General features: G+C 47.9%; 40 protein-coding genes, 1 tRNA gene and 5 pseudogenes. 40 read left to right on the top strand and 6 right to left on the bottom strand.

Annotated elements, in window-relative coordinates; all coding sequences use genetic code 11:
- The first annotated feature begins 311 nt into the window (after window positions 1–311).
- From DW965_RS14975 to DW965_RS14920, 12 genes are all read left to right on the top strand, one after another.
- Window positions 312–1013 carry a glycosyltransferase family 2 protein gene (locus tag DW965_RS14975; RefSeq protein ID WP_119198570.1) on the top strand — a complete coding sequence of 234 codons (702 nt, stop codon included), beginning with the start codon at window positions 312–314 and terminating at the stop codon, window positions 1011–1013.
- Window positions 1014–1215: 202 nt separating this feature from the next.
- The gene (locus DW965_RS14970) at window positions 1216–2163 is read left to right on the top strand and encodes a glycosyltransferase family 2 protein (protein ID WP_117509381.1); all 948 of its coding nucleotides are present in this window, start codon (window positions 1216–1218) and stop codon (window positions 2161–2163) included.
- A gap of 2 nt (window positions 2164–2165) precedes the next feature.
- The gene (locus DW965_RS14965) at window positions 2166–3335 is read left to right on the top strand and encodes a polysaccharide pyruvyl transferase family protein (RefSeq protein WP_117509380.1); all 1170 of its coding nucleotides are present in this window, start codon (window positions 2166–2168) and stop codon (window positions 3333–3335) included.
- A 14-nt stretch (window positions 3336–3349) separates the two neighbouring features.
- Complete coding sequence (locus DW965_RS14960) at window positions 3350–3568, top strand: hypothetical protein (protein WP_119198569.1); 219 nt, start codon at window positions 3350–3352, stop codon at window positions 3566–3568.
- A gap of 74 nt (window positions 3569–3642) precedes the next feature.
- Window positions 3643–4914, top strand: a complete 1272-nt coding sequence (locus tag DW965_RS14955; RefSeq protein ID WP_147398803.1) for a lipopolysaccharide biosynthesis protein — start codon at window positions 3643–3645, stop codon at window positions 4912–4914.
- Window positions 4907–5599 (top strand): glycosyltransferase family 2 protein, encoded by a 693-nt coding sequence (locus DW965_RS14950; RefSeq protein WP_119198567.1) that lies wholly within the window; start codon window positions 4907–4909, stop codon window positions 5597–5599. The genes DW965_RS14955 and DW965_RS14950 overlap by 8 nt, the downstream gene beginning before the upstream one ends.
- 35 nt (window positions 5600–5634) lie before the next feature.
- Window positions 5635–5895, top strand: a complete 261-nt coding sequence (locus DW965_RS14945; RefSeq protein ID WP_119198566.1) for a hypothetical protein — start codon at window positions 5635–5637, stop codon at window positions 5893–5895.
- A 131-nt stretch (window positions 5896–6026) separates the two neighbouring features.
- The gene (locus DW965_RS14940) at window positions 6027–7205 is read left to right on the top strand and encodes a Coenzyme F420 hydrogenase/dehydrogenase, beta subunit C-terminal domain (RefSeq protein ID WP_117509377.1); all 1179 of its coding nucleotides are present in this window, start codon (window positions 6027–6029) and stop codon (window positions 7203–7205) included.
- Window positions 7206–7230: 25 nt separating this feature from the next.
- Window positions 7231–8115 (top strand): metallophosphoesterase, encoded by an 885-nt coding sequence (locus tag DW965_RS14935; RefSeq protein ID WP_119198565.1) that lies wholly within the window; start codon window positions 7231–7233, stop codon window positions 8113–8115.
- 166 nt (window positions 8116–8281) lie between these two features.
- The gene (locus tag DW965_RS14930) at window positions 8282–10054 is read left to right on the top strand and encodes an NTP transferase domain-containing protein (RefSeq protein WP_119198564.1); all 1773 of its coding nucleotides are present in this window, start codon (window positions 8282–8284) and stop codon (window positions 10052–10054) included.
- A 12-nt stretch (window positions 10055–10066) separates the two neighbouring features.
- Window positions 10067–10855 carry an NTP transferase domain-containing protein gene (locus DW965_RS14925; protein ID WP_243036649.1) on the top strand — a complete coding sequence of 263 codons (789 nt, stop codon included), beginning with the start codon at window positions 10067–10069 and terminating at the stop codon, window positions 10853–10855.
- 37 nt (window positions 10856–10892) lie between these two features.
- Window positions 10893–12464: a BCCT family transporter gene (locus DW965_RS14920; protein ID WP_022461560.1), complete on the top strand. Its 1572-nt coding sequence runs from the start codon at window positions 10893–10895 to the stop codon at window positions 12462–12464.
- A 78-nt stretch (window positions 12465–12542) separates the two neighbouring features.
- Here DW965_RS14920 and DW965_RS14915 read toward each other — a convergent pair whose 3' ends face one another.
- Window positions 12543–12734: a hypothetical protein gene (locus tag DW965_RS14915; RefSeq protein WP_022461561.1), complete on the bottom strand. Its 192-nt coding sequence runs from the start codon at window positions 12732–12734 to the stop codon at window positions 12543–12545.
- Window positions 12734–13864: a glycoside hydrolase family 27 protein gene (locus DW965_RS14910; RefSeq protein WP_118595036.1), complete on the bottom strand. Its 1131-nt coding sequence runs from the start codon at window positions 13862–13864 to the stop codon at window positions 12734–12736. Before DW965_RS14910 ends, DW965_RS14915 begins: the two co-directional genes overlap by 1 nt.
- Before the next feature lie 130 nt (window positions 13865–13994).
- Here DW965_RS14910 and DW965_RS14905 point away from each other — a divergent pair, with 130 nt between their 5' ends.
- On the top strand, window positions 13995–14501 hold the full coding sequence (locus DW965_RS14905; RefSeq protein ID WP_117813730.1) for an AraC family ligand binding domain-containing protein: 507 nt from the start codon (window positions 13995–13997) through the stop codon (window positions 14499–14501).
- On the top strand, window positions 14492–14797 hold the full coding sequence (locus DW965_RS22240; protein ID WP_117813732.1) for a helix-turn-helix transcriptional regulator: 306 nt from the start codon (window positions 14492–14494) through the stop codon (window positions 14795–14797). Before DW965_RS14905 ends, DW965_RS22240 begins: the two co-directional genes overlap by 10 nt.
- A 10-nt stretch (window positions 14798–14807) precedes the next feature.
- Here DW965_RS22240 and sigG read toward each other — a convergent pair.
- A pseudogene (gene sigG / locus DW965_RS14895) lies at window positions 14808–15592 on the bottom strand (RNA polymerase sporulation sigma factor SigG).
- Between the two features lie 220 nt (window positions 15593–15812).
- On the opposite strand from sigG, the gene DW965_RS14890 reads away from it, so the two are divergent.
- The 3 genes from DW965_RS14890 to DW965_RS14880 all read left to right on the top strand — a co-directional run bounded on the left by DW965_RS14890 (window position 15813) and on the right by DW965_RS14880 (window position 18258).
- On the top strand, window positions 15813–16328 hold the full coding sequence (locus DW965_RS14890) for a transcription repressor NadR (RefSeq protein WP_119198571.1): 516 nt from the start codon (window positions 15813–15815) through the stop codon (window positions 16326–16328).
- 153 nt (window positions 16329–16481) lie between these two features.
- Window positions 16482–16555 (top strand) — tRNA-Arg (locus DW965_RS14885).
- A gap of 200 nt (window positions 16556–16755) precedes the next feature.
- The gene (locus DW965_RS14880; RefSeq protein ID WP_119198563.1) at window positions 16756–18258 is read left to right on the top strand and encodes an alpha-N-arabinofuranosidase; all 1503 of its coding nucleotides are present in this window, start codon (window positions 16756–16758) and stop codon (window positions 18256–18258) included.
- Here the strand turns inward: DW965_RS14880 and DW965_RS22645 are convergent.
- A complete protein-coding gene (locus tag DW965_RS22645; RefSeq protein WP_330421219.1) occupies window positions 18240–20009 on the bottom strand; it encodes an MATE family efflux transporter in 1770 nt (589 codons plus the stop codon). The genes DW965_RS14880 and DW965_RS22645 overlap by 19 nt on opposite strands.
- Window positions 20010–20194: 185 nt before the next feature.
- Between DW965_RS22645 and DW965_RS14865 the strand changes: the two genes are divergently transcribed.
- From DW965_RS14865 to DW965_RS14750, 23 genes and pseudogenes are all read left to right on the top strand, one after another.
- On the top strand, window positions 20195–21034 hold the full coding sequence (locus DW965_RS14865; RefSeq protein WP_118595033.1) for a MerR family transcriptional regulator: 840 nt from the start codon (window positions 20195–20197) through the stop codon (window positions 21032–21034).
- 148 nt (window positions 21035–21182) lie between these two features.
- Window positions 21183–22205, top strand: a complete 1023-nt coding sequence (rfbB, locus tag DW965_RS14860) for a dTDP-glucose 4,6-dehydratase (RefSeq protein ID WP_022461570.1) — start codon at window positions 21183–21185, stop codon at window positions 22203–22205.
- Window positions 22206–22263: 58 nt separating this feature from the next.
- Window positions 22264–23445, top strand: coding sequence for a MerR family transcriptional regulator (locus DW965_RS14855; protein WP_117802055.1), 1182 nt, complete (start codon window positions 22264–22266; stop codon window positions 23443–23445).
- Between the two features lie 189 nt (window positions 23446–23634).
- Complete coding sequence (locus tag DW965_RS14850) at window positions 23635–24363, top strand: CpsB/CapC family capsule biosynthesis tyrosine phosphatase (RefSeq protein WP_055227942.1); 729 nt, start codon at window positions 23635–23637, stop codon at window positions 24361–24363.
- A 19-nt stretch (window positions 24364–24382) separates the two neighbouring features.
- Window positions 24383–25126: a YveK family protein gene (locus DW965_RS14845; protein ID WP_055228010.1), complete on the top strand. Its 744-nt coding sequence runs from the start codon at window positions 24383–24385 to the stop codon at window positions 25124–25126.
- A 15-nt stretch (window positions 25127–25141) separates the two neighbouring features.
- On the top strand, window positions 25142–25843 hold the full coding sequence (locus DW965_RS14840) for a polysaccharide biosynthesis tyrosine autokinase (protein WP_055227943.1): 702 nt from the start codon (window positions 25142–25144) through the stop codon (window positions 25841–25843).
- Window positions 25779–26582 (top strand): immunoglobulin-like domain-containing protein, encoded by an 804-nt coding sequence (locus DW965_RS14835; protein ID WP_119198562.1) that lies wholly within the window; start codon window positions 25779–25781, stop codon window positions 26580–26582. Before DW965_RS14840 ends, DW965_RS14835 begins: the two co-directional genes overlap by 65 nt.
- 137 nt (window positions 26583–26719) lie before the next feature.
- Window positions 26720–27556 (top strand): selenium cofactor biosynthesis protein YqeC, encoded by an 837-nt coding sequence (yqeC, locus tag DW965_RS14830; RefSeq protein ID WP_117760641.1) that lies wholly within the window; start codon window positions 26720–26722, stop codon window positions 27554–27556.
- 25 nt (window positions 27557–27581) lie between these two features.
- Complete coding sequence (gene moaC / locus DW965_RS14825) at window positions 27582–28070, top strand: cyclic pyranopterin monophosphate synthase MoaC (protein WP_022462471.1); 489 nt, start codon at window positions 27582–27584, stop codon at window positions 28068–28070.
- A gap of 3 nt (window positions 28071–28073) precedes the next feature.
- Window positions 28074–28589, top strand: a complete 516-nt coding sequence (locus DW965_RS14820) for a MogA/MoaB family molybdenum cofactor biosynthesis protein (protein ID WP_119198561.1) — start codon at window positions 28074–28076, stop codon at window positions 28587–28589.
- 20 nt (window positions 28590–28609) lie between these two features.
- Window positions 28610–29652, top strand: a pseudogene (gene selD / locus DW965_RS14815) (selenide, water dikinase SelD).
- A 26-nt stretch (window positions 29653–29678) separates the two neighbouring features.
- A pseudogene (gene yedF / locus DW965_RS22225) lies at window positions 29679–30291 on the top strand (sulfurtransferase-like selenium metabolism protein YedF).
- Window positions 30288–31436, top strand: coding sequence for an aminotransferase class V-fold PLP-dependent enzyme (locus DW965_RS14800; protein ID WP_118750225.1), 1149 nt, complete (start codon window positions 30288–30290; stop codon window positions 31434–31436). The pseudogene yedF and the gene DW965_RS14800 overlap by 4 nt, the downstream one beginning before the upstream one ends.
- Before the next feature lie 57 nt (window positions 31437–31493).
- On the top strand, window positions 31494–31730 hold the full coding sequence (locus DW965_RS14795) for a DUF3343 domain-containing protein (RefSeq protein WP_022462466.1): 237 nt from the start codon (window positions 31494–31496) through the stop codon (window positions 31728–31730).
- A gap of 15 nt (window positions 31731–31745) precedes the next feature.
- Window positions 31746–32117, top strand: coding sequence for a winged helix-turn-helix domain-containing protein (locus DW965_RS14790; RefSeq protein WP_055227948.1), 372 nt, complete (start codon window positions 31746–31748; stop codon window positions 32115–32117).
- Between the two features lie 150 nt (window positions 32118–32267).
- The gene (gene yqeB, locus DW965_RS14785; RefSeq protein ID WP_119198559.1) at window positions 32268–33113 is read left to right on the top strand and encodes a selenium-dependent molybdenum cofactor biosynthesis protein YqeB; all 846 of its coding nucleotides are present in this window, start codon (window positions 32268–32270) and stop codon (window positions 33111–33113) included.
- 29 nt (window positions 33114–33142) lie between these two features.
- Entirely contained in the window at window positions 33143–34168 is a 1026-nt protein-coding gene (locus DW965_RS14780; protein ID WP_055227949.1) for a molybdopterin-binding protein, read from the top strand.
- Window positions 34169–34171: 3 nt separating this feature from the next.
- Complete coding sequence (gene moaA, locus DW965_RS14775) at window positions 34172–35143, top strand: GTP 3',8-cyclase MoaA (protein WP_119198558.1); 972 nt, start codon at window positions 34172–34174, stop codon at window positions 35141–35143.
- 37 nt (window positions 35144–35180) lie between these two features.
- Window positions 35181–35617, top strand: a pseudogene (locus tag DW965_RS14770) (MOSC domain-containing protein).
- A gap of 29 nt (window positions 35618–35646) precedes the next feature.
- Window positions 35647–36669: an XdhC family protein gene (locus DW965_RS14765; RefSeq protein ID WP_119198557.1), complete on the top strand. Its 1023-nt coding sequence runs from the start codon at window positions 35647–35649 to the stop codon at window positions 36667–36669.
- A 26-nt stretch (window positions 36670–36695) separates the two neighbouring features.
- The gene (gene modA / locus DW965_RS14760; protein WP_119198556.1) at window positions 36696–37643 is read left to right on the top strand and encodes a molybdate ABC transporter substrate-binding protein; all 948 of its coding nucleotides are present in this window, start codon (window positions 36696–36698) and stop codon (window positions 37641–37643) included.
- Window positions 37644–37796: 153 nt separating this feature from the next.
- Window positions 37797–38501, top strand: a complete 705-nt coding sequence (gene modB, locus DW965_RS14755; RefSeq protein ID WP_117804724.1) for a molybdate ABC transporter permease subunit — start codon at window positions 37797–37799, stop codon at window positions 38499–38501.
- 10 nt (window positions 38502–38511) lie between these two features.
- Window positions 38512–39555 (top strand): sulfate/molybdate ABC transporter ATP-binding protein, encoded by a 1044-nt coding sequence (locus DW965_RS14750; RefSeq protein WP_117804723.1) that lies wholly within the window; start codon window positions 38512–38514, stop codon window positions 39553–39555.
- 91 nt (window positions 39556–39646) lie between these two features.
- Here DW965_RS14750 and DW965_RS22220 read toward each other — a convergent pair.
- A pseudogene (locus DW965_RS22220) lies at window positions 39647–41019 on the bottom strand (sodium-dependent transporter).
- Between the two features lie 124 nt (window positions 41020–41143).
- Window positions 41144–42220, bottom strand: coding sequence for an NAD(P)H-dependent flavin oxidoreductase (locus tag DW965_RS14740; RefSeq protein ID WP_117804722.1), 1077 nt, complete (start codon window positions 42218–42220; stop codon window positions 41144–41146).
- Window positions 42221–42619: the final 399 nt, after the last annotated feature.

The following is a 42619-nucleotide window of genomic DNA, read 5'->3' as shown; positions in this document are numbered from 1 at the left end:
ATGTTTATAGCGGAAGTAATGAGTTGATTGTTTCATTTATAGCGGAAGTAATGAGTTGATTGTTTCACAGTTGCTAAGTAATTATGTGATTTTTTCATTGTTGTATTGCAATATTGAAAAATTGAAAAACTGTTTCGAGGAATTACAATTAATTTGTAAATCTGAGGGAATTAAAGCATGCGGACGGAATTTCTTTGAAAAATGGATTTTGTTATTACTATATGAAAACAAATACTATTTATTGAAGATAAGTTTACAGTTAAGACGTTTAATGAGACATTTAATAAGGCGTTTGCTAAGGAGATGATGAGATGCCATATTTTACGGTATTTACTTCGACATATAATAGAGGATATACACTTTTCAGATTATATGAGTCGTTGAAAAATCAGGGAACGACAGACTTTGAATGGTTGATTGTTAATGATGGATCGACAGACAATACGCATCAATTAGTTGAAGAGTGGATCAGGAAAGAAAAAGAATTTTCAATTAGATATTTGGAAAAAGAAAATGGAGGAAAACCAAGAGCAATCAATTATGGGATTCGGTATGCGAGAGGTAAATTCTTTTTTATGGTTGATTCTGATGATTTTCTATTACCGAATGCGTTATCAAAAATGAAAAATTGGTGCAAAGAGATTGAAAATAATTCAGATTATATTGGTGTTGGAGCAGCCAGGGGATTTCCAGATGGTTCTTATATAAAGGGTGTTTCACCTATTGTAAACGAACAAGGATATGTAGACGCTACGAATCTACAGAGAATACAATTTAATTTGGATGCAGATATGTGTGAGGCATATAAGACAAAAATATTGAAAAAATATCCGATGCCGGAATGGCCGGGCGAAAAATTTGCACCAGAACAAATCGCATTGAATGAAATTGCGTTGGATGGTTATAAATTGCGGTGGCATTCAGATATTATTTATCAGTGTAATTATCTGGATGATGGCCTTACCAAGGGAAGCAAAGTATTAGAAAAAATAACCCAATGGGTTATGCGATGATGTATTGTCATATGCTGAAATATCCTGAGTGTTCAAAAAAGCAAAAATTTTATGCTGCCTGTCAAGTGGTTGCATTATCAATAGTTGGGGGACATATAGAATATGGTTTTCAAGGACAGAATAAAAGATTGATATTATGCGCACTTATTCCGGGTATTTTTTTAGCAATTCGGCGTAGATATCAATTCAGAAAGGTATCAACATGATTTCAATTATTATACCTATTTTTAACGCAGAAAATTATTTGAAAAGAATGTTAGAAAGCATTTTGGGTCAATCATATCAAAAGTTTGAGTGTATTTTAATTGATGATGGTAGTAGTGATTCATCTTATAGTATATGTAAGGAGTATGAAGAAAAAGATACTCGCATGCGTTGCTTTACGCAGAAAAATCATGGAGTTTCTTACACAAGAAATAAAGGAATAAGTTTGGCAAGAGGAAAATTCATAGCGTTTTTGGACGCTGATGATTTTATTCCACCCAATTATCTGTATGAACTAGTAAAATGTTGCGAAATAGGCGATGTTGCAATATGCGATACAGTGTTTCTTGATGAAAAAGCGGTGAAATTTAGATTTACAGTAGGAAAAACTGTATTAACACGAACCGATGCGATAAATGCTCTTTTGATTCGGAAATCTATTAATTCGGGTCCGGCAGGAAAATTGTACAAAAAAGAATTGATTGCAAATTTAAAATTTCCGTCAATAAAAACATATGAAGATATTCTTTTTACATTGGACGCGTTATTAAATGCAAATAAAATTGTAACGACAGATCGAACACAATATTTTTATGTTGAAAATAATAATGGAGCAATGAGTAAGATGATAAAAAATCCTTCATTGGATATCATTATTGCAACAGAAAGGTTGCTTCAGGTTATCGCACAAAGGAAGGATTTAAAGCCAGAATGTTGTTATGTTACAGTATCCCATTTGTTTCAATATGTAATAGGACTTTTTCAGGAGAATAATTATAGAAATTCAGAATTTGTTGATGGGACAAGAAAATTATTCCGGAAATATATGTGTCTTATTCTTACTTGTAGAGCAATTCCTTGGAAAGAGAAACTTGTGTTTTTTTTATTTGGTCAGGGAATATTTTTGCAAAATGGAAAAAGAATTCATTGGATAAGGAAGGAATGAAAATGGCAAAAATTTATATGTATGCTCATGGCGGGAGTGGAAATCATGGATGCGAAGCAATTGTGCGTTCTACATGTGATATGTTAAACAATCCATTATGGGATGAAATATTGCTCATTTCTTCTAAAACGGAAGAAGATATAAAATATGGGTTAGATAAAATTTGTACAATTAAGAAAGATGTACAGTCATATTCCAAAATAACTTTACCATTTATTCGGGCATATATAGCATTAAAATTAAAAAATGACTATGTGCCGTTAGATAAACTTAACTATAAGAAAACCATTGACATGGTGCATAAAAACGACATTGTATTATCTATAGGCGGTGATAATTATTGTTATGCTGATGTGAATAAATATATTATGCTACATAATATGATGATTTCTAGGGGAGCCAAGACAGTATTATGGGGATGTTCTATCAATCCGGAAGTATTGAGTAATCCGGAAATTGTTAATGATGTGAGACAATATCAGCTTATTACAGCAAGAGAATCTATTACTTATAATGCACTGAAAAAAATAAATCCCAATACCATACTTGTTGCAGATCCTGCATTTGGACTCAAAACAGCATATGCAGAAATTCCATCTAAGTTTATCAATAAAAACATGGTAGGAATTAATTTGAGTCCGATGGTACAAAAAGAAGAAAAGATTTCAGGAATTATAATGAAAAATTATGAGATCTTGATAGAACATATTTTGAAAGAAACAGATATGGCAATTGCATTAATTCCTCATGTAATCTGGGATGACAGTGATGATAGGATACCATTAATGCAGTTGTATGAACGTTATAAAAAAAGTGGAAGAGTTTTAGTAATAGAAGATCAAAATTGTTCAAAACTTAAGTATGCGATTTCAAAATGTAGATTTTTTGTTGGGGCAAGAACGCATTCCACTATTGCGGCATATTCTTCGGGGATACCAACACTGGTTGTAGGATACTCTGTAAAGGCAAGAGGAATTGCTAGGGACTTGTTTGGAGATGAAGAACAGTATAGTTTATCTGTTCAAAGGCTGAAAGAAACAGATGAGTTGCTTAAAAAGTTTAGATGGATATTAGAAAATGAAGAATTAATCAAAAAACAATTAAATAGCAAAATACCAGAAGTTATTAAAAGAGCATTAACTGCAAAAGAATATGTTGAGCGATTACTTTAAAGAGGAGATGGTTCATGTCTAGATTAGAAAATTCTGCTAAGAATATTTTGGGGTCATTTGGGAATAATTTTGTGGCTTCTTTATTAGGCTTGATTTCTAGAACTGTGTTTATCTATACATTGGGAGCGGATTACTTGGGACTATCTGGGCTCTTAAGTAATGTTTTAGGATTTTTGGCGATTGGTGAATTGGGGATTGCAACTGCAATTGGGTTCAGTCTTTATAAGCCTTAGCTGAGAAAGATTATAAGTCCATCAGTACATTAATGTCCGTCTATAGAAAAGCATATTCGGTTATAGGTGTTATTGTGCTTTTAGCTGGAATTATTCTATTTCAATTCTTAGATTTTTTTGTTCCCGTAGAACAACAGCCAGACGGAACAACCTTTGCTTACTTTGCGTTTTTAATTAATACTGTTATTGGTTATTTTTTATCATATAAGACCACACTGATATCCTCAGATAACCAAGCGTTTAGACTGATTCCAATTAATGTATCAATAAATTGTGTTCAAACACTTTTGCAGATTATTGCATTGTTAATTTGGAAAAGTTATATTGTATATTTAACAATACAGATCGGATGCTCGATCGTTTTGATGGCCGCACAAAATTTATACATAACAAAAAAATATGATAAAGTTACTTTTTATTCAAAGGATAGACTGACAGGTGCTCAAAAACAGGAAATTCAAAAAAATATATCAGGATTGATTGTTGCAAAAATAGGAGACTATTTGGTTAATTCAACGGATAATCTTATTATTACAAAACTTGTAAGCTTAGTAGCCACAGGAATATATTCCAACTATCTTTTGATTCGGAATCTGATCAACGGATACATAAGTGCTTTGTTTGCAGGTGTCACTGCTGGAATAGGAAATATAGTGGCAGTGGAGAATGATGAAAAAAAATTAGATGTATTTAATACAATGTTTTTCATTGCCTTTTTTATTTATAGCATAGAAGCTACATGTTTTATGTGTTTATTTAATCCATTTATTGGTGAAATTTGGATTGGTGAAAAATACTTATTTAGAACAGGAACTGTAGCAATTATTGTAATAAATAATTATCTGACAGGATTACGAATGCCACTCATTACCATGAAGGGAGCAGCGGGGAAATATTTAGAAGATGCTTGGGTTCCATTTGCTTTTGCGATTATTAACTTGGTTGCATCTATCTTATTTGCTAAGCCGTTTGGGGTTTCAGGAGTTTTTCTGGGTACAATTGTTGGCAGTCTACTTACTGCTGATTGGTATAGGCCAATTGTAATCTATAGATCTGTATTTCATTGTCCTGTTAGAGCGTATTATAAACGATATGTATTATATGTTTGCTTAGGGATTATCTATATTGCACTGGCATATTGGACTTGCACCTGGATTTCTAGGGGAAATATCTACTTTAGATTTGTAGAAAAAGCGGTTGTTGCTATTGCTATTCCAAGTGGATTTAATTATATTTTGTTTCACCATACCAATGAATTTAATTCTGTAATGAAGCTTATGAAACGTATTGGAAAAAGACCGTTGGGCAAAATTAAAGACTTTTTAAAACGGAGAAATTATGAATAAAAAAGTTAGCATTATTATTCCATGCTTTAATGGAGAACGTTTTATTGATAGATGTTTACATTCTATTGAAATTCAAAATTATCCACATATTGAAGTGGTTGTGGTAAATGATGGATCGATAGATCAAAGTGAATCCAAGATATTGGAATGGAAAGAAGTACTGGAAAATAAAAAGATTTCATTAATATATATTAAACAAAAAAATCAAGGGATTGGAAGCGCAATAAATACCGGCCTGAAATATATTTCTGGAGAGTATTTATTATTATTGGACATCGATGACGAGTATTTGCAAGGTGCATTGTTAGAGCGAGTACAGTTTTTAGAAAGTCATAGGGAAATGGATGTAGTGCGTTCGAATGGGTGGTATGTAAGAAAAAATGGAAAAAGCCTGTTTATTTATCATGAATGTGAGAAAAATATTCAGGATGTTTTTACGGCATTATTGGAAGGGAAGACAAATAATTGGGCTGGAAGTTATATGGTTAGAGTGTCTTCCTTGTTTAAATTTTATCCTGAAAGAGAAATTTATCAATCAAAATATGGACAAAATTTACAACTGTTATTGCCATTGCTTTACAATAAAAAATGTGGATTTATTGATAAACCACATATGAATTATAACCAGCAAGAAAATTCATTAACCAAACTAATGTTGAAAAGAGTAAAAAGAAAAAGAGTTTAGATAATGCGAATGGTTTTCGTGATATTAGAGAACATATGGTTCAGATTATTATTCATGATGAAAGGGAACGAGAATATTATCTAGATATTATACAAAATTTTTACTGGAGAAGTGTCATGCAGATTGCAGGGGTGTATAATGATGACATTTTGATGAAAGAAGCTTTTTTGAAATTAAAAATAAATAAAAATGTACAATTGGATGACTATATTATATATTGTCGTTTGACACATCCTGAACTTGTTTTATTATTACGTTTGTTTAGAAAAATAAAATCTAAATTAGGAAATTTGTGAAGGCAGATCATGCAAAGGGCTATGATGATTATATATATGGCCGTGAGACTATGTGATGCTTATGTCAAAAAAAGTGCAAAAGAATTACAGTATGATTACAACAGGCTTTGTTGAACAGGAAGGTGAAGATTATGCCTAAATTCGCAGATAAAAGTCAATGCACAGGTTGCACTGCCTGTGTAAGCATTTGTCCACGGAACTGTATTCAGATGAAAAAAGATAATGCAGGATTTGAGTTTCCGGTAATTATGGAGCGGTCTGCGTGTATTGCTTGTGGGGCTTGTGAAAGAGTATGTCCCGTGTTAATGAAGAAAAAAGATGATGAAAACCTATCAACGTCTGCATATGCGGCATTCTCTAACAATAATGCACTTCGACTGGAGAGTTCCTCCGGTGGAATTTTCTCTGAGTTAGCAGCTACCATTTTACAGCGAGGCGGAGTGATCTATGGTGCAAGCTATGATGACGAAGGCGTAGTCAGACATATTGAGATCAAAGAGCAAACAGAACTCGGCAAACTACAAGGAGCGAAATATTCGCAAAGTATTTTAGGAGACTGCTTTTTAAGCATAAAAAAACAACTGGATTCCGGACGAATAGTGTTGTTTTCAGGTACACCTTGTCAGGTAGCCGGATTGAAAGCTTTTTTAAAACGAGATTATGAGAATTTGGTCTGCATAGATTTTGTATGTCATGGAGTGCCGTCTCCGATGGTATGGGAAAAATATGTAAAGTATCGATCTCTAACGGATAATAGTGATTCATTTCCACAGCATATAAATTTGCGAAATAAGGAAAGTGGTTGGAGTCATTACGCATACTCGGTTGAATTTGCTTATGCAGACAAGAAACGCTATTTATGTAAAAATGGTGATGATCCCTTCATGCAATTATTTGTAAAAGATTATATTTTGCGGGAATCTTGTAGTAGCTGTCATTTTAAAGGATATCATCGTGTTAGTGATATAACATTAGGCGATTTCTGGGGAATATGGAATATTAATCCCAAAATGGACGATAATAAAGGAACATCTCTTATATTAACGCATACTGCAAAAGGCGAAAAAATGATGAACGCAGTTTCTGAAAACATAAAATGTGAACAAGTTTATTTGGAACAGGCGGCAAGAGAAAATCCATCGTTATTGAGATCATCAGTTCATAAACAAAATAGAGATATTGTTTTAAAAACTATTGAAAGCGAAAATTTTCAGGAAATATTGCCATTACTTCAAGTAAAACAACCACAAAGGCGAAGTAAGAAGGAAATAATTAAGCGTGTACTCAAAAAGCTGTGTGGGTTAGGATGAGTCACGATAACGGAGGACATTATCAATGAAATGGCTACGGCAGCACAAATGGACGCTCATTATCAGCGTACTTCTATTCCTCGGAATCACAAACTGCCAAAACCTCGACCAATCAAAACACTCCCTAAGCTACTCTTCCTATCAGATCCCCTCCGACAAAATCGATACCCCAATCCGGATTTTGCAGCTGACGGATCTGCACAACAGCGAGTTTGGAGAAGACAATCAGGAGCTGATTGACCGGATAGCAAGTCAGTCGCCCGATCTGATTCTGCTTACAGGGGATCTGTTAAATTCCGGAGAGCCTGTCACAGAGATTGCTACCAATTTAATTTCTTCTCTATGTGAGATTGCTCCCGTCTATCTGTCCCTGGGAAATCATGAGATAGAATACCGGGACAATTTTGGCACAGACATCACACAATTGTATCAGGACGCCGGTGCAATCGTTCTGGAGCACCAATACCGGGATATTACTGTAAAAGGCCAGTCTCTTCGCATCGGCGGCATTTACGGTTACTGCCTGCCGGACAAATACCTGGAAACGGAAGAAGCTGATCTTAGCGAATGCATGTTTCTGTGGGATTTTGAGAATACCGACCGTTACAAGATCCTGCTTAGTCATCTTCCGATTGCCTGGCTGAAAAATGATGCCCTGGAGGAATGGAACATGGACTGCGTGTTTTCCGGCCATCTTCACGGAGGGCAGGTCATTTTACCTGGGATCGGCGGTGTATATGCGCCGGATATGGGCTGGTTTCCGGGACGGCTGAAGGGTGTTTTTGATTCGAAGGATGGAAAACGGCATCTGGTTTTGTCTGCGGGGCTTGGAAATACGGAGGTGATTCCGCGGTTCAACAATATTCCGGAGATTGTCTGCGTGGATCTTGTACCGGAAGGAGGATGGTGAAAAAACTTGCACATGGATTAGGACTGCGAATGTTACGGTTCGCGGGGAACCAGTGAACCGTAACTTAATCTGGGCATATTGGTTCACAGGATCGGCTGGCAGCTTGACATGCCGCCGGTCCTGTATTATAATAACGATGTTCACGAAAATGAAAGGAAAGATGTACATGAACAAACAGGAATCGGATATTTTGAACGTGATCCTGCAATACCACTGCCGGAACCAGCGTGCGCTGGCGGAGCGGTGTGGGTTTTCACTGGGAATGGTAAACCGTTCGGTGAAAGCGCTGCAGGGGCAGGGTTTTTTAACAACAGATATGGAGCTGACGGAAAAAGCCAAGCTTGAGATGGCAAAGCATCGCCCGAAAAACGCGGTGATTCTGGCTGCCGGATATGGAATGCGGATGGTGCCGATTAATATGGAAACGCCGAAAGGACTTTTGGAAGTAGAGGGGGAACCGCTGATCGAGCGGCTGATCCGTCAGCTTCATGCGGTAAAGGTGAAGGAAATTTATGTTGTCGTTGGTTTTAAAAAGGAACAGTACGATTATCTGGTTGACCGGTATGGCGTGAAGCTGGTTGTCAATATGGAGTATGCAGAGAAAAACAACCTGCATTCCCTGGCAAAGGTATTGCCGCAGCTTGGTGAAACGTATCTTATGCCGTGCGACCTCTGGTGCCGGGAAAATCCGTTTTCGGAGTATGAGTGGTATTCCTGGTATCTGGTGAGCGATGCAAAAGATCCCGACAGTACGGTTCGTGTGAGCCGGAAGTGGGAGCTTGTGCCCCAAGGCGGGGAAAAAGAAGGAAATCATATGATCGGCATCAGCTATCTGACGGATTCTGTGGCACAGTCGATGGCGCGGCGAATCGAAACGATGGTACAGGATCGCCGGTATGACCATGTTTTCTGGGAGGATGCCCTTTTTGCGGAAAACGGGATGCCGGTGCAGGCAAAGCTTGTCCCGGAAGGTGCTGTGGTGGAGATCAATACCTACGAGCAGCTGCGGGAGCTGGATGAAAATTCGGATCAGCTGAAGTCGGATGCGATGGCAGAAATTGAACGGGTGCTTTCGGTTTCCGGGGAGGAGATCACGGGGATTGAGGTCCTGAAAAAGGGAATGACAAACCGTTCGTTTTTATTCCGCTGTCGCGGCGGGCGGTATATTATGAGGATTCCGGGGGAAGGTACGAGTCTTCTGATCAACCGCAGGCAGGAGGCGGCGGTATATCGGACGCTGGACGGAAAGGGAATCTGCGATGAAATCGTGTCGATCAATCCGGAAAACGGCTATAAGATTACGAAATATCTGGAAGGCGCGCGTGTCTGCGATCCGGAAAAGCCGGAGGATGTGCAGGCCTGTATGAAAAAGCTCCGCTCCTTCCATGAGGAGCATCTGAATGTGGAGCATACGTTTTCTCTGTTTGAACAGATCGCATACTATGAAAGTCTGTGGGAGGGGGAACCGTCTGTTTATCGGGATTACAGCACGACGAAAGCGCATGTGCTGGAGCTTGAGGCTTATCTGGAAGCACAGCCGAAGGTGTGGACGCTGACGCATATTGATGCGGTGCCGGATAATTTTCTGTTTGTGGAGAAAAACGGTGGAACGGAAATCCGTCTGATTGACTGGGAATATGCGGGCATGCAGGATGCACATGTGGATCTGGCGATGTTCTGCATTTACGCCATGTATGACCGTCCGCAGGTGGATGCGCTGATCGACTGCTATTTTACGGAAGGCTGTCCGCAGGAGGTGCGCACGAAGATTTACGCATACATTGCGGTGTGCGGGCTTTTATGGAGCAACTGGTGTGAGTACAAGAGCCGGTTAGGCGTGGAGTTTGGCGAGTATTCGCTGAAACAGTACCGATATGCTAAGGATTACTATAAACTTGTTAAGCAGGAGCTTGCCAAAAGCAAAGGTCAGGAAGAATAAGAGGGTGGAAGAATGAAAGCGATGGATGTGGGGCAGAGACCGGAAAGTGAAACTCAGCAGAAAAATCATGTAGAACGTGCAATTATCATGGCGGCGGGAACGGGAACGCGGATGCGGCCGGTAACGCTTACTACGCCGAAACCGCTGATCCGTGTGAAGGGTGTCCGCATGATTGATACGGTGATTCAGGCGCTGCATGAAAATGGAATTTATGAGATTTATGTAGTAGTGGGATATCGGAAAGAGCAGTTTGCGTGCCTTACCGCAGAATATAAAGGTGTGACACTGATCGAAAATCCATACTGGGATTCCTGCAATAATATTGCATCGCTCTATGTGGCGCGGGAACAGTTGGAAAATGCAATGATTCTGGATGGGGATCAGATTATATACAAAAAAGAAATTCTTGCACCGGAATTTACGCATTCTGGCTACAATGCTGTCTGGACGGACGAAAAGACGGATGAATGGCTGATGCAGGTGAAGGATGGAATCGTGTGTTCCTGTAGCCGGACCGGCGGTAAGGGCGGCTGGCAGCTCTTCAGTGTATCACGTTGGAACCGGGAGGACGGAAAGCGGCTGAAACGCCACCTGGAACTGGAATTTGAAAAAAAACAGAACCGTCAGATTTACTGGGATGATGTGGCGATGTTCTGTCATTTTGAAGAATATGAGCTTGGCATTTATCCTATGCAGGAAGGCGATCTGATTGAGATTGATGATTTCTCGGAACTCTGCGATCTGGATCCGTCTTACTGCGGATATGAGGCACAGGGGCAGGAAAAATCAGAAGAAAAATAAGCTGGATCGGGCAGTATAGCAGAAAGGAACAGAAAACATGAATACAGTTGATGAAAACAGAGTGGCGAAAAAGAAACAGAGCGGAAAAATACGGAAAAAAGGTCAGATTGACTGGATGATCACGCTGCTGCCGCTGGGACTGATTGCAGCGCTCAGCATTTTGTTTTTCCTCCTGCCGGAACAGTCCAACACAGTTCTTGCGAAGGTACGCTTCTTCTTGGGAGATACCTTTGGAGTCTATTATCTTGCAATTGGCCTTGGCGTTTTTCTGCTCTCTTTGTATCTGGCATTTTCAAAATATGGCGATATTGTGTTAGGAGAGCAGGATGAGAAACCGAAATATTCTTTTTTTGCCTGGGGATCCATGATGTTTACGTGCGGCCTTGCGGCAGACATTCTGTTTTATTCTTTTGCAGAATGGGTGATGTATGCTGCTGATCCGCAGATTGAAAAGATGGGCGGAATCCAGGAGTGGGCGGGCGTGTACCCGCTGTTTCACTGGAGTCTGATTCCGTGGGGCTTTTATCTCGTTCTCGCTGCCGCATTTGGGTTTATGCTGCACGTGCGGAAACGGAACCGGCAGCGGTATTCAGAAGCCTGCCGTCCGATTATGGGAAAACAGACGGACGGCATCGGCGGACGGCTGATTGATCTGCTGGCGGTATTTGCACTCCTTGCAGGAACGGCAACGACATTCAGCGTGGCAACGCCGCTGATGGCAAGTGCAATCAATGCATTGTTTCATATCAATCTGGACCGGAACGCAGTGACAATTGTGATTCTGCTGATTACGTGTTTTGTGTACACGTATTCGCTGCTTCACGGCTTCCGCGGAATCGGTTTTCTGGCAAAGCTCTGCATCTATCTGTTTTTCGGGCTACTGGCGTACGTGCTGCTGTTCGGCGGACAGACGCGGTATATTATCGAGACGGGATTTTCATCGCTGGGACGGATGATTCAGTATTTCCCGACGTTGGCGACCGATACCGATCCGCTGCGCGAGACGCATTTTCCGCAGAACTGGACTATTTATTACTGGGCATACTGGATGGTATGGTGCGTGGCGGCGCCATTTTTTATCGGAAGTATTTCCCGGGGAAGAACGGTGCGGCAGACAATCCTTGGCGGATATGGATTCGGCGTTGGCTCCACGATTTTAAGCTTTATCATCCTGGGAAATGAATCGATGGGGATGCAGATGGCGGGAAAAGCGGATTTTATCGCGCGGTATGCCAAAGACGGTGATCTCTATGGAATGATTATCGCCATGATCCAGAAGATCCCGTGTGCATCGCTGGTTCTTGTCGTTCTGCTGCTCACGATGATTGCCTTTTATGCGACCTCGTTTGATTCGATTGCGCTGACGGTTTCCTGCTACAGCTACCGCCGTCTGGAAGAGGGACAGCAGCCATCGAAAGCGATTCAGCTTATGTGGTGCCTTCTGCTGATTCTGCTTCCGATTGCACTGGTCTTTTCCGAAAGCTCTATGAGCAATCTGCAGTCGGTCAGTATCGTGGCAGCGTTTCCGATCGGAATGGTAATTCTTCTGATTGTGGCGGGATTCCTAAAGGATGCCGGAGCATATCTGAAAGAAATAAAGAAGAAATGATTTTTTATGCAGCATGAAAATAGAGCCGGATTTCTATTTGGCGGAAATCCGGCTGTGTGCATTTCAGACAGTGTAGGTCTATACAAACAGTGTACACCCCTGCCGCTTGAACTGTTCGATCTTTTCGTCAATGAGCTCCGGCGTTACACCGAGATGCTCGGCAAGACACTGCTTGCAGAAAAACTGTTCTGCGCCGCGGTTGATAAATTTACGGTGGGCGCCGATCTCGTTATGTGTGAGTTCTTTGCCGCACTGCATACAGCGTGCCATCAGAGTTTTACGACCTTTGCACGGTATACTTTTGATGCAAACGGCTCGAGTTCTGTGACAAGGGATGCATTGTTTGCACACAGGTTCTCGCCGGTCCAGACCTCAGTAAGTTCCAGAGTACGGCCAGTGGAGAACGGAAGGCCGATCTCATCCAGATTCATGGCTGCACGCGATTTTTCATCACTGAGATTGAACATGCCGATAGCAAGATTTCCGTTTGCGAGCGCTTTTACATAAATCAGAACGTTGTCATTCCATGCATGGTTTTTCACTTTATACGGCTGACGGCAGAGCGGATCCTGGTTGATGCGGATCATTTCGTCATTCATGAGAATGCGGCGGGTTTCGTCGCTCATCTCGCGGATGTCGCAGCCGATCATCAGCGGGGAGCCAAGGAATGCCCACAGTGCATAGTGTGTCTGATACTGGACATCGCTGCAGCCGGCCAGTCCAACATTTCCTTTTCCATGCATGCCGACGATCAGCATGTCCATATCGTTGAAGCAGCCGACGCCGTTGTACGGATGCAGTTTTTCCTGCTGTGCCACGAGATCTTTGACAGAATCCCAGGTATCAAAGATGTCGCCGGTGGAACGCCACATGGAAGCGCCGGTTTCTTTGATCCACTCATGCGTTTCATCAGCACCCCAGGAGCAGGCAGAGAAGAGAATGTCGCGGCCGCAGTTCTCGAGTGCCAGTCCCATGCGGCGGTACAGATATTTTCCGTGCAGGATCGGACTGTGGTAGCAGTAGTCGTATTTTAAGAAATCAACATCCCAGGATGCGAAAGTTTCCGCATCGACAAATTCGTGCTCATAGCTGCCAGGGTAGCCGGCACACGTCATGTTTCCGGCGCAGGAATACATACCGAATTTCAGCCCTTTGGAATGAACGTAATCGGCAACGGCTTTCATACCATACGGAAATTTTTCCGGATCCGGCACAAGACGGCCGTTTTCATCGCGTTCACGTAAAGACCAGCAGTCGTCGATGACAAGATATTCGTATCCTTTATCGCGCAGGCCGCTCTCGGCCATGACATCAGCAGTTTCAAAAATCATTTTTTCATTGATATTTTCTCCGAAGGTGTTCCAGGAATTCCAGCCCATCGGCGGTGTAAGTTTGATCATAGTATTGACCTCCCGTAAGTTTTGATGTACTTTGAGTATAGATGGATTTCCAGAGCAAAACCATGGAATTTTAAGACAAAAGCATGGATTTTTGCTTCATAAAGAATAAAATACGGGAAAAGGAAAGAATATGCTTGTATCAGAAATGAACGGGATCCGGCCTGTCGATGCCGGGCGGCAGGACTGCCATGATCTGCATTCCTGGGGGCCGGGTGTACGGCAGTGCTATATTATACATTATATTATAAGCGGAAAGGGAACGTTTACCTGCGGGAAAAAGACGTACACGCTTACCGCCGGACAGAGCTTTTTAATCTGTCCAGAGCAGGTGGTGCAGTACGCGCCGGATGAGAACGAGCCGTGGGAATATGTGTGGGTTGATTTTGTCGGGGAACAATGCCGGCAGATTCTGGCACGGTCGGTACTGAACCCACAGCAGCCGGCGGCGCCGCCTCTCCGTCAGGAAAGGCTTCTGCCGTATTTTGAGCGTCTCTGCCAGATGGAACTCTATCGCCGGAACAGCCAGGAGGCCGTCGGTGTGCTGCTTGCGCTTCTGGGCGTGTACCAGGATCTGGCGGAGCCGCAGCGGGAGGAGAGAAAGAAGGAGGATCCGCGGATTATGGAGCGATGGCTCTGATTGCCGCAGGGTATCACAGGAGTGAGTTCTGCGCGGAGACAATTGCGCGGAAAATGGCGGTCAGCCGCACAACGCTGAACCGTCTGTTTCAGAAGAAAATCGGCTGGTCACCAGGACAGTATCTGCTGGAATATCGGCTGCAGCAGTCAGAAAAGCTGCTGCAGATGGGGATGACGGTCAAACAGACGGCGCTGTCGTGCGGATTTGAAGATCCCTTTTACTATTCCCGTGTGTTCCGGAAACACTATGGAATGCCGCCGTCGGATTACCGGCTGGAGTTTGCAGAAATTCAGTGAACGGCGGGCGTTACCGCTCGTCGGAGAGATAATTCCGCATAGAGCGCAGGGCGGACTTTTCCAGCCGGCTGACCTGCGCCTGCGAGATGCCGATTTCCCGGGCAACCTCCATCTGGGTCTGCCCTCATAGAAACGCATGCGGATGATCTGGCGTTCGCGCTCATTGAGACGGGCGACCGCGTCCTGCAGGGCGAGGTTCTGCACCCAGTTTTCTTCTTTATTTTTCTTATCACTTAACTGATCCATGACATACAGGGTATCGCCGCCTTCCGTGTAGACGGGCTCATACAGACTCATTGGGCTTTGGATTGCATCGAGGGCATAGACGATATCCTCTTTTCCAATGCCGATTTCAGCGGCGATTTCCTCGATCGAAGGCTCTTTCTGGTTCTGCTTGAGATAAAGTTCGCGGGCGCAGATGGCGCGGTAGGCAGTATCCCTGAGGGAACGGCTGACGCGGATCGCATTGTTGTCACGCAGATACCGCCGGATTTCACCGATGATCATCGGCACGGCATAGGTGGAGAAACGGACGTTTAAGGTCGTGTCGAAGTTATCAATCGCCTTAATCAGGCCGATACAGCCGATCTGAAAGAGATCGTCGGCGTTTTCACTGCTGTTGGAGAAGCGCTTGATCACGCTTAAGACAAGGCGCAGATTGCCCTGAATGTAGCGTTCGCGGGCAGCAGCATCTCCTTCGCGGGCCTTTTTCAGCAGAGTCTCTTTTTCTTCGGCATTCAGTACGGGAAGGCGTGATGTATTGACTCCGCACAGTTCAACTTTATTGATCGCCATGGTATGCATCCTCCTGAAACATGGAACGTATGGTTACCGTTCGTTACTGTTATACGTTCATGATTGGCAGTTGGCGGGACGAATATACGAGAGCCCGGAAAATTTCATAAAGTTTTAGTCCTTGACAAAGCTTTTGGAAAATGATTTCCTGCTATTGTAGAAACGGCGGAAAGTGTGATAAGATAAGGGAAGTGTACGAAATGCGAGGTCTTGTTTTATGATGAGTGGAAAGGAACGAAGAGAAGAGATTCTTCAAAGAATAACAAACAGTAAGACGCCGGTCTCCGGTGCAGCGCTGGCGAAGAGCTGTGAAGTCAGCCGTCAGGTGATTGTCCAGGACATTGCCCTGATCCGCGCTGCCGGATACGATGTGATTGCGACAAACCGCGGCTACATCTGCAGCAGCCCGGTGAGAGAGACGCGGGTCTTTGAGGTGAATCACACGGATGAGCAGATGCAGGACGAGCTGAATACAATTGTGGATTTCGGCGGCGTTGTGCTGGATGTGATTGTGCGTCACGAGGTTTACGGAGAACTGCGGGCGGAACTGAATATCAGTTCACGAAATAAGGTGGCACTGTTTATGGAAGAAATCCGGCAGGGAAAATCACGGCCGCTAAAGAATATCACATCAGGGGAACATTTTCATACCGTATCGGCAGACTCTGCGCAGACCCTGGATCTGATTGAAGAGGAACTGCGAAAGAAAGACTACCTGGTGCGGAGTGTGAAATAGGGGAAAAAGCCCTTATTTTCACAAAAAACTGTTATTCGAAAAAATTTTAAATTTTTTTAAAAAAGGTGTTGACTTTTCTCTTAGGATAGTGTAATATACATGATGTCAGCGGGAACGAGTGATAAACAAAGAGTTCTAAAGCGACAAAGAAATGTGCGTTTAGCTCAGCTGGATAGAGCGTTTGGCTACGGACCAAAAGGTCGGGGGTTCGAATCCTCTAACGCACGGACGGTAACCGTCTTGGTGAAAACCAGGGCGGTTTTTTCGTATGCAGAATGAAAAATAAAACAAGCGGCCTTTTGGTCAGCAGCCAGACGGCCGCACTTTTTGAAAAAATCATGGGGAAATAACTTGTACGCTCATTGACACAAGTGAGATACATCTCCTATAATAAAGCCAAATTTAAGATCTCGAAAGGGGACAAGTTATGGCTAAGTTAGTAATTGATGCGAACAGAAAGCTTTCAAAAATCAATAAGGAAATCCAGGGACAGTTTTCGGAGCATCTGGGAAGATGTATTTATGAAGGACTCTATGTAGGAGAAAATTCCGATATTCCGAACGTGAACGGAATGCGTACCGATGTTGTTGAAGCACTGAAAAATATCAAAGTTCCGGTACTGCGCTGGCCGGGCGGATGTTTTGCAGATGAATATCACTGGAAAGACGGTATCGGACCGAAAGAAAGCCGCAAAAAAATGATCAACACCAACTGGGGCGGTGTTGTCGAGGACAACAGCTTTGGTACCCACGAGTTCTTTGAGCTCTGCCGCCAGATCGGATGTGAGACCTATATCAATGGAAATATGGGAAGCGGTACCGTACAGGAGATGTCGGAGTGGGTTGAATATATGACATTTGACGGGGTATCTCCGATGGCAGACCTTCGCGCGGAAAATGGCCACGAAAAGCCGTGGACTGTCGATTTCTTCGGTGTCGGCAATGAGAACTGGGGCTGCGGCGGAAATATGAATCCGGAATTCTACGGAAATATGTACCGCAGATATCAGACCTTTGTGCGTGATTACGATGGAAACAAAAAGATCCGGAAGATTGCCTGCGGTGCCAATGCGGATGATTATGAGTGGACGCAGGAAGTGATGAAAGCATGCTTCCGCAGAACCTCCCCGCAGCAGCACGGCATGATGGATGGACTGTCCCTTCATTACTATACGGTTCCGGAAACCTGGGATCACAAGGGCAGTGCAACGGAATTTGCGGAAAAAGACTGGTATAAGACCATGAAAAAGACGATGTACATGGAAGAGCTGATCCGCCGTCACAGCGCCATTATGGATCAGTACGACCCGGACAAAAAGGTAGGCATGATCGTGGATGAGTGGGGTACCTGGTATGATGTGGAGCCTGGAACGAATCCGGGATTTCTGTATCAGCAGAATACCATGCGTGACGCACTGGTCGCAGGTATCAACCTGAATCTTTTCAACAAACACAGCGACCGCGTCAAGATGGCAAATATCGCACAGATGGTCAATGTTCTGCAGTCGATGATCCTGACCGAGGGGGAAAAGATGGTCAAAACTCCGACGTATCATGTTTTCGATCTGTATCAGGTACATCAGGAAAATGATCTTCTGGCAAGCTCTCTGGAAACGGAGCAGGTTGGTCTGGAAGACGAATACATGGTTCCGAATCTGACGGAATCTGTTTCGGTAGATGCCAACGGTGTACTTCATATTACGATGACGAATGTGGATCTGGAGAAAGCATATCCGGTAGAGGCGGTACTTCTTGGAAAAGAAGTCGGCGAGATCAAAGCCGAGATCGTAACCGGCCATATGCAGGATAAAAACACCTTTGAAGCGCCGGAGACGGTTGGCGTTCAGGGCTTTGACGGTGTGCAGGCAACAAAAGAGGGAATTTCCTTTACCATTCCGGCATGCAGTGTGCTTCATATCGCCGTAAAATAGGGAAACCATAAAAACCAGAAGATATTTGGGATGAAAAAAGATTCGGTTCCGGAGGAGTTTGATGGACGGAAATACCAGGATCTGTAAAAAATGCCTGCTTCGTGAGATGGACGAGGCAGGCTTTTTTCAGAATATGTACGATTATATTGCGAGAATTCCGGCGGACGATAAAACGCCGGAGGAGGAATACGAGCGGCGGCTTTCGATCTGTAAGGAATGCGAAAAGCTGCTGTCCGGCATGTGCCGCATGTGCGGCTGCTACGTGGAGATGCGGGCAGCGATTGCACTGCGGGACTGCCCGGGGAAAAAGTGGTAGCAAAAGAGAAACCCCGCACAGCGGATCCTGTGAAAACAACGGATCCCTGTGCGGGGTTTTGAGAATCAGCGAAGTCGGTAAGATCAGTTGGGACTTGTTTGCGTCTCCGTTGCGACTTTCGGATCCTTGAAATAGCGGGACAGCTCGGCACGGAGATGAACAGCGTCAGAAATTCGGCGACCGGAATCGACAGCCACACACCGTTGGTGCCAAGCACGAGCGGCAGAAGCAGCGCGGAGAGAACGATAAAGACGAAGGTTCGCAAAAAAGAAATCAAAGCAGAGGTCTTTCCGTCTGACAGTGCCGTAAAAATGCCGGAGGCGACGATATTCGTACCGCAGAACAGGTAAGCGATGGAGAACAGATATCCGCCGTGGCGTGTCAGTTCAAAGCCGTACGTGCCTTTCTGCATGAAAACGGCGGAAATAACAGGAGAACCGAAGGCAGCCACAAGTGCAATGATCACAGAGCTTACCACGACGAAGCGGATACTGATGCGGTAAAGCCGGATCAGCCGCTGTTTGTTCCGGCTGCCGTAGTTGAAGCTGAACACAGGTGCAACGCCGATACTGTAGCCGAGGTACAGCGCAACAAAGAGAAACTGTCCGTACAGAATCGCCGTGATGGCGGCAACACCGATTTCGCCCTCGAATTTCAGCATCAGCATGTTGAAAAGGTAAGTGACAACGGCTGCGGAAAGATTGCTGACCATCTCGGAGGAACCGTTGAAGCAGCTTGTGGAGAGCAGGCCTTTGGAAAACTCCGGCCTGGTGAAACGAAGGCCTTTTCGGGCAAAGGTAAAGTATAAAATACCGGCAACGGACGGGATACACTGGCCAAGGCCGGTGGCAAGGGCCGCTCCCGCAACACCGAGATGGAGCGGGACGACAAACAGATAGTCCAGAATCATGTTGGTAATGCCGGCGGACACCGTAAGGGAAAGTCCGAGTCCCGGGCGCCCTGCCGTTACAAAGAAGGACTGGAACAGCGCCTGGAGAAGACAGACCGGGGCAAAGGAAAGGATCGTCCGCAGATAGGCGGTACCGTAATCCATCAGCACCGGTGTTGCACCGAGCAGACTGCAGATCTGACGGCAAAACAGGTTGCCGAGCACTGCGCCCAGAATACCGATGATCAGTGTGGTAAGGGTAAGGGCAGAAAAGTTACGGTTGGCTTCCTCCAGTTTTCCCTGTCCGATCTTTGCGGCGACAACGGCGCTGCCTCCGGTACCGAACATGATGCCGACGGCAAGAAGAATGCTGACGGCAGGATAGACGATATTGGCGGCGGAAAGCGCCATGCTGTCCACGTACTGTGCGATGAAAAAGCCATCCACAATACTGTAGAGAGACATAAAGATCATCATGATGATCGATGGAAACGCAAACTTCAGCAGGGAGCGGAAGTTGAAATCCTTGGCGAGTGACTGGCTCATAATCAAAAACCTCCTTTTTTATGTGTGAAAAGCCTTTTTCAGACACGCTTTAGATGGGAAAGATTTCTTGTGAAAATTTGAATCGTTTGCTATTATAAAGGATAGGGTAACCCTATAGTCAAGTGCAAAAAAGGTGAAAAACAGGAAAAATTCCGAGAGCACATATTCAGGAAAAGGAGTCAGAAATGGGAAAACAGGAGTATTTAAGCGCGGGGCGATTTGCAGCGCTGGTAGGCACGACAAAGGAAACGCTCTTCCATTATGATGAGATTGGGCTGTTCGTACCAAAAAGAAGAGGGACAAACGGCTACCGGTATTATGCGATGGATCAGATGGAAACGTTTGATGTGATCGGAATGCTGCGGGAGCTGGGCATGCCGCTGGCAGAGATTCGAAATTATCTGGAACAGCGAAGTCCCGAAAAATTCGGAGTACTGCTGGAACAGGAGGAGAAGGTGGTGCGTGAAAAAATGCAGCGGCTCCGCGAGATGCAGCGCTGGATAGGGGAAAAGAAGCGGTTTCTGGCACAGGCATCGGCGGAATGCCGTGAGGCGTTTGAAAAAAATCCCTTCTGTCCTGTGGGGATTCATACCCTGCCATTGCAGTATCTTGTCACAAATCACAGCGAATCAGCGGATAATCTGGCAGTCAATCAGAAAATCGGAGAGCTCTATGCTTACTGCGGGCAATACGGAAATCGAAGTTCGTATAATGTGGGGTTTGTTCAGAAACGGGAAACACTGGAAACGGGGAATTTTCTGGATTACCGTGATTTTTATCTGATTTTTGATCGTGTGCCGGCGAAAGTGCGATACACGGTTCGGCTGGAGGGAGAGTATCTTTGTTATTATTATAAAGGACCATGGCAGGGAATTGAAGCGGCGTACCGGAAGCTGTTCCGGTATGCCACGGAACAGAGACTTTTGCTGGACGACCGCTTTTATGAGGAATATATGGTGGACGCGCTGACCAGTCAGGAAATGGAACAGTATATTACGAGAATCGCCGTAAAAATTTTAAGATAGACAGGTAGGAGGGGAAAAAACAAGATTTTCACAAACTTTTTTCATTCTCCTCTTGACCATGACGCAACGTCACCCATTATAGTGAGGGTACAACAAGTTGAATTGACATAAAACTGAGACGATAAACACACCAAAAAGGAGAAAAAGCATGAAAGTATTAGTAACAGGCGGAGCCGGATTTATCGGCGGAAACTTCGTACATCACATGGTAAACAAATACCCGGACTATCAGATCGTAAACCTGGACCTGCTGACCTATGCGGGAAACCTGGAGACTCTGAAACCGGTTGAGGACAAACCGAACTACAAATTTGTAAAAGGTGATATCGCAGACGAAGCTTTCATCATGGATCTGTTTGAAAAAGAGAAATTTGACGTTGTTGTCAACTTCGCAGCAGAGAGCCATGTAGACCGTTCCATCGAGGATCCTGGCATCTTTGTTCAGACCAACGTAATGGGAACCCGTGTACTGCTGGATGCTTCCAGAAAATTCGGCGTAAAGAGATATCATCAGGTATCTACCGATGAAGTTTACGGAGACCTTCCGCTGGATCGCCCGGACCTGTTCTTTACAGAGAATACCCCGATCCACACCTCCAGCCCGTACTCTGCATCCAAGGCAAGCGCAGACCTGTTTGTACTGGCTTACCACAGAACCTTCGGTACCCCGGTTACCGTTTCCAGATGCTCCAACAACTACGGCCCGTATCACTTCCCGGAAAAGCTGATTCCGCTTATGATCAGCCGCGCACTGGCAGACGAAGAGCTTCCGGTATACGGAAACGGTGAGAATGTCAGAGACTGGCTGCACGTATCCGACCATTGTGAAGCAATCGACCTGATTATCCATAAAGGTAAAGTAGGCGAGGTTTACAACATTGGCGGACACAACGAGAGAACAAACCTTCAGGTAGTACAGACCATCCTGAAAGCTCTGGACAAACCGGAATCTCTGATCAAATACGTAAAAGACCGCCCGGGCCATGACAGAAGATATGCAATCGACCCGACCAAGATCGAGACTGAACTTGGATGGAAACCAAAATACAATTTCGATACCGGAATTGCACAGACAATCCAGTGGTATCTGGACAATGAAGACTGGTGGAAACACATCATCAGCGGTGAGTATCAGAACTACTTTGCTGAGATGTACAAAGACCGTCTGTAAGAGAGAAAAGTGAAATGCAAAGGCCGCAAAAAGCGGCTTTTGCGAAGGAGTGGTGGATATGGATCAATATTATACCACTGGTGAATTTGCCCGGATGGCCCATGTGACCATTCGGACAATTCGCTATTACGACAAAAAAGGGCTGCTGAAGCCGAGCTTTATTAACGAATCCGGTTATCGGATGTATTCGGATGAGGATTTTCTGAAGCTGCAGAAAATTTTATCGCTGAAATATCTCGGATTTTCCCTGAATGAGATCGGAAATATGACGATTCACGATACGAGTGCGGATATTCTGAAATCATTGAAAATGCAGATCGGACTTGTGCACAAGAAGATGGAAAATCTGGAACAGATGGAAAAGGCGCTGCAGAATACGACACAGATTCTGGAGGAGACGAACCAGATCGACTGGACCGGCATTCTGAACCTGATTCATCTGACCGATATGGAAAAGATGCTGGTGGAGCAGTACAAAAACGGGGAAAACCTGAATATCCGTATTTCGCTGCACGAGCAGTATTCCCAAAATAAAAAGGGATGGTTCCCGTGGCTTCTGGAACAGATGGATTTTGACGGTGCGCGCCGGATTCTGGAGATTGGCTGCGGAAACGGACAGCTCTGGAAAAAAGCGGAGCCATCCGTGCTGAAAGGAAAGTATATCTGTCTGTCTGACCTGTCGGACGGCATGATCCGGGATGCGGCGGAAAATCTGGGAGAAGAAAAGGCATCCTGTTTTGATTTCCGGACACTGGACTGCCAGAAGCTTCCGTTTCCGGATGCGGAATACGACCGGATTATTGCAAATCATGTTTTGTTCTATGTCCAGAATCTGTCCCGCGGTCTGCAGGAAATCAGCCGTGTGCTTTCAGATGACGGCGTGTTCTACTGCAGTACGTATGGAAAAGGCCATATGAAAGAGATTACCGATCTGGTACAGGAGTTTGATCCGCAGATCAATCTTTCGGAGGTGGCGCTGTATACTATTTTTGGTCTGGATCACGGAGAAAAGCAGTTAAAGCCTTATTTTGGCAGCGTAGAGAAAAGAATCTACGAGGACAGTCTCTGGGTCGACCGGCCGGAGCCGCTTCTGGACTATATCCTTTCCTGCCATGGAAATCAGAATGAGTATCTGTATCCGAGACAGCGGGAATTCAAAGAATTTCTGGAAAAGAAAATTCAGAAACACGGCGGAATTGCGATCACAAAAGAGGCAGGGGTTTTCATCTGCAGAAAATAACGGGAGAGGCCGACATGAAAATGGAGGTCTCTTTTTTATCCCTCATTTTAGGCAAGTTTGACAAAAATGTTAAAAAATAAATACAGAGTATGTTTTTTGTATTGCCAGAGATCACAAAAGGATGTATACTAAAGTAGAATGTCTAAGTATGCGTGACTTGAAGAAAGAACACAAAAAGAGGGATAAGGTATGAAGGAATTATTTGATGTACACTGCCATATGGTCCCGGGGGTAGACGACGGTGCAGCTGACCTGGAAGAGTCGCTGGCGATGCTGAAAATGCAGCACGAGGACGGGGTCAGGAAGATTATCATCACACCGCATTATCGGCGGCGGATGTTTGAAACACCGGCAAAAAAGGTACATGAGCAGTTTCTGAAACTGCAGGAAGCGGCAAAAAAGGAATATCCGGATATGTCGCTTTATCTCGGGTGTGAACTTCACTCGAACATGGATCTTCAGGATATCCTGGAAAAACGGAAATATGTGACCATGGCCGGTTCATCCTATGTTCTGTTGGAATTTTCCGAGGGAGATTCCGCACAGCATATCCGTGAGAGAGTCTACAATGTACTGTCCTGCGGTTATGAACCGATTATCGCGCATGTGGAGCGCTATCAGGCAACGGTAAAGAGCGTCGGATTTTCCAGCGATCTGGTGGATATGGGCGCAAGACTGCAGGTGAATGTGGAAAGTATACTTGGAAAGTATACGTGGGGGGCAAAACGCTACTGCAGAAAACTGATGAAGGAAGATCTGCTCGGTTTTGTCGGCAGCGATTCCCACAACACAAAAACACGTATTCCCAACATAGGAGCAGGCGCTGCCTATGTTTCAAAAAAAATGGGAGAGGCATATGCCGAAAGGATTTTCCACGATAATCCGATGGAAATCTTAAGGGATGCCGGAGAAATCTAAAAAAAGTCAGGAGAAGAAGATGGAAACGAATCAACAGAATCAGGATGAAATTGAAATCGATTTACTGGAACTGCTTCGTGTGCTCTGGAGCAAAATTGGCTATGTGATTTTAGCTGCATTGGCACTTGGCCTTCTGATGGTACTGGTCAGCAAAGTATTTATGAAGCCGCAGTATGAATCGACGACAAAAATGTATGTACTGTCAAAACAGGACAGCAGCAGTACTGTAACAAGTGGAGATCTGCAGGCAAGTTCTCTTTTAACCAAAGACTATGCGGAGCTGATTCAGAGCCGTCAGGTTGTTGAAACCGTTATTGCACAGTTAAATCTGGATCTTACCTATGAGGAGTTTTTGAACAAAATTACTGTTACTACACAGAACGATACGCGTATCCTTTCGATTACAGTAAAAGACGAAGATCCGTATGTAGCAAGCCAGATGGCGGATGCAATCCGTGTAGCAGCATCAGATCATATTCAGAACGTTATGAACACAGAAGCTGTAAATGTGGTAGATGAGGCGAATATTCCAGATGAGCCGGTAAGCCCAAGTATTAAGAAAAACGGGCTGATCGGTGCAATAGCAGGTGCATTTATCGCGATTGTCATCATCATTATTGTTTATCTGACAAATGACACCATCCAGACCTCCGAAGATGTAGAACGTTATCTGGGTGTCAGTACACTCGGCATAATTCCTCTTGCAGAAGGACAGAAAAAGAGCAAGAAGAAAAACAAAAACGGCCGTGGAAGAAAGAAATAAGGGAGGATACGGAACGTGAATCAGGTAGTAGTAAAACAGGAAAAATCAGGCTATCAGATTGTGGAAGCCTACAAATCTCTTCGGACCAACCTTCAGTTCTGCGGAGAAGATAAGAAAGTAATCGCGGTTACAAGCTGTACACCAAATGAGGGAAAGAGCAGTGTTTCTATGCAGCTCGGCATTTCTCTTGCAGAGAGCGGAAAAAGAGTGATTTTGATCGATGCCGATCTTCGGAAATCGGTTCTTCTTGGAAGAACGAAAACACAGAAATCTGTTCGCGGACTGGCACACTTCCTGTCCGGTCAGGCAACTCTGGAGGATGTCATCTGTTCTACCAATGTAAAGAACTTTTACATGATTTATTCCGGCCCGTTTCCGCCGAATCCGGCAGAGCTTCTGGGGGGAAAGAACTTCCGAAGTCTTTTAAATGCACTTCGTAAAGTTTACGATTATGTGATTGTGGATACTCCTCCGCTTGGAAGCGTTATCGACAGTGCAATCGTTGCAGAAATCTGTGATGGTTCAATCATGGTCATTGAGTCCGGTGTGATCAGCTATCGTTTTGCACAGGAAGTAAAGAGCCAGCTCGAGAGAAGTAACTGCCCGCTGCTTGGCGTTGTCCTGAACAAGGTGGATATGCAGAAACAGGCGTATGGTAAATACGGAAAATACGGTCAGTACAAATATGGAGATTACGGCCAGGAGGAGGACGATTAACTGCCATGAAAAAGGGATTGTTGCAGGTTTGATTGTCCTGTGCGTGGCGCTAGGAGCCGGTACAGCAGCTGTCGTAGTGACGGACGACCGAAAAGGCCCGGAAATCGAGCTTCCAGCTGATGGGGATGTAACGTATGAGGAAGGCAGTGATACAGCGCCTTTGCTGGAAGGCGTTACTGCAACGGATGAGAAAGACGGAGATGTGACAGATTCGCTGATGATTGAAAACATTTTCCCGAACGATGACCATACCAGTGCATCGGTTGTCTATGCGGCAAAGGACAGTCACAATAATGTATCAAAAGCAACACGCCGCGTGAATTATAAAGCTGCAGCGGAAGATACCCCGGCGGAAAATGAGGCTACGCAGGAAACGGATAACAGTGGGGCGGCAGATGAGTCTGCACCGGCAACAGAGGAGCCGCAGCAGAATGACACAGAGGGCACAAAAAATGAGACAGATGCGCAGATGGAAATCGAAGCACTGCCGGCGGAAAGCCCAAAACTGTACCTGAATACGTATGAAGTAACAGTGGAAGCCGGAAACGATCTGGACAAAACCAGCTATATCAAAGAGATGACCGATGATGCAGACAGCCAGGAGTCACTCTTTAACCAGATTGAGATCGACGGCGATGTGGATACTGCAGTGCCGGGAGATTACACGCTGACGTATCATGTGACGGACAGCGATGGAAACAGATCAAATGCAGCGGTGCTTACCGTACACGTTCAGTAAGAATAGAAGAACTGCTCTGATGGGGATGCCCGATCGGGGCAGTTCTTTTTTCAAGTTTTTACGGCGCGAGTAAAATTTGACAGCCAAAATGAGTATGGTAGAGTGAGAAAGAAAGACGGCAGAAGGGGGCAGAGGAGATGCTTCGAATCTGGCAGAAAACAGAAAAACAGAAGCTGGAGCCGGTAGGAATGGGAACGGCGTTCCCCTTTTTAAAGGAAAAGAACTATGTAGTTTCTATCATCGGCGGCGGCGGAAAAACGACGCTGCTGTACGAGATGGCAGGCTTTTGCGTAAAAAACGATCAGAAGGTACTGGTGACAACTTCGACGCACATTTACCGTCCGCCGAAGGAATGGCATGACCAGAGTCTGGAAGCGGTCGAAAGAAAATTTCGCACAGGCCGCGCAGCGATTATCGGGAGTGCCTGCCGGGATACGGAAAAGCTTTCCATGCCGGAAACGGAACTATTTGAAGCGGCACGCAAAAAGGCCGATCTGACGCTGATCGAGGCGGACGGCGCGAGGCACCTGCCGTGCAAGGCACCGGCGGAACATGAACCGGCGCTGCTTTCCTCTTCAGATCTTGTGATTGGTGTGACAGGTCTTTCGGCACTGGGACAGCCGCTTGGCAAGGGCTGCTTTCGGGCAGAACGGGCGGCGGAACTGCTTGGCTGTACGATGGAACACCATATCACGGAAGAAGATCTGGCACGGCTGATCGCATCGGAACAGGGACAGCAGAAGGATTTGAAAGGCAGAACGTTTTATGCGGTACTGCACCAGTATGAGGAAAAAGAACACCGGGCGGCCGCAGAGAAACTTGTGGAGCTGCTGCGCAGGCAGGGGATCGAGCATGTTCTGGTTACGTGCGCGACAGGAAACAGAAGACAAAGCGGTGAGAACACGAATCCCTGGTATGGGAGAGCAGAGCTTCCCGTGCGTGAAGCGGAAGAAGAGTGGGAACCCGGAGAATAAAACGGAAATAGAATGGAGGAGACAGATGGCGGAATTTACCCATTTTAAGAAAGACGGCAGCGCCGTCATGGTTGATGTCCATGAGAAGCCGGACACGTACCGGGCAGCATCGGCGACGGGAACCATACAGGTAAGCCCGGAGGTATTTGCAGCCGTGCGGGATCATACGGCAAAAAAAGGCGATGTGCTCGGCGTTGCACGGCTGGCAGGCATCATGGGGGCGAAGAAGAATGCGGAGTTGATTCCGCTGTGCCACATTGTGCCGCTGACGAACTGCGAAGTGACATTTACCACGGACGAGAATACAAATTCTATTACGGCCGTGTGCACCACATCATGTGTCGGAAAGACCGGCGTGGAGATGGAGGCGCTGACTGGCGTTTCCACAGCGCTGCTCACGATCTACGATATGTGCAAGGCGATGGACCGCGGCATGGTGATTCGTGATATCCACATTCTGGAAAAGGACGGCGGAAAGAGCGGTCATTATATCTATCAGAAAGAGGAAAAATAAAGCATGACAGAAAAGAAAGATTTCCCGGTTTTCCGGGTGGGAATTGTAACGTTAAGTGACAAAGGATATCAGGGCGAGCGCGAGGATAAGAGCGGCCCAAAGATCAAAGAGCTGCTTCCGGCGGAGCAGTATGAGGTCGTTTCGATGCGTCTTCTGCCGGATGAGCGGGCGATGATCGAGGAGGAACTGATCCGGCTTGCCGATCTGGAGCAGTGCGATCTTGTCCTCACGACAGGCGGCACGGGATTTTCCATGCGGGATGTGACACCGGAGGCAACTCTGGCGGTATCCGGCCGTGTGGCACCTGGCATCGCGGAGGCGATCCGCGCGGGCAGCATGGCGATCACAAAACGGGCGATGCTGAGCCGGGCAGTGAGTGCAATCCGTCATCGGACGCTGATTATCAATCTGCCGGGAAGCCCGAAGGCGGTGGAAGAGAGTCTTGGATTTGTACTTGATACCCTGCCGCATGCGTTGGGACTTCTGCGCGGAACGGACGGAGAGTGCGGAAGAAGCTGAAAAAGAGGGAACAGGTAACGATGGAAGAAGAAAAAATTATTTTCTGTAAGAGCGGCGGCTGTACGGCAAAGCTCGGGGCAGGCGTGCTCGAACATATTCTGGAGAAGCTGCCGAAAGGGGAAAAGGATCCGAATCTGCTGGTGGGCTATGACAGCAAAGACGATGCATCCGTCTACCGGCTGACGGACGACCTTGCGATGGTCCAGACGCTGGATTTCTTTCCGCCGGTGGTGGAGGATCCGTACACGTTTGGAAAAATTGCGGCGGCGAATGCCTTAAGCGACATCTATGCGATGGGCGGAGAGGTGCGGACAGCCTGAATATCGTCTGCTTTCCGGAACAGATGGATCTGAATGTCCTCGGAGAAATCATGCGCGGCGGCGCGGAAAAGGTGCAGGAGGCGGGCGGATCGCTCTCCGGCGGTCATTCGATTGCGGATGACAGTGTAAAATACGGCCTTTCTGTCACGGGAACCGTGCATCCGGACCGGATCTGGCAGAACAATACGGGCCGCGTGGGTGATCTGCTCATTCTGACGAAACCGCTCGGAACCGGCATTCTCTGTGCGGCGCACCGCGTCGGGGAGGAAAACCCGGGTGGATTTCAAAAGGCAGTGGAATCGATGATGACGCTGAATAAGTACGCCTCGGAGACGGCACGGAAGTATAACATTCATGCCTGTACCGATGTAACGGGCTTTAGTTTCCTAGGACATCTGCATGAGATGATGGAGTCGGGCGTGTCCTGCCATATCTGGGCGGATCAGATTCCGGTGTTCCCGGGGGCTGTGGAAGCGGCGGAGGAGTTTCTGATCACTGCGGCAGGCCAGCGGAACCGGAATCATCTGGAGCAGCATGTGACCTTTAAGGATATACCGTTCGGCATGCAGGAGGTGCTGTTTGACCCGCAGACATCGGGAGGGCTTCTGATGGCCGTGGATGCCGTGGATGCAGAAAAAATGCAGAGAAAACTGCTGGAGCAGGGGATTCCGGCAGCAATCGTTGGAAAAATCACAGAGCCGGCAGGAACCGAAATTTATGTGACACAGAGCAGGAAATGGTAAGGCAGGGAGGATGAAAAATGGCAGAGATGGAGAAAAAAACAGTAAACGCAATGGGTGATGTGTGCCCGGTACCGCTGGTAAAGGCAAAAAATGCGATTGCAGAACTTGCGGGAAGCGGAAAAGTGGAGGTTCTGGTGGATAATGAAATCGCCGTGCAGAACCTGGAAAAATGGCGCAGCAGAAAGGATATGGCTTTCTGGTAAAAGAGAAGAAAGAAAAAGAGTATCATGTGGAGTTCACCGTATCGGAAACAGAGCCGGCTGAAACAGAAGAGAAAACCGTATGCCTCGTACCGGCGGCAAAGAAAACAAAACTCGTCGTTCTTTCTGCAGACCATATGGCGAAGGAGCCGAGGAGCTGGGTAAAATTCTGATGAAGAGCTTCCTTTATGCACTGACCCAGCAGGATGAGCTGCCGGATACGATTCTGTTCTACAACGGCGGTGCAAAGTTGACCTGCGAGGGTTCCGAGTCCCTGGAGGATCTGAAAGATCTGGCAGCGCGCGGCGTTGAAATTCTGACCTGTGGAACATGCCTGAACTTCTACGGCATCACCGAAAAGCTGCAGGTCGGCAGTGTGACCAACATGTATGACATCGTGGAGCGCATGAGCAGCGCAGACCGCGTGATTAAGCCATGATTTACCTCGATTCGGCGGCAACGTCGCTGTGGCATCCAAAAGAAGCAGAGGAGCGTATGATCCAGGCACTGCACGGCTGTGGAAATGCAGGCCGCGGTGCACACGATGCGACACTGGATGCGGGCCGCATCGTCTTTGAGACGAGAATGCGGCTGGCAGAGTTGTTTCACGCGGAGAGTCCGGAGCGGATTGCATTTACGTGCAACGATACGGAGGCACTGAACACGGCAATTTTCGGACTCTTCGGGCCGGGGGATCATGTGATCACGACAGTCTGCGAGCATAATTCCGTTCTGCGCCCGCTGTATGCACTGGAAAAACAGGGACTGGAGCTTTCCGTGATTCCGGCGGATGTATCTGGAAGGATCGATTACGATCAGATGGAAGCGGCAGTGCGGAAAAACACGAAAGCGTTTGTCGTTACGCATGCCTCCAACCTGACCGGAAATATCACGGATCTTGCGCGGGTGTGCGAAATTGCGGAACGCCATTCCCTGCGTCTGATCGTCGATGCGGCGCAGACAGCGGGGATTCTGCCGATTGATGTACAGAAAAGCGGGATCGACGTGCTCTGTTTTTCCGGCCACAAGGGACTATTAGGGCCGCAGGGAACCGGCGGAATCTACGTCCGTCCCGAACTTTCGATCCGGCCGCTCAAAATGGGCGGAAGCGGAATCCGAAGCTATGAAAAAGAACAGCCTGCGGCGATGCCGGAGCACCTGGAAGCTGGAACTTTAAATGTCCACGGAATTGCGGGACTTCTGGGAGCGCTGGAATATCTGGAGAAGACGGGGATTGAAATGATTTACAAAAGAGAGAGGGAGCTGATGCACCTCTTTCTGGAGGAAATTCAGGGAATCCCGGGACTTACTTTATATGGAACAGACGATCTGCAGCAGCGGGTACCAACGGCGGCATTAAACATCGGCTCCTGTGATTCGGGATATGTCAGCGACTGGCTGTATGAGAACTATGGTATTGCAGTCCGAAGCGGGGCACACTGCGCGCCGCTGATGCACGAAGCACTCGGGACACGGGAGCAGGGAGCCGTGAGGTTCAGCTTTTCCCATGTACTGACGGAAGAAGAAGTCCGGATTGCCGCGCAGGCTCTGCGGGAGTTTGCCGAAGAAGAAATGCAGCAGTGAGAGAGGCGGCAGCCGGCATCCGGGATACAAAAGAAGCTGGAAAAAGGAAGAAACGATATGAGACAGCGAAAAGAAACCTGGATTCTGACGTTTGCGGGGACAACGCAGGCGATGCAGATGGAGCAGTATGCGAGAGCGCACGGCCTGCCGGGAAGGATGATCCCCGTTCCGCGGGAAATTACGGCGGGCTGCGGCCTTTCCTGGAAAGCAGCGCCGGAAGAGGGAAAAGAAATCCTTGCGGCACTTCAGACGGCGGGACTTGCCTATGAGGCGGAGTACCGTGTGCTGTTGTAGAGGTGTGAGGTGGAAATGGAAGAAAAAGAAGAAACATTACGACAGAAGCTGCGGTACGACATGCGGCTGCGCGTCAGCCGGACGGATCATGCCTTCGGTCCCGGTGTGGCGGAGCTGATGGAGCATGTGGAAGCAACCGGCTCCCTTTTGAAGGGCTGCAAATGCATGCAGATGGCGTACTCGAAGGGATGGAAAATCTTAAAGCGCGCCGAGGAGGATCTCGGCATCCCGCTGGTACAGGGCAACCGGGGCGGCAGCAACGGCGGCCAGACGGTACTGACCCCGGAGGGAAAAGAATTCCTGAAGCGGTACCGGAAGTTTGAACAAGAAGTCCGCGCAGGCGCCGATGCGTCGTTTCAGAAGTGGTTTGGAACAGAAGAAAAATAACATTTTTTACGGGGACACGTTGACAAAACGGGTCCTTTCCTGTATTTTTATTAATGGAAAAGCGTTATTCTCGCACGAGAATAACGAGGCAGACCGCGGAAGACGGAAGAAAACGGCGGCTGCTGAAACGAAAGAAGGAAGACAGCGAAGATGAAAAAGAAAGATCTGATCGTGGTACGGGGAGCAGGAGATCTTGCAACCGGTACGATCCATCGTCTGAAAAAAGCGGGCTTTCGTCTGCTGGTTCTGGAAGCAGAGCACCCGGCGGCGATCCGGCGGCAGGTGGCTTTGAGCGAAGCGGTATATGCCGGCAGCGCCAGGGTAGAGGACGTGGAAGCCGTGCGCATGGACGTGGATCTCGCAGAGAAAAAGAACCGGAAAAAACTTCTGGAACAGGAAATGGAGCGGATCTGGAAGAAAGATGGTGTTCCGGTGCTCGTGGATCCGGCGGGACTAAGCATTGCAGCACTTCGCCCGGCCGTCGTGGTCGATGCGATTCTGGCGAAGAAAAATCTCGGGACGACAAAAGAGATGGCGCCGCTTGTGATTGCCCTCGGACCGGGCTTTACGGCAGGAGAAGATGTGGATGTTGTAATTGAGACGAAGCGCGGTCATAATCTTGGACGCGTGATCCGAAGCGGAAGCGCGGTTCCGAACACTGGCATTCCGGGCATCATCGGCGGGTACGGAAAAGAGCGTGTGATGCATGCACAGGCGGAAGGTATTCTGCGGAATGCGGCTTCGATCGGAGACATTGTGGAAGCCAGGGCTGTGATTGCAGAGATTGAGACAGAAAACGGGACGGTACCTGTGGAAGCATCTCTCTCCGGTCTGCTGCGCGGGCTGATCCGCGACGGCTATCCGGTGACGAAGGGATTTAAGATTGCGGACATCGATCCGCGGAAAGAAGAACTGCAGAACTGCTTCACGATTTCCGATAAGGCGCGGTGCATCGCCGGAAGCGTGCTGGAAGTGATCTGCGGGGAACTGGAATAGATTCAAATAGAAAAAGTGAGGCGTTTCAGATGAAACTGATGAAAACAGAAGACGCGGTAGGCCAGGTGCTCTGCCACGATATTACACAGATTATCAAAGGTGTGACAAAAGATGCGGTATTCCGCAAAGGCCACATCATTACAGAAGAAGATATTCCGGTGCTGTTAAGTGTCGGAAAGGACAACATTTACATCTGGGAAAAGGACGATACAATGCTGCATGAAAATGAGGCGGCACAGATTCTTTACGATATGTGTAAAAACGATCACATGCATCCGTCCGATGTCAAAGAAGGAAAAATTGAACTGATCGCGGACTGCGACGGCCTTTTGAAAGTGGACCGCGAGAAGCTGAAAAAAGTAAACAGCCTCGGCGAGATGATGATTGCGACGCGCCACGGTGATACATACGTGAAAAAAGGCGACAAACTGGCGGGAACGAGAATTATTCCGCTCGTCATCAAAAAAGAGAAGATGGAGACGGCACAGGCAGTCTGTTCCTACGGGCCGATCCTGACCTTAAAGCCGTTCCACAAGAAAAAATTTGCGGTTCTGACAACGGGAAATGAAGTGTATTACCATCGGATCGAGGACACCTTCACACCGGTTATCCAGGAAAAGCTGGCAGAATTCGGCGCGGAGATGATCTTTCATGAGGTTTACGATGATGATGCATCGAAGATCACAGACGGATGCCGCCGCGCGATGGAAGCGGGTGCCGATCTTGTCTTCTGCACCGGAGGAATGAGTGTGGATCCGGACGACAAGACGCCGCTGGCGATCAAAAATACCGGAGCACGCATCGTTTCCTACGGCGCGCCGGTGCTGCCGGGAGCCATGTTCCTTCTGGCGTATGCCGAAAACGGAACACCGATCGTCGGCCTGCCGGGATGCGTCATGTATTCGAAACGGACGATTTTCGATCTTGTCCTGCCGCGCCTCATTGCAGATGATGAGGTGACAGCGGAGGAGCTGGCCGGTCTTGGCGAGGGCGGTCTCTGCCTGAACTGCAAGGTCTGCACCTTCCCGAACTGCGGTTTTGGAAAAGGCAGATAAACGATGAAGGATCAGTATGACAGAACGATAGATTACCTGCGGATTTCCATCACGGACGCGTGCAATTTGAGATGCCGGTACTGTATGCCGGAGAGTGCGGCGGGCTGTGCACTGGAGCAGGCGGAACAGAATCCGCCGCTTACCGTCGAAGAGATGCTGAAGATTGTGCACGCCGCGGCTGGGCTCGGCATCACGCATTACCGGATTACCGGAGGGGAACCGCTGGTAAGAAAAGAGTGCGTGGAGCTGGTGCAGAAAATAAAAGCAGTGCCGGGCACCGCATCCGTTGGGATCACGACGAATGGCGTGCGCCTGGCATCGTGTGCGAGGGATCTGAAGGCGGCCGGCTGTGACAGTGTGAATGTGAGCCTGGATACCGTGGATGCGGCAGAGTTTGCGGCGCTTACCGGACGCGATGCGCTGGAGCAGGTAAAGCAGGGCATCTGCGCGGCCAAAGAGGCGGGTCTTTTAGTGAAGCTGAATGCGGTGCATCGAAAAGAACTGCATGCGCAGGAACTGATTGAATTTGCAGAGCAGGAAAAAGTCCCGGTGCGGTTTATCGAGGTGATGCCGGTGGGCGCCGGAAAATCGTACGTGGGTCCGTCGAATGAGGCGCTGAAAACAGAGCTGGAACAGTGGTATGGGGCATGTACGCCGGACCAGGAAAAAGAAGGAAACGGTCCTGCGGCTTATGTGCGGTACGAAAAGCTGTCGATGCCCGTCGGCTTTATCAGCGCGATCCACGGAAAGTTCTGCGGAAGCTGCAACCGCGTACGGCTGACAAGCCGCGGCTTTTTAAAGCTCTGTCTCTGCTATGAGAACGGCGTGGATCTGCGGGAGGTTCTGCAGAACGGAACGGCGGCGGATCTGCGGGATGTGATGGCACAGGCAATCTTAAAAAAGCCGATGGAACACTGCTTTGAGCGGCCGAAGGATATGACAGAGCACCACCTGATGTCCGGTATCGGCGGATGAAATGACGGCGGTTCGAAAAGAAGAGGAAACAAAAGAAATGGGAAAAATCATAGGAATCTGTATCAGTGAAAAACGGGGAACGGCAAAGCACGAGGTGGAAACGGCGAAGCTGGTGGAAGACTGGGGCATCGAGGGCGATGCACACGCCGGGCACTGGCACCGCCAGGTGAGCTTTTGTCGTATGAAAAAATAGAAGCCTTCCGTGCAAAGGGGGCGGATATTCCGCTCGGCGCCTTCGGGGAAAACCTGATCGTGGAAGGATATGATTTCCGGAATCTGCCGGTCGGCACGCGGTTTTCCTGCGGGGATGCGCTGCTTGAGATGACGCAGATCGGAAAGGAGTGCCACAGCCACTGCGAGATTTTCAAACGCATGGGTGAATGCATCATGCCGCGGGAGGGCGTTTTCGCGGTGGTGCTGCGCGGCGGCACGATTCAAAAGGGGGACACCATCGAACTGGTGACGGAAAAGTAGAACAGAGATCAGACACAAGGAGAGGAAACATGGACGAACTTTACCGGAAACTGCTTGCACAGCTGGAAGAGGGACAGGACACGGTTCTTGCCTTTATCACCGAAGGGGACGGCTCCATTCCGCGCACGACGGGCGCCTATATGCTGGTCGGCCGGGAAGGACGGATTTTCGGAACTATCGGCGGCGGAAACCTGGAATATCAGGCGGTTCTGCATGCGCAGGAGCTGGTGCAGGAGAAGAAAAGTGAATACAGAGAATACGATCTCGGAACCGGAGAGGGGAAGGGGCTTGGCATGGTCTGCGGCGGCAGAGTGAAGGTGTGCTTCTATTTTATGAATGGAGCGCACGGCGAAGCAGAAAGTCTGGCGCAGGCACTTGCGGCGCAGGAGCAGTACCGCAGTTACTGGATTTTTTTGGCGCTGGACGGAACCGGCATCCGCGTGCTGGAAAAAGAAGCGTGGGAAATGCTTCCGGCGGCACAGGAAAAAGCGGGCCACTGCCGGATTCTGGAACTGGACGGGAAAACGTATTACGCCGAGGAATTCTGCTACGACGGAAAGGTTTATCTGTTCGGCGGCGGCCATCTGGCCCAGGAACTCGTTCCGGTGCTGCATCATCTGGATTTCTGCTGTATCGTACTCGATGACCGGGAGGAATATGTGGACAAAGCATTGTTCCCGGATGCCGGGCAGACCATGCTGGTGGATTTTACGAAACTGGACGAGATTCTTTCGATCCGGAAAAATGATTATCTCGTGATTGTGACACGTGGCCACCGGTGCGATGCGGATGCCGAGGCGTTTGCGCTTCGCACCGGCGCGTCGTACATCGGTGTGGTGGGAAGCCGCAGAAAGACAAAGTATGTGCGCGAAAAACTGGAAGCGCAGGGTTTTACCGGAGAACAGCTCGACAGTGTCTATGCCCCGATCGGAATCGAGATCGGAAGCGAGACGCCGGCGGAGATTGCAATCAGCATTGCCGCACAGCTCATTCAGATCCGGTCAGCAAAAACCGGAAAACGAAAAGGTGCACATCCGGCGCTTCATACGTAAATATACAAAATGAGGAGTCAATTATCATGAAAACGAAAACCGTATCCATTCTTCTGATGGCAGCTATGGCACTTTCTCTTGCCGCATGCGGATTTTCCAATTCCACAGATTCTTCCAGTAAGAGCAGCTCCAAGGCAGAGAGCACATCTGCATCCAGCGCTTCTTCGGAAGCAGAGAGCGCATCCAGCGCCAAGAGCACAGCAGACGGCGAAGTATTTGACGATACCACCGTCACCGTATTTGCCGCAAAGAGCCTGAACTCCGTAATGGAGACGCTGATCAGCGAGTACAATAAGACCCAGCCGAATGTCAAACTGGTTGGAAGCTATGACAGTTCAGGAACCCTGATGACACAAATCGAAGAGGGTGCATCCTGCGACGTATTCTTCTCCGCAGCAGCAAAACAGATGGATCAGCTTGAGGAAGAGAATCTTCTGGTTGAGGGAACCCGCCACAATATCGTAAACAATCAGGTCTGCGTTGTAACCTATGAGGGAAGCAATACAGAAGTTACGGGCCTGGAGGATCTGAACAAGGCATCCAGCATCGCACTGGCAGACGGTTCCGTTCCGGTTGGAAAATACACAAGAGAAGCACTGGTCAATGCAGGCATTCTGGAGAAAGCAGACGACGTATCGGCCATCACAACCCAGCAGGTTTCCGAAGCGCTCAGCGGCGTGGAAATCAATGAGTGTGCAAACGTAGGAGCCGTTACTTCCGCAGTTGCAGAGGGATCCAACGAGGTTGGTACGGTTTATTATTCCGATACCTACGGTCTGAAGGACCGTCTGAAGGTTCTGCAGGTCGTTCCGTACGATCTGACCGGAAATGTCATCTACCCGGCAGCACAGGTTGTCAACAAAGAGGCAGATGAGACCGAGCAGGCAGCAGCGAAAGACTTTGTAGAGTTTCTGACTTCCGATGAGGCAGCCGCCATCTTCCGGAATTATTACTTTGATACAGAGGTAGAATAAAAAGAAGATCCCACAAAAAACAGCAGGGATTTGGAATCACCGTCCGAAAAAGAAAGATTTCGTTTCTACGGACGGTGGTTTTGCATCAGAGAAAATCCGGGCAGGATGCGTGATGCAGGTATGCAGGGCTGCCGTGGATAGAAAGGAAATGTTATGCAGGAAATACTGGATTTTTTACAGTCACTGGACTGGAGCCCGCTTGTCATTTCGATCAAGACCGGTATTGTGGCGACGATTTTGTCCTTTTTCTTTGGTATTTTTGCCGCGCGTGCGGTGATGAAGCTGCGTCCCGGCGCGCGTGCCGTAATTGACGGCTTTCTGACCCTTCCGATGATTCTGCCGCCGACCGTTGCAGGCTTTTTCCTGCTTCTGATTTTCAGCCTCCGCCGTCCGTTTGGTGCTGCACTGTATGAGAATTTCAGTATCAAGGCAGTACAGACATGGCTTGGCTGTATTCTGGCGGCAACGATTATCGCGTTTCCGCTGATGTACCGCAATACGAGAGCGGCATTTGAGCAGGTGGATACGAACCTGATCTATGCGGCGCGGACGCTTGGTATGTCGGAGTGGAAGATTTTCTGGAAAGTGGTCATCCCATCGGCAGGTCCCGGCGTGCTCTCCGGTACGGTACTGGCATTTGCAAGGGCGCTCGGTGAGTACGGCGCGACGTCGATGCTGGCCGGAAATATTCCGGGAAAGACGGGTACCGTTTCCCAGAAAATCGCAATGGTGATTCAGGACGGGGATTATAAAACGGCGGGTTTTTGGTCTGTTGTCGTACTGCTCGTCGGATTCCTTGCGATGACGGCAATGAACCTTCTGGGTAACCGGAGAAAGAAAAATCAGAAACAGTGGTAGAGGATAAAGAATGGCGCTTGAAGTAGATATTACGAAAAAGCTGGACGGATTTTTTATGCATATGCAGTTCCGGGCGGAGCGGGAGATTTTTGCGATTCTCGGCGCGTCGGGCTGTGGAAAAAGCATGACCTTAAAGTGCATCGCCGGAATCGAAAAGCCGGATGAAGGGCGGATTGTCCTTGACGGCAAGGTGCTGTTTGATTCGGAGAAAAAAATCAATCTGCCGCCGCAGAAGCGGAAAGTCGGTTATATGTTCCAGGATTACGCTCTGTTTCCGCATATGAATGTTGTGCAGAATATTGAGGCAGGCATGGGAAAACGGCCGGACCGGAGCCGGACGGAATCGTTGATCCGCCAGTTTCAGCTGGAAGGGCTGGAGAAAAAGATCCCGGGACAGCTTTCCGGCGGACAGAAACAGCGCGTCGCGATGGCACGGATGCTCGCAGCAGAGCCGGAGCTGATTCTGCTCGACGAGCCGTTTTCAGCGCTCGATACTTATCTGAAATGGCAGTTGGAGCAGGAGATGTACAAACATCTGAAGGAGGCCGGAAAACCGGTCATCTTCGTATCACACAACCGCGATGAGGTGTACCGCCTCTGCGATACGGTCAGCTGTATGAACCGGGGAAAGATGGAAGTCATGGAACCGCTGAAGGAATTTTTCCAGAATCCGAAGACGCGCACAGCGGCAATTTTGTCGGGCTGCAAGAACATTTCGGCGGCCGAGCGGGTGGATGCGCACACGCTGCGGGCCGTGGACTGGGGCGTAACGCTGCACGTAAAGGAGCGGGAAATTGCAGACGATATCCGCGCAGTCGGCATCCGGGCACATTTTCTGGCCACAGTAGAAAGGCCGGGTGAGGAAAATGTATTTCCGGTCAACGAATCCGAAATCTGGGAAGATCCGTTTGAATGGAACATTTCGTTCCGGAAGAATGCCGAATGCAGCTGGCTGCAGTGGAAGATCGCAAAAACAGACTGGAGCCCGGAAATGGGGATTCCAAAGGAGCTGTATCTGAAGGAGGAAGATATTCTGCTGCTGACGGATTCCTGATGCTGGTGTGACAGATTTGGATAAAAAAAGATTGTTTTCGAAATCGTGATCGTGTTTCGAAAACAATCTTTTTTCATCGTTTACAGATTCATTACATGGTGATCCAGCCGAATGCATTTGCCACGGAACTGAACAGAATGATCAGTGCAAACACCGGGCAGAGATACTGGATCATGACAAGAAAGATTTTCTTTCTGCGGAAGCGGCTCTCACCGTGGATGATTTCTTCCTCGATTTTCGCCACACCAATGACTCTCGAAACGAGAAGACAGGTGGCAATGGCAGCAATTGGCATCATCACGGAGTTTGTCAGGAAGTCGAAGAAATCCAGGAACTGCATGCCAAGAATGGTGACGGAGGAAAGCGGCCCGTAGCCAAGGCAGGAGAGCGTTCCGAGCGCAATCATGATAACGCCGATCAGAACGGTCGATTTTTTACGGCCCCAGCCGAGCTCATCCTCAAAGGTGGAAACGGCGCTTTCTGTCAGTGCGATGGAGCTGGTCAGTGCGGCAAACAGCACCAGAAGGAAAAACAGAATACCGATCACAGTGCCAAAGCCCATATTGGCGAATACCTTCGGGATGGTGATAAACATCAGGGAAGGTCCTGCCTGCAGGGTATCCGGATTTCCGCCGGAGAAGGCAAAGACGGCAGGAATGATCATCAGGCCTGCCATGATCGCAATGGCAGTGTCAAAGATTTCGACGTTGCGTGTGGAATCCTCGATCGAGGTGTCTTTTTTCATGTAGGAGCCAAAGGTGATCAGAATACCCATCGCAATCGAGAGGGAGTAGAACATCTGTCCCATGGCGGCAACAACGGACATCCATGAAAAGTTTTTGAGGTTCGGAACAAGGAAATACTTCACGCCTGCCAGTGCGCCCGGTCTTGTTACGGAATAAACGGCAATGATAACGGAAAGGACGATCAGAATCGGCATCATCACCTTGGAAACGCGTTCAATGCCGTTTCGCACACCGGCGTAGATGATAGCGACCGTAATAAGGCAGAAAACGGCAAAACAGAGCTCTGTGGAACTCCGTTTGAGATGAAGCCGGAAAAATAGCCGTCCTCTGCGAGCAGGGTACTGTTGCCCTTCACGTATTCGATCAGATATTTGATGACCCATCCTCCGATGACAGAGTAGTATGGAACGATCAGAATCGGGATAATGGCGTTGATCCAGCCCCCGGCGGAAAGCCATTTCGATTTGCCGAACGACTGGAAAGCGCCGACCGGGCTTTTTCGTGTCATGCGTCCGATGGCGGACTCGGCAACGATCATGGAGTAGCCGAAGGTGAGCGCCAGCAGGATATAAATGAGGAGGAAAATTCCTCCGCCGTATTTTGCTGCGAGGTAGGGAAAACGCCAGATATTTCCAAGTCCGACGGAAGCGCCTGCTGCAGCCAGCACGTAACCGATTTTGCCGGAAAACGAGCTGCGGGATTTGTTGTGTTTGTTCATAGAGTTCCTTCCTTTTGTGTGTTACAAAAATTTTGGGTTTATGGTCAGTTCTTGAAGATTTTTTATGCTGACACCATAAAGAAGATTGTAACATTATTGGGAAGGAAAGTCACTACTAAATTTTTTATTTTTTGCTGTCCGGCAGGTATTCCCCGGCCAGTTCCGCCATCAGCTCCGGCACGGTGGTCATGTGATCGAGACGCCATGCGTTTTCTCCGCAGAAAAGGAGAGCGTTGTCGGTATCGCCATCGGCAGCGCGGGTCAGGGCAGTGGTAATACAGTAGGGAATGGAGGCTTTGTCGCATTTTTTGAGGCACTGGTAGCAGTGTGAGATTTTTTCCCGTTCCTGTTCGCGTTCCGTCAGAAACGGATTGCGGATTGCGCGGCCCGGCATGCCGACCGGACTGTGCATGATCGTGATATCTTCTTTTTTTGCATTCAGGTATGCCTGTTTGTAGCGGGGATCGGCATCGCATTCTTCCGTGACAACGAAACGGGTAGCCATCTGGACGCCTGCGCAGCCAAGCGACAGATAGTGAAGGATATCCTCATGGGTGTAGACGCCTCCGGCAAAGACGACGGGGATGGTACAGGCATATTTTTCTTCGTAGCAATGTACAATCTGCAGAATTTCCCGGATTTCGTCATCGTAGCCGCGTCGTGCTGTTTCTTCTACGGTTTCGGCGGAATAGCCGAGATGGCCTCCGGCTGCAGGACCTTCGATGACAACGAGATCAGGGACGCGGTGATAGTGATTGTCCCAAAGCTTCAGAAGAACCTTGGCGGTCCGGGGCGGGGAAACGATAGGCGCGAGCTTGATGGAGCTTCCCGCTGTGTATTTTGGCAGATCGGTCGGGAGACCGGCCCCGGAGATGATGAGATCGGCTCCGTTTTCGATGCAGCAGCGGACGTATTCCTCGTAGTGGGTCAGGGCGCACATGATATTGACGCCGATGATGCCGCCGTTTGAAATTTCTTTGGCGCGGCGGATGTGGAAGGCGAGGGCGCGGAGATTGGCGCTTAAGGGATCACGCGCGAATTCCGGATCGCGCCAGCCGGGCTGGGCGGCGGAGATGATGCCGATTCCGCCGGCTTTGGCAACGGCACCGGCGAGGGATGAGAGGCTGATGCCGACGCCCATTCCGCCTTGGATGATGGGGTATTTGGCGGTGAGATTTCCTATTTTTAAATTTGGTAACATATGAATTCTCCTTTTTGATAAATGGACGATCCCGTGCCCGCCGCCGCGCCGGGGATGTTCCTCCAGGATGGCGCGGTTTCGGAGGCCAGGAAACTCTAAGGCTTTGGGATTTTGCTAAGGGCGCTTGAAAAAACGGCGAACTCGCTGCGCTCAGACAGTGCCGTTTTTTCAAGCAACGCAAAATTCCATAGCCTAAGAGTTTGCAGGCCTCCTGCAAATGCGCCATCCTGGAGGAACATCCCCGACACGGCGGCGGGCACGGGATCTGGTATTGGTAAAAATGTAATGTTAAAAACCTTACTATATGGTTTTGAAAACTAGATATATAATATCTTGAATATCAAAGTATGTCAAGAGGGAAAATGAGAAAAAGGTGATTGATAGGGGGTGGGAGGTGTG

Origin of the sequence: Blautia sp. AM47-4 (assembly GCF_003479865.1) — a bacterium.
Taxonomy (GTDB): Bacteria; Bacillota; Clostridia; order Lachnospirales; family Lachnospiraceae; genus Fusicatenibacter; species Fusicatenibacter saccharivorans.
The sequence above is the reverse complement of the archived record's forward strand: the minus strand, read 5'-3'. Positions and strand labels throughout refer to the sequence as shown.

Excerpts from the sequence above, each read along its gene's own strand:
- DW965_RS14960 (WP_119198569.1), top strand. The coding sequence starts at position 3,350 with ATGTCTAGATTAGAAAATTCTGCTAAGAATATTTTGGGGTCATTTGGG.
- DW965_RS14820 (WP_119198561.1), top strand. The coding sequence starts at position 28,074 with ATGACAGAAAAGAAAGATTTCCCGGTTTTCCGGGTGGGAATTGTAACG.
- yqeC (WP_117760641.1), top strand. The coding sequence starts at position 26,720 with ATGCTTCGAATCTGGCAGAAAACAGAAAAACAGAAGCTGGAGCCGGTA.
- DW965_RS14975 (WP_119198570.1), top strand. The coding sequence starts at position 312 with ATGCCATATTTTACGGTATTTACTTCGACATATAATAGAGGATATACA.
- DW965_RS14935 (WP_119198565.1), top strand. The coding sequence starts at position 7,231 with ATGAAATGGCTACGGCAGCACAAATGGACGCTCATTATCAGCGTACTT.
- DW965_RS14740 (WP_117804722.1), bottom strand. The coding sequence starts at position 42,220 with ATGTTACCAAATTTAAAAATAGGAAATCTCACCGCCAAATACCCCATC.
- DW965_RS14905 (WP_117813730.1), top strand. The coding sequence starts at position 13,995 with ATGCTTGTATCAGAAATGAACGGGATCCGGCCTGTCGATGCCGGGCGG.
- DW965_RS14845 (WP_055228010.1), top strand. The coding sequence starts at position 24,383 with ATGGAAACGAATCAACAGAATCAGGATGAAATTGAAATCGATTTACTG.
- DW965_RS22645 (WP_330421219.1), bottom strand. The coding sequence starts at position 20,009 with ATGAGCCAGTCACTCGCCAAGGATTTCAACTTCCGCTCCCTGCTGAAG.
- DW965_RS14915 (WP_022461561.1), bottom strand. The coding sequence starts at position 12,734 with ATGGCACGCTGTATGCAGTGCGGCAAAGAACTCACACATAACGAGATC.
- DW965_RS14925 (WP_243036649.1), top strand. The coding sequence starts at position 10,067 with ATGAAAGCGATGGATGTGGGGCAGAGACCGGAAAGTGAAACTCAGCAG.
- DW965_RS14890 (WP_119198571.1), top strand. The coding sequence starts at position 15,813 with ATGAGTGGAAAGGAACGAAGAGAAGAGATTCTTCAAAGAATAACAAAC.
- DW965_RS14795 (WP_022462466.1), top strand. The coding sequence starts at position 31,494 with ATGAGACAGCGAAAAGAAACCTGGATTCTGACGTTTGCGGGGACAACG.
- DW965_RS14850 (WP_055227942.1), top strand. The coding sequence starts at position 23,635 with ATGAAGGAATTATTTGATGTACACTGCCATATGGTCCCGGGGGTAGAC.
- DW965_RS14950 (WP_119198567.1), top strand. The coding sequence starts at position 4,907 with ATGAATAAAAAAGTTAGCATTATTATTCCATGCTTTAATGGAGAACGT.
- DW965_RS14750 (WP_117804723.1), top strand. The coding sequence starts at position 38,512 with ATGGCGCTTGAAGTAGATATTACGAAAAAGCTGGACGGATTTTTTATG.
- DW965_RS14790 (WP_055227948.1), top strand. The coding sequence starts at position 31,746 with ATGGAAGAAAAAGAAGAAACATTACGACAGAAGCTGCGGTACGACATG.
- DW965_RS14940 (WP_117509377.1), top strand. The coding sequence starts at position 6,027 with ATGCCTAAATTCGCAGATAAAAGTCAATGCACAGGTTGCACTGCCTGT.
- DW965_RS14835 (WP_119198562.1), top strand. The coding sequence starts at position 25,779 with ATGGTAAATACGGAAAATACGGTCAGTACAAATATGGAGATTACGGCC.
- DW965_RS14970 (WP_117509381.1), top strand. The coding sequence starts at position 1,216 with ATGATTTCAATTATTATACCTATTTTTAACGCAGAAAATTATTTGAAA.
- DW965_RS14945 (WP_119198566.1), top strand. The coding sequence starts at position 5,635 with ATGGTTCAGATTATTATTCATGATGAAAGGGAACGAGAATATTATCTA.
- modB (WP_117804724.1), top strand. The coding sequence starts at position 37,797 with ATGCAGGAAATACTGGATTTTTTACAGTCACTGGACTGGAGCCCGCTT.
- DW965_RS14800 (WP_118750225.1), top strand. The coding sequence starts at position 30,288 with ATGATTTACCTCGATTCGGCGGCAACGTCGCTGTGGCATCCAAAAGAA.
- DW965_RS14865 (WP_118595033.1), top strand. The coding sequence starts at position 20,195 with ATGGGAAAACAGGAGTATTTAAGCGCGGGGCGATTTGCAGCGCTGGTA.
- DW965_RS22240 (WP_117813732.1), top strand. The coding sequence starts at position 14,492 with ATGGCTCTGATTGCCGCAGGGTATCACAGGAGTGAGTTCTGCGCGGAG.
- DW965_RS14965 (WP_117509380.1), top strand. The coding sequence starts at position 2,166 with ATGGCAAAAATTTATATGTATGCTCATGGCGGGAGTGGAAATCATGGA.
- moaC (WP_022462471.1), top strand. The coding sequence starts at position 27,582 with ATGGCGGAATTTACCCATTTTAAGAAAGACGGCAGCGCCGTCATGGTT.
- yqeB (WP_119198559.1), top strand. The coding sequence starts at position 32,268 with ATGAAAAAGAAAGATCTGATCGTGGTACGGGGAGCAGGAGATCTTGCA.
- DW965_RS14880 (WP_119198563.1), top strand. The coding sequence starts at position 16,756 with ATGGCTAAGTTAGTAATTGATGCGAACAGAAAGCTTTCAAAAATCAAT.
- modA (WP_119198556.1), top strand. The coding sequence starts at position 36,696 with ATGAAAACGAAAACCGTATCCATTCTTCTGATGGCAGCTATGGCACTT.
- DW965_RS14930 (WP_119198564.1), top strand. The coding sequence starts at position 8,282 with ATGAACAAACAGGAATCGGATATTTTGAACGTGATCCTGCAATACCAC.
- DW965_RS14855 (WP_117802055.1), top strand. The coding sequence starts at position 22,264 with ATGGATCAATATTATACCACTGGTGAATTTGCCCGGATGGCCCATGTG.
- DW965_RS14920 (WP_022461560.1), top strand. The coding sequence starts at position 10,893 with ATGAATACAGTTGATGAAAACAGAGTGGCGAAAAAGAAACAGAGCGGA.
- DW965_RS14765 (WP_119198557.1), top strand. The coding sequence starts at position 35,647 with ATGGACGAACTTTACCGGAAACTGCTTGCACAGCTGGAAGAGGGACAG.
- DW965_RS14910 (WP_118595036.1), bottom strand. The coding sequence starts at position 13,864 with ATGATCAAACTTACACCGCCGATGGGCTGGAATTCCTGGAACACCTTC.
- moaA (WP_119198558.1), top strand. The coding sequence starts at position 34,172 with ATGAAGGATCAGTATGACAGAACGATAGATTACCTGCGGATTTCCATC.
- DW965_RS14780 (WP_055227949.1), top strand. The coding sequence starts at position 33,143 with ATGAAACTGATGAAAACAGAAGACGCGGTAGGCCAGGTGCTCTGCCAC.
- rfbB (WP_022461570.1), top strand. The coding sequence starts at position 21,183 with ATGAAAGTATTAGTAACAGGCGGAGCCGGATTTATCGGCGGAAACTTC.